The organism is Photorhabdus heterorhabditis (genome assembly GCF_018448905.1).
Taxonomy (GTDB): Bacteria; Pseudomonadota; Gammaproteobacteria; order Enterobacterales; family Enterobacteriaceae; genus Photorhabdus; species Photorhabdus heterorhabditis.
In genome coordinates this window covers 57,672-115,342 of record NZ_RCWA01000011.1, presented here as the reverse complement: position 1 = coordinate 115,342, position 57,671 = coordinate 57,672, and the positions used below count along the sequence as shown (strand labels likewise).

Genomic DNA, 57,671 nt, shown 5'->3' with positions numbered 1-57,671 from the left:
ACTGAAAATAATTAGCGGCGATATGGAGAAATCATCATCGCCGCAGTCACCTAATATTTACTGCTTGATTTCATGATGGTTACCCACTCATCACATAAGCAATGACAGCCTTATTACGGCTTATAACCTCTTACCTGCCCTTGTAACCCGGTCAGACTTTTCAAGTCTGATAACGCCGATTCGAGTTGTTGCCTGGAAACATTTGGACCAACATATATTCTGGTCAACTGCCCCTGAACTGGAGACGAAGGAACAGTATAGACTTGATAGCCAGACAGACGCAGTCTAGCGACTATTTCATCTACCTTTCCTGCATTTTTCAAAGCACCAAGTTGTACGATATAAGCTTGTCCCTGCGGTGCTTTTTCAACTGGCTTCGCTTCAATTTTTGACTCTGGTTTAACCTCTAATTTGGCTTTAGGCTCCGGTGACACTAGCGGTTTAGGATCTGTTTTTTGCTCAGGCTTACTCTGTAGTTTAGGTTTCACTTCTGGCTGAACAGCCGGAGGTGTTATCGGCGCTGGCGGTGGCGGAACCGTTACCAGCGGTATTTCCGGTTGTTCTAACGTTTCTGGCAGCAATACCTCTGTCTCATCCTCCAGAGGGACGGATAATATTGTTGAATTAAGGGGAGAAATAGATTCAATCTCCTGCTCATCCCCAGGCTTAGGAACCAAGGGAATTGATGCAAACTTATCTTCGTTGTATTTCTTATTGCCGTCCAACAACACAGGTAGCACTATGACCCCTAGTGCTACCAATACAATTGTACCGACCAAACGATTCTGAAATTTACTTGCCACTTCCCTTCTCCCTATCCAGAGCCTCCATGACATGCGCGACCGTGTGGAATGAACCACAAACTACAACGATATCCTGTTCATCAGCATCTGCCATTGCCTGATACCAAGCACTTTCCACATCAGTGAATACCTGCGGTTGTTTAAGATGCAGAGCCAGTGTCTGTGCATCCGCACCACGCAATTCAGTCAAAGGAGCGCAATACCACTCATCAATTTGCTGTGATAGGCAAGCCAGTGTGCCGGCGATATCTTTATCACCAAGCATACCCACTACACCAAGAATTTTACTATCTGGTTGACGGGGCAAAAGAGCCAGTTTCTGTACCAAATAAGCCGCAGCATGTGGGTTATGTGCCACATCCAAAATTAACAATGGATGTTCACGAACTATTTGGAAACGCCCTGGCAACTGTGCATTTTGCAGCCCTTGATGAATTGCCCGCTCATTAATAGCCTGACTGACTTTATCATCCTGTCGCAATAGACAACAAATCACTCCCAGCGCAGTTGCTGCATTCATCAAAGGCACATTCGGCAAAGGCAGATTACTCAGTAGCATATCATCAGATTGCCAGCACCAACTTTTCTCCTGTTTGGAAAATCGCCAGTCAGTACCACAACAAAATAGCTTAGCGCCTAATTCACCAGCGACTTCCGCAATAGAAGATGGCATATCCGGTTCACCAACCACGGCAAAATGATCTTTACGGAAAATACCCGCTTTCTCATAGCCAATATGCTCACGGTCTGCTCCTAACCAATCAGTATGATCAAGTGCAATGCTGGTAATAGCTGCAATATCAGCATCCACAATATTTGTCGCATCTAACCGGCCACCTAAACCCACCTCTAAAATGACAACATCCAGACAAGCTTCTTTAAACAATTGCAAGGCTGCTAATGTGCCATATTCAAAATAAGTCAGTGAAATCTCACCACGGCGGGATTCGATATCTGCAAATACACGGCAAAATGCCTGTTCAGGCAACTCCTTACCCTGAATACGTACCCTTTCGGTATAACATACAAGATGAGGAGAACTGTAAACACCCACTCGCAATCCAGCCGCTAGCAGAACAGATTCGATAGTGCAACAAGTGGTACCTTTACCGTTAGTGCCAGATACTGTGATTATCTTAGGTGCAGGATTCACCAGTTCCAGGATTCGGGCAAGTTTCCCCACACGCTCAAGCCCCATATCAATGGCTTTAGTATGCAGGCTTCCAAGATAGGAAAGCCACGCCGTCAATGACGACGTGGCTTGAGGAATTTGCAAAGTGTCAGACATCTTCTTTATTAGTACTTATTTGAATATCCGCATCAACATCAGCGGGTTCTGCCACAAATTCAGCAACAATCGGCTGAGCGCCTGGTTGCGGCTGATGAGTCAGTTTAGAAAGCAAACTGGCAAGAGTATTACGCATTTCAGGACGACGAACAATCATGTCAATTGCGCCTTTTTCCAACAAAAACTCGCTGCGCTGGAAACCTGGCGGCAATTTCTCACGTACTGTCTGCTCAATAACACGAGGCCCCGCAAAACCAATTAATGCTTTTGGTTCAGCAATATTAATATCCCCCAACATTGCCAAACTCGCTGAAACCCCTCCCATTGTCGGATCGGTCATCACAGAAATGTAAGGCAAACCACGTTCCTGCAATTTTGCCAGAGCAGCACTGGTTTTTGCCATCTGCATCAGTGACATCAACGCTTCTTGCATACGAGCGCCGCCACTGGAAGAGAAACAAACCAGAGGACAATCATCTTCCAACGCCTGTTCTACTGCGCGGACAAAACGGGCACCAACAACAGAAGCCATTGAACCGCCCATAAATGCAAATTCAAAGGCAGCTGCAACAACTGGCATACCATCCAAGGTACCTTTCATCACGACCAGAGCATCTTTCTCTTGCGTTTGTTTCTGTGCTGCTGATATGCGGTCTTTATACTTCTTAGAATCACGGAATTTTAAAATGTCTTTCGGTTCTAATTCGCCACCTAATTCAGTTGTTGTTCCTTCATCAAGAAAAGTCTCCAACCGGGTACGTGCTGAAATACGCATGTGATGATCACATTTAGGACAAACCTCAAGATTGCGCTCTAACTCAGCACGGTAGAGCACCTGACTGCAACTATCACATTTAGTCCAAACCCCTTCAGGAATATTTGCCTTACGGGTTTGGGTAATGTTGCTTTTATTAAGAATTTTTTCAATCCAGCTCATTAATGATCTTTCCGTCTGAATCTGGCTTATGCCAGTTTTGTTATTGTGTGCCATTAAACCACAATGCTATTACAGTGTGGATAAAAAACTGCTCAAACCTGTTACGAGTTATTCGCTTTCTGTTTTGCCACCGCACGACGATGACGCCAAACTTCAATTACACCCGGCAGGATTGAGATAAAGATGATAGCGACAATCAACAGTTTCAAATTCTGTTGTACCACTGGCATATCACCGAATATATAACCAGAATAGGTGAATAAAAGCACCCAAACCAGTGCGCCAATCACGTTGTAAGCAGCAAAATGACGATAAGACATTTTACCCATGCCAGCAACGAATGGCACAAATGTTCTGATGATCGGTACAAATCGCGCTAAAATAATTGCTTTCCCACCATGTTTTTCATAAAACTCATGCGCTTTTTCTAGATAACTACGGCGGAAAATTTTTGAATCCGGATTTGTAAACAACCTCTCACCAAAAATGCGGCCAATAGCATAATTCACCGCATCACCAATAATGGCCGCAGTAATCATCAACGCTACCATGACGTGCACATTTAGATCGTTTGAATCTAAAGCAGCTAAAGCACCCGCAACAAATAAAAGTGAATCTCCCGGCAGGAACGGAGTGACAACTAATCCTGTTTCACAAAACAAAATCAAGAACAGAATGCCATACACCCAGTTACCATATTGTGCGACAAGTTCAGCCAAATGAATATCAATATGGAGAATAAAATCAATGATAAACTTAGTAAAATCAAATAAATGAGTAAAAAATTCCATAATATTCTCCGTTATACCAAAACATCCATGTCGGCAACTAAAAACGTTAAATCAAATCATCTGCCAGAAACAGAGGCCCTATAACAGATTCCGGCAAGTCAAACTGCGGATAATCAACGGCAACTAAATATAATCCTGCCGATTTTGCCGTCGCAGCCGCTTTCGTCCGGTCTTTTAAAACAAGCAACTGGGCCATCCAGTTAATATCCTGATTACCACAACCAATCTCCATCAAACTCCCAGCAATATTACGTACCATATGGTGTACAAAAGCATTGGCTTTAATATCCATTACCACGTAATGCCCATGACGGCTGACATTAATATGCATCACATTACGCCAAGGAGTTTTGGATTGGCACTGAACGGCACGGAAAGAGGTAAAATCATTTTCACCCAACAAACACTGCGCTGCCTGATGCATCCGTTTTTCATCCAGTGGATAGTGAAAGTGTGTCACTCCACTAGCCAACACTGCCGGACGATAACGATGATTAAAAATAATGTAACGATACCGCCGGGCTGTAGCACTGAAACGGGCATGAAAATCCTCATCCACTATTTTCACCCAACGAACAGCAATATCCGGTGGTAAATGTGCGTTCACGCCCATAGTCCATGCTGCATCCTTGCGCTGGGCAGACGTTTCAAAATGAACGACCTGTCCTGTTGCATGTACTCCAGCATCAGTTCGACCGGCACAAAATACTGATATAGGTTCATTGGCGACTTTTGATAATGCCTGCTCAAGGCACTCCTGAACACTTTTCACTTCCTGCTGGCGCTGCCAGCCATAATACTGGCTGCCATCGTACTCAACTCCCAACGCAATTTTCATTTTTGAACCTGGCACAGATTCTGTTTGTTCTGTACCAAACATCAGTAAAATTGCTCCTGCATCAGTTTTTCGGCTGTCTCGATAGCCATCAACGCGCCACCAAAACGGATATTGTCGGCTACAGACCAGAACTGCAATACTTCTGGCATTCCGTAATCATTGCGCAAGCAACCAATACTCAACAAATCATTACCAGACGCTTCTGTCACCGGTGTTGGATAATCACCTTCATCTGAGACATTAATATCAACTATCCGTTCCAGTTCCTCGCGGGCTTCTTCCACACCAACCGGACGTAATGTTTCCAAATGGACTACCTGAACATTGCCATAAAAAACAGAAGATTGGACACAACTGACTGAAATCGGTAATCCTTCATCCTGTAAAACCTTGCGCACCTGATCTACAAGACGGCGCTCTTCACTCACTGAGCCTTCAGCATCCGTCAGCAACGGCAAAAGATTAAACGCCAATTGTTTGCTGAAGCGGCCCGGCTCTGGTGGAATACCATTTAGTAAACGGGCACTCTGTCCAGCTAATTCATTAACTGCCGCTTTACCGTGAATAGAAACAGAGAACAGATTGGTCAAATGCAAACGTGCAATTCCAGCCGCATCAACCAGCGGTTTTATCGCTGTCAGTACCTGACTGGTCATACTATCTGCCAAAGCAATAATATTACGATTGCGATAATCCGCCAAAGCATGAGGGTTAACACCTGGAACAACCAAAGGCACATCCGGTTCCATAGCAAATAATCCACTGCTATCAATGACCAAACAGCCTTCTTCCGCCGCTTTTTCAGCATATTGTGCCGTAGCTTCCATTCCAGCCACAAAAAAAGCGAGCTGTACCTGCGACCAATCAAAATCAGCGGCATCACGGACAATTAAATTTTTACCATTAAAACGCAAATTTTCACCAGCACTGCGTTCACTGGCAAGAGGATACAATTCACCAACAGGAAACTGACGTTCCTGTAATAACGCCAGTATCGCTTCACCTACTGCACCTGTCGCACCCAACAGAGCAATATTCCAACCTTCTGACATGTTGGTTTTCTCCACCTTATTTTTCTTTCTGGCATGTAGACATATTTCTACACGGATTAAATCAGCTCTGTACTAAAACCAAGAGCAGCTAACAACTCGGCACTCTCTTTATTATCACAACACACAGTCAAAGATGACCATTCCCGACGTTCCAAATAGTTTTTGCGCAGATGATCAAATTGACCTTTCTGACCAGCAACTTGCCGTAACGGGGCATCATCACGGCGCACATCATACACTAAATGTATCAACCGTTTCAGTGTGCTTTGAGTCACCCTTCCCTGTAGGGTAATACGACTGAAATCTGGCTCAGGCAACAAATCAGATAAGGCAACTTTATCGGATTGACCGAGAAATTCGCAGTAAGCCTCATATACCTGAGTGGTACCACGAGCCTTACCTTCAAGCGTGTATCCCGCGATATGCGGTGTACCAATATCAACTAACTCCAGTAATGGCAGAGATAAATCAGGTTCCGGTTCCCAAACATCTAAAACAACACTGAGTTTTTTACCAGATTCCAGCTCAGCAAGCAGTGCCTGATTATCAACAACTTCGCCACGGCTGGCATTAATCAATATGCGGTTATCCGGTAAAGCTGACAACAATTCAGTACTCACCAAATGATGTGTTTTATACGGACCTGATTTATTGAGTGGCGTGTGGAATGTAAGAATATCAGCCTCTTTGACTAGTTTTTCTAGTGGCCAAAATTCACCCACGTCCCCTCTGTCAGCTCTTGGTGGATCACATAAGAGTATCTGGATGCCAAGGACGGATAACCGTTCTGCCAGCCTGCTACCAACATTACCAACACCGACAATCCCTACAACTTTATCTTTGAGTTCAAAATTGTCACGTTCTGCCAGCAACATTAACGCTGAGAAGACATATTCAACCACAGCAATAGCATTGCATCCCGGTGCCGCAGAAAACCCGATTCCTGCCTGAGATAACCACCGCTGATCTACATGGTCAGTACCCGCCGTTGCCGTACCGATGAATTTTATCGTGCTACCTTTCAACAATTTTTCATCAACTTTAGTCACTGAGCGGACCATAAATGCATCAGCATGATCCAGTACATCTTCCGGCACCGGACGCCCCGGAATAGCCTGCACATCCCCCAATTGCTGAAACAGTTGCTCAGCATAAGGCATATTTTCATCAACCAGAATCTTCACTTAATTCCATCCTGTGGCATAAAACGGGCATAGCCTGCTATTTTGCCACTTAATCATAACAAAACCCATAATGACAGTTTCTTTTATTATTAACTTTTTCTGAAACTATCCAGTGTAGTACCTGCCGGTTGCTGAAAAATCGCAATAAAAGCAAAAGATGAGCTGTAACCGACATCAAAAGCGACTTCATTGACGGTTTTTACCAGCTCTAGCAAAGAGATAATGGATAAACCACAAGTAACCAGAATCTACGTATAAAGGTTTTAAGCCATGTCCTATGATGCTGTTGATTTTCTTAATGAAAAATTGATGACTATTTAATTTTTTAACGCATTCACAATATTCATAGCTTGCTCTGTATCTTTTATCGACATTCTGAATGAAGGACCTAAGGCAGTTTGGATAGTATTCGAGATAATAGGTATACCTTTAAACGATATTGTCACTTGGGAGCCGACATTTTTATTGATTAAAGTATCAAGGTGGGGAAAACAGGGTTTATCTTTTTTCACCACTATTGCTAATTGGTTATTGCCACTTTCATCTGCCCCTAAATAATCGATTTGAGCTGTACAGGCTTGAGTTAAAATAAATTTATCACCGGATGAAAATGCAAATTTCAGCCCTTGTTCTATTTGTACTTGTTTATCTGGATTACTGGAGCACCCTGTTATGACAGATAGAAGTAACATAATAACCAATAAACTTCTCATAATTTCGATCCTACAATATTGAACAATTTCACATAATATAAGCCCTACTTAAAACTCAAGTAAGGCTGTAATTAGCATTACATTAAAATAAATTACCAAGTAATTCTAATGTTTTGCCCTATAGAATGACTTTTACACCTTATTCTATCTACTCCTATCCCTCCGTTACTACGGACCAGATAATTACCAGGACCTATAGTTTGTATGGTTTTTAGTGCTGGTTCATCTACATATCGTATTTCCACGGAAAAAGTAGATGGAGCCTGTGATTCTGTATCAAAAGAATATCTAACACTGTGGCTGTTGCCGAACCATCCTTGTAAATCGATCCAAGGCCCCCAAAAACCAGGTGGAGCGTAAGCTTGAGCTGCTGGCATATTTAACTCCTTAAATGTAAAAAGTTAGTTATGTTGGTAAACAACAATTTTTCAAATAGCTCCTCTATAGTATAGATAAGAATTTCATTTATTATAATTTATATTTATGTTTTGTATGATATTTATAGATATACCTTTCATCCTTCAAGTTGCTGCTTTGTTGGCTGCGTTCACTTGCCGCCGCACTGCAACTTGAAATCTATTGGGTATATAATAAATCAAACACTGTTAAACTAAGCTCCCATTTTTCTCTCAATGCGACTCATCTATATGAATATGTTTTTCCCGTTTCTAGCCGTCCTAATCTGGTCGATCAATGCCGTGGTGAGTAAAGCTGCTACCACTGCTATTGATCCCGCTGCAATCTCTTTTTACCGCTGGCTCCTAGCCTTTCTCACATTAACTCCTTTTGTTGCACTACCTGTTATTCGCCAATGGAAAACTATCCGCCAATATTGGTGGAAGCTATTAATTCTTGGTGCACTGGGTATGGTGCTCTATCAAAGCTTGGCTTATTACGCTGCGCATAGTGTCAGCGCAACATTTATGGGAATTCTTAACTCACTTATTCCTCTTTTAACTGTCGTTATCAGTATATTTGTTTTACGTGTTATCCCCACCGTTGGTATTGCTTTCGGTACTGTTTTATCTCTGTTTGGTTTAGTTTGGCTGGTCAGTACCGGTGATCCCTTATCATTACTGCAACACGGTTTAGGCCGTGGTGAACTGATGATGTTTCTTGCTTCTGTCTCCTATGCTCTATATGGCGTATTAACTAAACATTGGTCTATTCCGTTACCAAACTGGCAATCCCTATATGTGCAAATTGCTTTCGCGGTCCTGTTATTACTACCAAATTTCCTGTTGACAAAAGATATTCAATTAAATGCTAACAATATTCCGTTAGTCTTATTTGCAGGTATTCCAGCCTCAATCCTCGCACCTTATTTATGGATACAAGGTGTCATAAAACTTGGCGCTAATACTACTTCCATATTTATGAATCTGGCCCCAGTATTCACAGCTATTATCGCTATTCTGGTTCTGCATGAAAAAATGCACAGCTATCACCTGATCGGCGGTGGCATAACCTTGCTAGGTGTTGTGCTGGCACAACAACTTCGTACTCCGCTTATTAGACCTAAGACAGCAAAATCTCAGGAAATTAATCATCAGAAAACCTGAAAGGAATTCTTACCAGTAAACCGCCCAGTGTTTTGCTGGGTAGTAATTGGGGATGAGTGCCATGATAAATACTAATATCTTTTACCAGAGCCAATCCTAATCCTGCGCCTTCATGTCCTGCGGCATTATCAAGACGATTAAAAGCCATAAGTGACAAACTGACTTCTTCTTCAGCAATTCCTGGTCCACTGTCATCTACTTCCAAATAGCAATACGTCTTACAAGGACTAATAATAACTCTGGCAGTGACCATTCCTCCTTCCGGAGTATATTTAATCGCATTGTCCAACAGATTTGCGCACATTTCTGTCAGTAGTACAGGTTCTCCCTTTATCCATTGAGTATTTTCCCCTTCATAACCTAAATCAATATTCTTACTTTCAGCCTGTCGCAAACGCGAAAAACACGCCTGTTGCAACAATTCAACTAAATTGACTGGTTTATAATCCTGAACGGCCTCTTTTTCATGCGCTTTCAAACGAGAAAGCTGCAATAAACGGTCTGTCAGAGAAATCGTACTATCCAATGTGCTATCGATGGCCTGTAAACTTTCTTTCCACTGTTCAGGATCTTTACTGGCAAGTGCTACCGCAACCTGAGTTTTTAATACCGTTAATGGTGTTCTGAGTTGATGAGAAGCATCCGCACTGAATCTCTCTTACCGGCTAACCATCAATTTCAGCCGTTCTATATAGCGATTAATCGCATGTAATAACGGGGAAAGTTCCGACCACGGTAGCATGTCCGGTAACGGAGTCAGATCATTAGCGGAACGACGAACCATAACACCGGAAAGTCTATATAGTGGTTTAAGTAATTGTTTCAACAAAAAATAAGCCAGAATCAAAGTTAGCCCAACAACCGTTCCTTGGCTCATCAACGATGATATTAATAATTGTTGTGCAAGATAATGACGTGAAGCCACTGTTTCAGCGACCAATATTAACGCCATACCCATGATTCCACCTTCATTGATCGGCTGATAAAATGCAGCGACCCGGATAGGTTGACCATGATATTCAGCATCATAAAAATAAACCAAAGCCGTGTATAAATTAGATCGAAGCGCATGTTCAGGTATCAATGGTAAATCATCATAACCAGAAATTGTTTTTCCCTGAGGGGATAACACCTGATAGAAAAGTCGATCATTCATATTTCGCTCAAAGCTATCCAAGACTACATAAGGTACATCAACAATTAATCGGTTATTCTCAACTGTCAGCCGCTCTGCCACTGTGCGGGCAGATGCCAATAACGTGCGATCATAGGCCAATGTCGCCGCATTTTTCGCACTAAAATAATGGGTATAGACAGATAGACCACCTAATAAAAACAGTGGAACACCGAAAAACAAAAGCAACTGATGAAACAATGACTTTGGTATTTTGAGTAATCTCATTCGTTCTGGCACTCTAGACGATAACCTAACCCCCGTAGCGTGCTAATCCCTACATTACTACCTGATAATTTCTTCCGAACCCGATGTACATAAAGTTCGATACTTTGTGGATTCGCTTCATCTGACAGTGCAAATACTTGTTCAAAGAGCTGTTGCTTAGAAACAGGTCTTCCCCGACGATGGAATAATGTTGTCAGAACTGAAAGCTCACGTGGAGTTAATGCTAATGGTTCATCATTTAGCATAAAATAACCTTCATCCTGATAAACAAGGGAACCAAATGCCAGAATCTCCTGTGGAATACCTGTACTACGCCTAAGTAACGCCCGGATACGTGCTTCCAATTCCTGTAAATCAAAAGGCTTAGTCAGATAATCATCAGCGCCAGAATTGAGCCCTTTTACCCGGTCAGAAACATCGGCTTTAGCCGTTAATAATAATACCGGCAAATTTTGCCCTCGCTTACGCAAACGAACCAATAGTGAAAGACCATCCAGCCTTGGCAAAGCAACATCTAAAATCAACAATGCATAGTTTTCTGTCTGCAATAATTGATCAGCCACTATGCCATCACTCGCTACATCTACAGCAAACCCCGCACTGCTTAGTGCTTTTTGCAGCCAATGCAATAATTCAGGGTGATCTTCTACTAATAAGAGACGCATTTTAGAGATATCTCCATGATTTTATAAGCATAACCAAGAATACAATTCCATATTATCCTGAACGGACGGCCTGACTGCCCCCTTCCTCCACAGGCAAGCACGGTGTGCCACGCCGCCAAAATGTTACGAAAGCTGTTGATATTGGCATTCGCTGTATACCTGCTATATTTCAAGTTGCCTCTTTGTTGGCTGCACTCACTCACCCCGGTCACAGAATTATCTATACCCTTCATCTTTCAAGCTGCTGCTTTGTTGGCTGCGTTCACTTACCCCAGTCACATCGTTATCTATGCTCCCGGGGATTTGCTCCCTTGCCGTCGCGATACATCTTGAAATCCATTGGGGATTTATCCATATTTCTGACACGCCAACTGACTTTGTAACAGACGGTTTTCCTTCGATGTATGCCCACAGCCAGCACATTTCTGACTTTGGCATGTTGGCAACCTTTAAGTCTTCAATGACAATCATGGTGCAATTTTTGCTGATTGTCGTCGTGACTTTGTGAATTTAGTTAACTGCGTCAATGCGTTGGCTATCAATCATCAGTGGTGTATGGTGATGACCACTAACTGCATACATAATTTTCCCGGTTACACTCACGCGGTGACCAAGCAGACTTCTGTACTCATCATAAAAGTCAGACGGAACTACCAGTTGCATAAAGTTACGATCACCCCAGTCTGGCGCTCCCTTCGCACACTTAATCGGATTATCCGGCTGTAACACCCAATAAGGTTCAGGGGTATCCCCATTTTCCACGCTTTCGTAATTCGGTGGACCGGGATAAGTAATCCTCAGCAAAGTTCCAGCTAGAATGATTTTTTGTCTTTCTTTATAGCAGTTTTCTATAGTATTAGCGGCGATCTGCCTGTACATTTCAAATGATCTCTGATACCAGTCCTGAAGACATTTAACAGTGGTGCATTTCTCGCGAAGTTTCCAGTTTTGCTTCGTCAGCGCTTTGAAGTCAACGCTGTTATCAGTAGCCTGCTTAGCTCTAAGGTAATCAACATATAGGTTATCGTCAGACTGGGATAGCTCAGGAGTCGCACAGATTAGCATCTCAGCTTCACTGGTAGCTTTGGTGCAATCAAAACTCGCGGAATGGGCGCTGGCGGACACCAACAACAAAGTAACAGCAATTTTCTTTAACATCTTTCACCCTCTATAAAATTTATTCAAAGTAAGCTCTAGTTATAGAAGAGACTTTCCAGTAGTCCGCAGCGATACCAAAAACAGAAAAAACAGTACCGTTAATAAGAGGGTTTTCTTAATTCATATTCCTTCTCCCTTAATCAGTTACGTTTAATATCTGTGATTCACTAATGATTTTATCTTATTTATCAACTATACCCTTCATCTTTCAAATTGCTGCTTTGTTGGCTGCGTTCACTTACCCCAGTCACATAGTTCTCTATGCTCCCGGGGATGCGTTCACTTGCCGCCGCGCTGCAAATTGAAATCTATTGGGTATATACCCGTTATCTTTCAAGTTGCCTCTTTGTTGGCTGCACTCACCCCGGTCACATAGTTTGCTATGCTCCCGGGGATTCGCTCCCTTGCCGTCTCGATCCATCTTGAAATCCATTGGGTATATATCTTTTAGATTACTATTTATTTTTCTGCTTTATGATGTTTTATTTACAATAAACCTAGCAGTAGCAAAAAAATCACCTTTCTATTTACTCAGGCATTGCCATTAGTACAGGTGTGAAATCAAAACGTTCATCTAATGCAGATGCAACAGACACATTGGACAAAGTTAATTTTATTTCACTCCCAGCTTTCAAACCGAAATTCGATATCACCATCGGATTTTTATCATTAAGGAACACGGATAAACCGGTCATGTTCAAAATCTTATCTGTATCGTTCTTAACGTTAATTGAGATTTTAGTTTTTGCTGCAATAGAACTATCTGCCTTGTTAATTTTTTTCTTCATCTCTTTGGGTATGCTGATCGCCAAAATATCTGCATTATTACCGTAAAGGTGAATTCCCTTAGTAGAACCATTATCATTTGAGTTCCCTACACTTACAGGGATTTTAAAATGAGCAAATGAATCCATATCTTTTCTGAAACATTCTACATATTCCGCACTGGTAAAAATATCCGGTACTTTTGCCTGAGCCTCTAACAGAGATTTTGAGGGCTGCCTAGAATCTTGATAATCACCACAAGCACTGACTTCAACCAATAAATCAGATGTCACTACCTTTACCTGTTCAGATAAAAGATCGCTAACAGATACTGAAGTGCTTAGTTCTGTTTTACATCCTGTTAAAGCAAAAGCCATAACGCTACAAAGAATCAATTTTCTCATCATTTCCTCAAATTTAAACTTCATCAGGGTAAAATTAATTTAATTATATTCAATAAATTGTCTATACCCTTCATCTTTCAAGCTGCTGCTTTGTTGGCTGCGTTCACTTACCCCAGTGTCACATAGTCATCTATGCTCCCGGGGATGCGTTCACTTGCCGCCGCCCTGCGGCTTGAAATCTATTGGGTATATTGAACATATCGCATAAATAAATAGTTGTCATCCGCATCATATTTCCTTGGCAAAATATAAGATTCTCTACCTACAACATTTAACCACTAAAAACTTACAACAAACCAAAACCAAAAAGAAAGCCTGTAGCCATTTGTTAACTCATTAATGCGAAACGCTACGCAAATTAAGAGATTGAAATCACATATCAGCAACTTTTTTTGTTAATGAAAGGTAAATGAAAGGTTTTGTTATTATCAATTAAGTCAACCAAGTCTGTTTATAGTGGTTGTTTCTTACACGGGTATCTATGAGAAAAAATAAATGAAAACTATAACAATCAAAACATTAGCAGCAACCATTTTACTATTTAGTACAAGCAATGCTTTTGCTGCCAGTGCACCTAGCAGGACTGAATGTATTGCTCCAGCAAAACCCGGTGGTGGTTTTGACCTGACCTGCAAGCTGGTGCAGGTTTCATTACTGGAAACCAAAGAGATTAGTAAACCTATGCGCGTCACTTTCATGCCAGGTGGTGTTGGCGCCGTCGCTTATAACGCCATTGTTGCGCAGCGACCTGCTGAAGCGGGAACCATTGTTGCCTTTTCCGGTGGCTCTCTGCTCAATCTATCTCAGGGAAAATTTGGTCGTTATAACGTTGATAATGTTCGCTGGCTGGCAAGTGTTGGGACTGATTACGGAATGATTGCAGTCCGAGCTGATTCTCCTTATAACACCTTGAATGACTTGATGCATGCTTTCAAGAAAAATCCAAACAGCATTGTGTTTGGCGCTGGCGCCTCTATCGGCAGTCAGGACTGGATGAAAACAGCACTACTGGCAAAAGAGGTTGGTGTTGATCCTCACAAAATGCGTTATGTTGCTTTTGAGGGCGGTGGTGAACCAGTCACTGCTCTACTGGGTAATCATATTCAAGCTGTTTCCGGTGATCTGAGTGAGATGGTGCCTTACCTGAATGGAGACAAGATCCGTGTTCTGGCTGTTTACGCGGATAAACGCTTGGACGGTAATTTAGCCAACATCCCTACAGCCAAAGAGCAGGGTTATGATCTGGTATGGCCGATTATCCGCGGTTTCTATATGGGGCCAAAAGTTTCTGATGAAGAATACCAATGGTGGGTTGATACTTTTAACAAACTACAACAAACAGATGATTTCAAAAAACAACGCGATCTCCGTGGATTGTTTGAGTTCAATATGACCGGCAAAGAACTGGACAACTATGTGAAAAAACAGGTTGAACAGTATCGTGAACAAGCCAGAGCTTTCGGATTAGCTAAATAAATAGAGGCGACTATCATCATGAGCGATCGTATTTTTGCTACTATCTGGTTGATACTCTGTGCCATTGGGCTAGTTATCGGTTGGGGAATTCAGAGCGAATACACTTATGAACCACTGGGACCCAGACCTTTTCCTATCGCCATTCTGTCTTTAATGGCTATCTGTGCCTTACTGCTGCTTTTCAGAAAACCAGAGCAGAGCAACTGGCCTAATACCCCCATTATCTATCGCCTGATGTTAATGATTGTCTCTTTAGTTATTTATGGCTGGACGTTTGAGTGGTTGGGCTTTCCCTTGGCTACCGCTCTGCTGACATGCAGTGTAGCGCTGTTATTTAACGCTCCACTGCCTGCTGCAATCATTTCCGGGGTGTTCCTTGGCATCACGCTCTATTTCGCCTTTGATCACTTACTTGATGTAACCCTGCCTCTTGGCAACTGGCTTAACTGACGGAGAATTTATGGAAACCTGGATGTATCTCAGTCAGGGTTTTGAAGTCGCCATGGTGCCACAAAACCTGATTATTGCGTTGATTGGTTGTTTTATTGGAACGATTGTTGGATTGTTACCGGGGCTTGGGCCAATTAATGGTGTAGCTATTCTGCTACCACTCGCTTTTGCTTTAAAGCTGCCTGCTGAATCTGCCCTGATATTATTAGCAACTGTTTATATTGGTTGTGAGTATGGTGGACGTATATCATCGATTCTACTCAATGTTCCCGGTGATGCCGCTGCCATTATGACCGCACTGGATGGTTATCCAATGTCTAAACAAGGTCGTGCAGGTGTAGCATTGTCTATTTCTGCGGTCAGTTCTTTCTGTGGTTCTTTGCTGGCAATTTGCGGCATTATTTTGTTTGCACCATTACTGGCGCAATGGTCACTGGCATTCGGTCCTGCTGAATATTTTGCGCTAATGGTTTTTGCTATTGCCTGTCTGGGTAGCATGATGAGTCAGAATCCTCTGAAATCACTGCTGGCGGCACTGATAGGATTAGGTCTGGCAACTGTCGGAGTAGACGCCAACACCGGGGTTTACCGTTTTACTTTCGACAATGTTCATCTGTCAGATGGCATTCAATTTATCGTTGTGGTGATAGGTCTGTTTTCCGTCAGCGAAATTCTGCTGATGCTGGAAAACACATCAACCGGCAAAACCATTATTCGCAAAACAGGCCGTTTGCTGTTTAACCGCAAGGAAGCGGTTGAATGCGCCATGCCAACTATCAGATCATCTTTTATCGGTTTCTTTGTCGGTATTTTGCCCGGTGCAGGAGCAACCATTGCCAGCGCAATTACCTATATGACAGAAAAGAGGATCAGTGGGAATAGTGATTCATTTGGTAAAGGTGATATTCGTGGCGTTGCAGCACCAGAAGCTGCTAATAACGCTTCGGCCTGCGGCTCCTTTATTCCAATGCTAACATTAGGAGTCCCAGGTTCCGGCACCACTGCCGTTATGATGGGGGCATTAACGCTCTACAACATTACCCCAGGGCCGGGAATGTTTACTGAGCAACCGGATATTGTTTGGGGATTAATTGCTGCATTACTGATTGCTAATATTATTCTGCTAGTTATGAATATCCCAATGATAGGTATGTTTACACGGATGTTAACCATTCCGTTATGGTTTCTTGTTCCAGCTATTGCTACCGTTTCAGCCGTTGGTGTATATGCCGTACACAGCACAACTTTCGATCTTCTGTTGATGATAGGGTTAGGCGTTTTTGGCTATATTCTGAGAAAAATGAATTTCCCAATGTCGCCATTAATCCTTGGTTTCGTATTAGGAGGAATGCTGGAACAAAATTTACGCCGTGCACTTTCCATCAGTAATGGCGAATTTGGCATTCTGTGGAACAGTGCCATTGCTCAATGTCTCCTGGTATTGGCCGTACTGGTTCTAATTATTCCGCCAATATTACGAATCATCCGTAAGCGCCGTATTCAATAGACGACGATTAAAACCAAAGCTTAGTAAATAAAAGCCCATAATTATCATAAAAATATTATGGGCTTTTTCTATTGACAAGTTCAGGAATAGACTTTCACATTAATGTCATGTTTTACGAAAAATCAAAACCCAACAAACTGGACCTTAATCCATAATTATCCTCAAAAAAATACAATAATAGTCAAGACCGATAAAAAACCTTTAAAGCAGCATATTGATGGTTGGCACTTAGAACTCTCGACTAACTGTTAAATAACTACTAAATGACACCGAGCATTCGATATCATTGATAATTGTCGATGCAATAAAAACATTTGCCTTGCCTTTTTCATCGAAATAGGTAAATTTTACGATTAGATTATGCGGGTTATATTCTTTATAATTTTTATAATGGTCTTCATACTTGGATCTAGTTGGACTATCTCTTAATTTATCTTTTTCCACCTCTTTTCTGGCAAGTTCCAAGGCGAGGATATTATTTACTTCAACATCAGAAAGCAATTCAATTTTTGTTCTTTTTAAATCAATATCCTGAGACTTAATGTTCAAATCATTTATCATTTTATCCCGCATATTCATCTCAATATAGCCACCTGTTTGAATGCAAAATTCGGTTTCAGCGTATAAATTAAAAGAAAAAAACAACAGAATATAAGAGAATAAGCGCAGCATTGTACAACTTCCAATTCTTCATCATTAAAGCTCCACACTTTTTTACTTGTGTTGAACTCAACTATGATAACCTTCTGACATCTACCAGACCGAAGTAATGTCCTTCTTCTGTGAATTCTGAACTCATCTCTTCTGAGCACATAATGAGTAGAATCAGACGGCAGAATAATAGTGATACGGACAGTGCGCCAAAAACTACCACTTTTGTCTAAACACTGTCCTGAATAACCTAATGATAAAAAGGGCTTACTCCAAATACTTGCTCATAACCAGGGAAGCATTAGTACCACCGAAGCCAAAGCTATTAGACATCACAGTATTCAGCTTCTGTTCAGTAGGTTTAGTAATGATATTCATACCCACTGCTTTATCATCGATATCCTCAATGTTAATGCTAGGTGCGATAAAACCATGCTCCAACATCAACAGGCTATAAATCGCTTCATGTACACCAGCCGCGCCCAATGAGTGGCCGGTCATCGCTTTTGTTGCAGAAATTGCAGGTGTCGTATCACCAAACACTTCCCTAATCGCCTCTAGCTCTTTCAAATCACCAACAGGCGTAGAAGTACCATGCGTGTTCACATAATCAATAGTACCATTCACACCTTGCAGTGCCATATTCATACAACGAACAGCGCCTTCTCCAGATGGGGCAACCATATCCGCACCATCAGATGTTGCACCATAACCAACAATTTCAGCGTATATGTGTGCGCCGCGTGCCAGAGCATGCTCCAATTCTTCAACAACAACGATACCGCCACCGCCAGCGATAACAAAACCATCACGGTTTTTATCATAAGTACGGGAGGCTTTTTCAGGAGTTTCGTTGTATTTCGTGGAAAGAGCACCCATTGCATCAAATTCACAGCTCATTTCCCAGCACAGTTCTTCACCGCCACCAGCAAAAACAATATCCTGCTTCCCTAACTGAATAAGTTCAACTGCGTGACCAATACAATGAGCAGAAGTAGAACATGCAGAACTGATAGAGTAGTTTACTCCTTTGATTTTAAACGGAGTTGCAAGGCAAGCTGACACACCGGAAGCCATTGAACGAGTCACCATATAAGGCCCCACACCTCGCAAGCCACGGGCACGCATACCATCAGCCCCCATAACCTGGTTATACGGGGAACCACCACCAGATCCCACAACCAGCCCGCTACGAATATTGGAAACCTGACCATCAGTTAGGCCAGAATCTTTAATGGCTTCATCCATCGCCAGATAAGCGTAAACAGAAGCGTCGCTCATGAAACGCTGAATTTTGCGGTCAATTAACCCCGTCGTATCCAGTTTTACATTACCCCAGACGTGACTTCTCATTCCTATCTCTTTGAATTTTTCGGAAAAAGTTATCCCGGAGCGGCCTTCTTTCAGAGATGCCAGTACTTCTTCCTGGTTATTACCAATGCTGGAAACAATACCTAAGCCAGTGATCACTGCACGCTTCATTAAATACCTCACCTCGTTAAAATGTTTATCTGCTATCTGCTGAATTTTTATAACGGCACTTTAGCGTACACTTGTACGCCGAACAAGTCCGATCAGGATAAAATTACGAAGAAAAATTCATCTATCCCTAAATCCCAATGTATTTTCTGGTTAAAACAACAACTAACTTGCATTAAACATATTCAAACAGCAACAGATAAAAATAAATTTCAGATAGAAATCATTCTGGTAAACCGTAATACTGGGGAAAAGATAACAACATCAATACAATCCCTAACTTTATCAATTCATATAAATAGTAATCGGTAAGTTGATTTAATTAAAGATAGGTACTTTATATCTACTTAACAAGACCATATTACTGTTTATTGTTCTGTTTTCATTTTATTGTTAATACCACTTCTTTAAAAAAGAAAAAATCAGATTACAGACAACAATGAAGGTATTCGCTACTACTATGCCTGTTATTTTCATGTTTTTTTCTGATTCAAAAACAAGCTTAACAACAACGACTATAACCATGAACAAGGTTTTTATGAAAGCAATCAGATCTTTTATTTTTGTATTGACATAATCATACGAATTACCCAAAATCAAGTGGCATACGTTTTGAAATAAAAAATTTTCTGACTTTATCCAATAAATAAAGCGTTCACTTACATACAGAATAGTGGTAATTATGTTATATAACATGCAAACAGCAGGTTCATTGTAAGACTTAGCTAAATTAGGATAATTCCACCCACTAATTTTAATGAGGATTAATAATGAGAGGACTCGGTTATTTTCTATTAAGCATTGGTATTATATGGATATTAGTGGCTTTTAATATGGATATAAGCGTTTCATCACAATATGGAGGGAAAATTAATAACGATTTATTAATTGCATCACAACAGAATCACATCTTAATTGGAGCATTCATCATACTTTATGGACTAATTATAATTATATTCAGCAGAATTAAGCGGTTATTAGAACTCATATGCAAAAAATATAATAAGGATGTTTCTGAATTAATCTCAAAGAAAACACTTACCCAAGTGCCTATGCAAAATTCAGATAACTTAAAGCGAGCTAATAATTACCGCCATTATGATTTTATCGATAGAAACGCAAATATTCTTGAAAAAAGAGTGGCTGAATTTTGTAAGTTATGCTCATTTTATATTAAAGAAGTCAAACACAATGGAGGTGACGAAAAAGCAGCCAGATTCAAGGTAATGTTAATTATTGATACAATTTCTTTACATTTGACGAAAAAACTATCAAAAGAATTTAAAAAATTGTGTGAGCTTTATATTTCTTCATAAATATAAAGCTCACTTCGTTAATAGGTTTTTTTACTTATAATTAAATTTCCCCGTTACTATTACTAAAGAAACTTGTTAATGATGAAGTGCAATATGTGATGTGAGTCTTTATTTATTTTTCAATAGCATTCAGATGATTACTGCTAAATGGAGCTTATTAGATGGAATATCTCACGAAAAAATACTGAGAGGAAGTGCTTCATATTTTTTATGAGATAGAGATAGCGTTAGTATATTAGTATGAAAGTAAATAATTTATAGAATAAAAGATTATATCTTTCCCTGAAATAATCCCCCTCATCACAATGGATGCCGCCCAGCACAACTATACCCGTCATCTTTCAAGTTGCCTCTTTGTTGGCTGCACTCGCTCACCCCGGTCACATAGTTATCTATGCTCCCGGAGATTCACTCCCTTGCCGTCGCGATCCATCTTGAAATCCATAGGGTATATATCCCTTGTCAATACCTTGCCTGTACATGCATAGAGGATGGACTTGCAACTCATATTGGCAGCATATGCGTAAGTTTAGCCGTTTCCATCGGTACTTCGGTCTTAACGCTTTGAATACTGTCAATCCGAGTTAGGTGTTCAGCATGGAAACGGCGGTAAGAATGGAGATCCTCGGTAACAATTCTCAGAAGCGCATCACATTCTCCCGCCATTAAGTGGCATTCCACAATTTCAGGCATTTCTTGGATAGCATCAGTAAAATGCTGAATCGTCTCTGCATCCTGAGCCTTGAGCCAAATCCGGGCAAACAATGAAAGACCAGCTCCAATCTTCAAGCCATCAAGCACTGCAACATAGCGCTTGATGACCCCCGCCTCTTCCAATAACCGTACGCGCCGCAAGCAAGGAGATGGCGATAAACCAACCTCCTTAGCTAATTCGACATTCTGGAGCCGGCCGTCACGTTGCAAAGCACGAAGAATACGTCTATCAATATTATCTAATTTCATTGGCATTCAATTCCACTATAGTGAAAAATATATTATACAAATTTCACTATGACTATTAATAGTGAAAAATTAGACACAAAATATCATAAAAATTAGCTTAAAATACCAACTCATATATTTCTGTAGATTAATTATAGCGTCTAGCCTGCCCAACTTATTAGTACTAATCCAGTACTTCAGATGTTCTTAATTATATGGAGGCAAAATCATGCAGTTAGAAAATTTTTTAGTCTTCGCCGCTACTGTATTACCGTTAATTTGTACTCCTGGACCCGATATTATGTTCGTGGCATCTCAAGGTCTATCCGCAGGAAAAAGAGCCGCTCTACGTGCCAATGCAGGGGTCATCTCCGGCTATTGTCTACATGGCATTCTTGGTGCTTTGGGTGTGACCGCTATTGTGGCAACCTCACCAATTCTGTTCGAGGTGATGCGCTGGGCCGGCGTTGTCTACCTGGCCTATTTAGCGGTTCAGATGTTTCGTTCAGCAATACGCCCCAACAAAATCATCTTCTCATCCTCACCAGCCAAAACCTTGCTGACCAAAGGCTTCCTAACCAGTTTCCTGAATCCCAAAGGGTTATTGGTCTATTTCGCTATCCTGCCAAACTTCATCATCGCTGATGGCAACCATACGCTCCAATCCATAATTCTTTCCGCAATTTTCATCAGCACCTGCGCTCTGGTTTATGGATTAATCGGTATCGTTATAGCCGGTATGGGGCAAAAAGGCTCGTTCAGTGACTGTCATCGTCGCTGGGTTGAAGGGATTGCCGGGGGACTTTTATGTCTGGCTGCCGGTCATCTAGCCAAGAACTGAACAGCAAGTTATTGGTATGATACCCGATAATATTCAGCGCCTACCCAAACACAGGTGCTGACTGCTAATCAAATCACCATATTTCCAATCTTTTTTTCTGTCCGGTGGTGCATCAAGCTTAACCTCGCTAAAATCGCGTTATTATCATTAACATTGCAGGCATTACCGTGAAAAATTCTGCCATCTGTACCGCAACCCTAAGCTGGAATGATCAGGGTACCCCGATTTCAACACAATTTGATGACGTTTACTTTTCAAATCAGGATGGACTGGAGGAAACCCGTTATGTATTTCTTAATGGCAACCAATTTCCCCAACGATTCTGTACTCATCCTCGTTCTAACTGTGTAATAGCAGAAACCGGCTTCGGGACTGGGTTGAATTTTCTGACACTCTGGCAATCATTTGATGCATTTCAGCAACAGCACCCTGACGCCCCACTGCAGCACCTGCATTTTATCAGTTTTGAGAAATACCCACTGAAAACCAGTGACTTATGGCAAGCTCATCAACGCTGGCCTGAACTTGGCATTTTTTCTCAGCAACTCTGCCAACAATGGCCTCAACCACTAGCAGGCTGCCACCGATTAATTATGGCAAGTGGGACAGTCACACTAGATTTATGGTTTGGTGATATCAATGATCTGTTACCAACCATGGACTCCAGCCTTTACGGGAAGGTAGACGCTTGGTTTTTAGATGGTTTTGCCCCTGCCAAAAACCCACAAATGTGGAACGAACAGCTATTTGCTGCTATGGCGAGATTTGCCCGGCCAAACGGAACCTTTGCAACCTTTACCTCTGCTGGCGTTGTCCGTCGTGGTTTACTACAAGCTGGTTTTGATGTCAGTAAAGTCAAAGGATTTGGTCGCAAAAGGGAAATGCTGACTGGAACCCTGGCAACCCAAAAATGTCAATCATTGCCTGCACCGTGGTTTGCCCGTCCAGCCGCAAGCCGTACAGATGATATCGCCATTATCGGCGGAGGCATTGCCAGTGTTTTCACCGCTCTTGCGCTACTTCGTCGTGGAGCACGTGTTACGCTTTATTGTCAGGATGAATTTCCAGCACAAGGTGCATCTGGTAATCGTCAAGGAGCACTTTACCCGTTATTAAACGGCAGTAATGACGGACTCGAAAAATTCTTTACCTCAGCATTTACTTTTGCTCGCCGCCAGTATGAGTTGCTATCAGCACAGGGGATCAATTTTGACCATCAATGGTGTGGTGTCAGCCAGCTTGCTTATGACGAAAAAAGTAGCAGAAAAATTGAGAAAATTTTGGCAACAGAATGGCCGAATGAACTCGCTATTGGCATGAATTGTCACCAATTGAGTGAAAAATGCGGGCTGGATGTTAATTACCACGGTATTCATTATCCACAGGGTGGATGGCTATGTCCGGCTGAATTGACCAGAGCCGCAACAGAATTAGCACAACAACAAGGGATGATTTGTCTTTTCAATCATGAAATTACCGCTCTTAACCGCAACAAAGACAGTTGGCAACTACATCTAATGTATCAAGGGCAACCCTTAAACAGGCATCATAAAGTGGTAGTTATTGCCAATGGTCACCATCTCCCCCAATTTGAACAAACCGAGAAACTACCGGTAACTGCCGTTCGCGGTCAAGTCAGCGATATTCCGACAACGACAGAATTGAGTAAATTAAAAAATGTGCTTTGCTATGATGGTTATATGACACCGGCTAATCCAGCCAATCAATACCACTGTATCGGTGCTAGTTATCAGCGCCATCAGCTCGATAACGAATATTCAGAAACGGAACAACGAGAGAACCGTGATCGATTACTGAAATGTTTACCTGATGCCGAATGGGTAAATCAGGTTGATATTTCTGCTGGAAAATCTCGTCAAGGTATTCGTTGCGTTATTCGTGACCATATGCCGATGGTAGGAAATGCGCCGAATTTCAATGAAATAATGGCAGATTATCAAAATCTACCAGAACAAATCCGCACTGGGAAATCGATCTCAAATGCTCCCAGTTATTCCAATCTATTTATTATCGGAGCATTAGGTTCCCGTGGATTATGCTCGGCACCATTAGTTGCAGAAATCCTTGCAGGACAAATCTTTGATGAACCATTGCCACTGGATAATGAAACACTGGCGGCCCTTCATCCAAACCGTTTTTGGATCAGAAAGCTGCTGAAAGGCCGTAAAGTGAAAATTGAAAAACCATTAAGGAACTGCGCTGCCAAACGTTAGATATTCATATTAATTTTGGTAATGTAATTTAATATATCTTAGCTCTTGCACATAGCTCTCAAATGAGATACATAATGAAATCTGATAAGCGGAGGATAAAAAAATGGCTGCTCAAACATCAATGCTGCACGTTCGTGTAGACGATAAACTCAAGGCCGATGCAACAAAAACGCTCGCTAATTTAGGTCTAACCATATCGGATGCTGTACGCATCCTGCTAACCCGTGTCGCCAAAGATGGTGCGTTACCCGCTGGTTTCACCGCTGATACGGAAACTTACGATGCTTGGTTTTTCGCTAAAGTGCAAGAAGCACTCGACGATACACGCCAACCTGTCCCACATCAGCAAGTAATGGATGAAGCCCAAGAATTAATTGAAAGGAAACTTCGTACTAACTCTTGAATGGAGGGAAACAGCCAGAGCTGACTTGTTGACAATTATTGATTACATATCTGACGATAATCTCCATGCGGCTCAACAGTTAAAAAACGCGATAGAGAATAAGGTGGCAACACTACCAGAACGCCCACAACTTTACCGAGCAGGCCGCATTCCCGGTACGCAGGAGATGGTTGTTCGATCTAACTATATAGTAGTATACACCGAAACAACCCACACGGTGGTTATCCTACGGGTACTACATACCTCACAACAATGGCCACCATCAAACGGGATAAAAGTAACGAAAAGCAAAACATAGAAAGAATAAAAATCGCTATTGAGCCTCTGATTCTGACGAACTGCACTGCCAAACGTTAGATATTCATATGAATTTTGGTAGCACAGTTCGTTTTCTGCCCCTTAATATACCTATGAATTTCAAGATGCCGCGCGACGGCAAGGGAGCGAATCCCCGGGAGCATAGATAACTCTGTGACCAAGGAGAGCGAATGCAGCCAACAAAGAGGCAACTTGAAAGATAACGGGTATAAAATTATTGAGTTTTAGCATTGTCTAACAAGCGCTGCCAAGTATGGAGAACCAGAACCTGATCCGGTGGGGTCAGTTCTCCTGCTTTAATCGCGTTTTGGATACTTTTTTCAACACGATCATGAAGCTGTTCAGCCGTATGAGCACCTTCCTCCTCCAGCTCTGCCACCGCTAAAGTAAGATGCCCGCGGAGATAACCACCAGCAAATAACTCATCATCACTGGCGTGATCTACCATGTCATCGATTTGCGATAAAATACGCGTTTCAAACTCAGCGAGCATTATTTTTCCTCAAATTCAGTTTCATTCTGCGAATACATCTTCCGGGTAAGGAAAATGTTCCGCTTTCAATGGGGACGTATTGTAGAACGATTGCAGTCCCTGAATAAAGCACTCCGCTCTTGCCGGTATCCCTTCTGCTAAGTAGTCCATAATCTGAGCATGAACTTTACGTTGAAAAGTCAATCTGTCAGGCTCAAAATTCCCTTCTAGATTGTCACAACTGACATTGAACGGAAAACCTGCGGCGGTACAAAACAACCAGTCAAGTGCTTGCGGTTTAATTTCTACTTTCTCAAATTCACTTTGTGTCTGTGCATCACGCCCATCCGGGCAATACCAATAGCCAAAATCCACTAATTTCCTGCGCTCTCTACCCGCAATGCACCAATGAGCAATCTCATGCAAAGCACTGGCATAGAAGCCATGAGCAAATACAATTCGGTTATAGGGAGTCTCTTCATCCGCTGGCAGATAAATAGGTTCGTCGTCACCTTTGACTAAACATGTGTTGTATTCTTCGCCAAAACAGCGATTAAAAATATCAATAAGTTGTTGATAGTTATGCGTTGTCATGAATTAAAAACAAAATCCTGAATCAAAAATAAAATGCCAACCAAGTACGGATTGTATCGCCGTGATTATCATTCAGTAATTTAATACTCATCAAAAAAGAGATAGTTACAATCATCGGACGAATAAGCTTTTGACCATGTGTCAAAACCAAACTTGCGCCCAACCGTGCACCAATCACCTGCCCTGCCAGCATCACCAGACCCAATACCCATAAAACCTGACCACCAAGGATAAAAAGCACCAGTGAACCCATGTTAGAAGCAAAGTTCAATACCTTGGCATGAGCTGTAGATTTCGCCAGGTTATAGCCGCACAGGGCAACGTAAGCTAACGCATAAAATGAGCCAACACCGGGGCCAAATACGCCATCATATAAACCCAATCCACCCCCGACAAGACAGGCAAATGCCACTGGAGTTAAGCGACGATGGCGATCTTCCTTGCCAATTGCCGGAGTCAAAAGAAAATACAGACCAATAATAATGACCAGAACCGGTAATAGCTGACTGAGGAAATCTGGTTTCATAAACTGGACAATAATTGCACCAGCCATTGAGCCAAACAGCGTCATCAGTATGGCAAAGCGCTGAGACTTGAGATCAACCGCACCATAACGGACAAAATAGAGACTAGCAGAGAAAGAACCTCCCACTGCCTGTAACTTATTTGTCGCCAATGCCTGAACCGGAGAGACACCCACTGAAAGCAATGCAGGAATGGTTAGCAAACCACCACCACCAGAAATCGAGTCAATAAATCCAGCAATCACCGCAACCAGAAAGAGCAGACCATAAACTTCTGCCCCTGATAATAACCAATCCATACTTTATCCCATCAAGAGAAATTGCTTATCAACATTAAGCTACCCATTTCAACCATCCGGGATAAGGCTAGCTTCATCCTCCGCTCACCAACCAGGAAGTCTGGATTCGACATCAGCACACTGCGCTCTCTGACGTAATAAATGATCCATCAGAACAATAGCCATCATTGCTTCTGCAATCGGTACTGCACGGATGCCAACACAAGGATCATGGCGGCCACGAGTCACCATTTCCACTTCTTCACCCTGGCGGTTAATCGTTTTGCCCGGCACCATGATGCTGGAAGTTGGCTTCAGCGCAATACGAGCAACAATTGGCTGACTACTGCTGATTCCACCAAGAATTCCACCCGCATGATTACTAGTGAACCCCTGAGCGGTAATTTCATCCCTGTTTTCGCTGCCACGTAAACTAATCACACCGAAACCATCACCAATTTCAACACCTTTTACTGCATTAATACTCATCAGCGCATGAGCAATATCTGCATCAAGACGGTCGAAAACAGGTTCTCCCAGTCCAGCCGGAACATTTTCTGCCACAACCGTCACTTTCGCACCAATGGAATCACCGGCTTTTTTCAATTCACGCATCAAGGCATCAAGTTGTTCAAGTTTGGTTTCATCAGGGCTGAAGAATGGGTTTTGTTCCACCTGTCCCCAATCTTTCAATGCACAATGGACATTTCCCATTTGACTCAGGTAAGCACGGACACGAATGCCATATTTATCCAGTAAATATTTTTTCGCTATTGCACCTGCTGCAACACGCATTGCGGTTTCGCGGGCAGAAGAACGGCCACCACCGCGATAATCACGAACACCATATTTTTGTTCATAAGTATAATCGGCATGCCCCGGACGAAATACATCTTTAATAACACTGTAATCCTGAGAACGCTGGTCAGTATTTTCAATGAGTAAACCGATACTGGTACCGGTTGTTATCCCTTCAAATACCCCCGAAAGAATACGCACCTGGTCCGGCTCACGGCGCTGCGTTGTATAACGGGAAGTTCCCGGGCGACGCCTGTCTAAATCAACTTGTAAATCGGCTTCTGTGATTGCAATACCCGGCGGTACACCATCGACAATACACCCCAACGCCAAACCGTGGGATTCGCCAAAAGTGGTGACCCGGAAAAATTGCCCGATACTATTTCCAGCCATCCCAATTCCTTCCTGTTAATTGTTCTTTTATTTAACCCGGTAAACAGCAATAACAACTCATCCAACTATCAGTCTTTGAATAAACGAAAATGCTCATGATGTTCGACGAGTTGCTCGCGCGTCATCATAAATACACCGTCACCACCGTATTCAAACTCCAACCAGGTAAATGGCACATCAGGATATTGTTCTATCAAATGCACCATACTGTTACCAACTTCACAAATCAGTACCCCCTGCTCTGTCAGAAAATCTGGGGCAGTTGCCAAAATACGGCGTGCGAGTTTCAAACCATCGGAACCCGCCGCCAGACCTAACTCAGGCTCACAGCGGAACTCTTGCGGTAAATCGCTCATATCTTCAGCATCAACATAAGGCGGATTAGTGACGATAAGGTTATATTTGACAGGTGGCATATCACGGAATAGATCAGAACGAATAGGAATGACCCGGTGTTCAAGGTTGTGATTCTGAATATTCTGTTCAGTTACAGCCAACACATCTGCGGAAATGTCCACTGCATCGACTTCCGCTTCCGGGAAAGCATAGGCACAAGCAATGGCAATACAACCGCTACCAGTGCAGAGATCAAGAATATTTGCGGGTTCGTCAGGGATCAATCCTGCAAACTCATTATTAATCAATTCACCAATCGGTGAACGCGGCACCAGAACCCGCTCATCAACATAAAATTCATGACCACAGAACCATGCCCGATGAGTCAAATAAGCAACCGGAATACGCTCATTAATACGGCGAATAACCCGCTCGACAATACGATGACGCTCAGTTGATGTTAATCGCGCTGTCAGCATTTCCTGTGGAATATCCAGCGGCAGAAACAGTGATGGAAGAACCAGTTGCAGCGCTTCATCCCATGGATTATCTGTACCGTGTCCGTAATAAATATTCGCCGCATTAAACCGGCTGACAGACCAGCGCAACATATCCTTAATGGTATATAATTCGGCCACTGCCTCATCGATAAAAATCTTGTCCAAAAGCCCCTCCAACCCTGTAAACTCATTGACCCGTTAGTTTGCCACGATCATTGAGACAAATCAGCTTTCCTGTCAGACTAATGACAGAGAATTTTAGTACAGGTGTTTTATTACAGATTTTTGACTCATTCTGCGGAAATCGTCTTATGAATGGTAAATAAGACGATTTCTACATAATTTATACCCAATAGATTTCAATTTGCAACGCGGCGGCAAGTGAACACAGCCAACAAAGCAGCAACTTGAAGGATGAAGGGTATATATCATATTTTCTTAGCAGAACGAGGGGTAACGGCGGTTACATTGTGCCGTATCCATAAATAATAGATGGCGGTTAACAAGAGTATCCATATTCCACCCACATAGAATGCGATTCGTGTATCTGGGAAATAACTGAGAATAGCAATAATAAATATCATAAACACAATAGTCAGTATCGGTGCAACAGGCCACATCGGTACTGGAAATTGTAATTTTTGTGCTTCTTCTGGTGACATCTTTCTACGCATAGCAAATTGAGAGAGCAAAATCATTAACCAGACCCATACCGTAGCAAAAGTGGCAATCGAAGCAATGATTACGAACACCCGTTCAGGGAGCAAGTAATTAAGTACGACAGCACACAACAGCGCCAGCGTCATAATCATGATAGTCACCCAAGGCACACCATTACGGCTTAGACTCATAAATTTTTTATGCGCTAACCCTTTCTCAGCCATGCCGTACATCATACGACCTGCACCAAAAATATCACTGTTGATAGCCGAAATCGCAGCGGTAATAACGATAATATTTAGAATATTCGCCGCCGAACTAATTCCCAATCCCTGAAATATTGCAACAAATGGACTGCCTTCCTGACCGATGCTGCTCCAGGGGTAAATTGCCATCAATACAAAAATAGTCAGTACATAGAACAGTAGAATACGCAGCGGGATAGAGTTAATCGCTTGCGGGATCATTTTCGCCGGATTTTTAGCTTCACTAGATGTGATACCGATGATTTCAATACCACCGAAAGCAAACATAACGACGGCTAAAGACTCAATAACGCCACCAAATCCGTTAGGCATAAATCCGCCGTGTTGCCACAGATTCTGTACTCCGGTTGCCTGAAAATGGCCACTAAAACCAAATAAAATAATACCTGCTCCGGCAATAATCATTGCGCTGATCGCTGCTACTTTCAGAATCGACAACCAGAATTCCATTTCGCCAAATACTTTGACTTTACAAAGATTAAGCGCGCCAATAATGAAAATAATACTGAGTACCCATATCCAACGCGGTACTTCTGGATACCACAGCCCCATATAAATACCGAAAGCCGTTACATCCGCCAGACAAACTATGATCATTTCGAAAGTATAAGTCCAGCCAGTAATAAATCCCGATAACGGACCCAAGTATTGATGAGCGTAGCTGGCAAAAGAACCGGCATCCGGTTTATGGACCGCCATCTCTCCCAGAGCGCGCATGACCATAAAAACCGCAGCACCTCCCACTAAATAAGCTAACAATACCGCCGGACCTGCAATTTTTATTGCTTCAGCAGAACCATAGAAAAGACCCGTGCCAATTGCAGAACCCAACGCCATGAACCGAATATGACGGGCGTTGAGTCCTCGTTCTAGTTGTAATGAGGCTTGCATGATTTACCCTCTTATCTTTTATTATTGGGTTTTATACCCTTCATCCTTCAAGTTGCTGCTTTGTTGGCTACTTTCACTTACCCCAGCCACATCGTTATCTATGCTCCTGGGGATGCGTTCACTGGCCACCGCACTGCAATTTGAAATCTATTGGGTATATGAAATATAAATGCAACAATTAGGCCGGACAGAAGCCGGCCATCGGTTTATTTAACGATTATTTTTAGTCTGTAATATCTGTCCAGAAGGAAGTAGTGAGGAAAGGTGTTGCTCAGCCAATAGTTGTACAGCAGCAGCAATATCCGGCGCAAAAAAACGATCTTGATCGTAATAATCTACCTTTTCCCGCAGAATACAGCGCGCTTTTTCCAGAACTGGGCTACTTTTCAAACCATTCCGAAAGTCGATTCCCTGACAGGCAGATAGCCATTCAATTGCCAGAATACCCCTAGTATTTTCTGCCATCTCCCATAAACGACGCCCAGCAGCCGGGGCCATTGAGACATGATCTTCCTGATTGGCCGAAGTCGGTAAACTGTCAACACTGGCAGGATGTGCCAACGCTTTATTTTCACTCGCAAGCGCCGCCGCTGTCACCTGAGCAATCATAAAGCCCGAATTCACACCACCGTTATCAACCAGAAAAGGAGGAAGCTGTGACATATGCGAATCCATCAACAACGCAATCCGCCGTTCTGATAATGCACCTATTTCTGCCAATACCAGCGCCAGATTATCAGACGCCATTGCAACAGGTTCAGCATGGAAGTTACCACCGGAAATCACTTCACCTTGTTCAGCAAATACTAATGGGTTATCAGATACGGCATTCGCTTCAATCAGGATAACATCGGCAGCATGGCGCAATTGAGTCAGACAAGCTCCCATGACCTGTGGCTGACAACGTAATGAATAAGGGTCCTGTACCTTGGGGCAATTTATATGAGAATCTGATAGTTCACTGCTTTTTTCTAATACATAACGATACAATGTAGCAACATCAATCTGCCCCTGTTGCCCCCGAACCGCATGTACACGCGCATCAAATGGTTTGCGAGAACCCAACGCCGCTTCGACAGATAAAGAACCGCAAACTATTGCTGCCACTAACAGATCTTCTGCCTCAAATAATCCACGTAAAGCAAAAGCAGTAGATACTTGAGTACCATTGAGCAATGCCAAGCCTTCTTTAGCTGCCAATGTAATGGGTTGTAAATTGGCTTTTGCCAGAGCTTCTTTAGCTGGCAACCACTCGCCCTGATAATGAGCCTGCCCTTCCCCAAGTAATAACAAGCTCATATGTGCCAACGGTGCCAAATCACCAGAAGCCCCCACCGATCCTTTACAGGGAATATGAGGATAAATTTCCGCATTAACTAACGCAATTAATGCCTGAATAACTTCAAGACGAATACCAGAGTAACCACGGGAAAGACTGTTAATCTTCAATACCATGATCAACCGGGTCATATTATCGTCCAACGCTTCACCTATCCCAGCGGCATGAGATACGACAAGCGAACGTTGTAATTTTTCTAAATTATCTTCTTCAATCCGTGTACTGGCTAATAGTCCGAATCCGGTATTAATTCCGTAAGCAGTGCGATTTTCAGCAATAATAGCGTTAACACATTCCACGCTGCGTTCAATAGCAGGAAAAGTCTGGCTATCCAGCGTTATTTTTACCGGTTGTAGATAAACCTGACGTAATTCATCAAGGGTCAATTTGCCTGGGTAAATAGTTAACTGTTTCATAATGTTCCTTATTTTGTATTGAGCATCGGCAAATCTAATCCTTGCTCTTTGGCACAATGGATAGCGATTTCATAACCTGCATCAGCATGACGCATAACTCCGGTAGCTGGATCGTTGTGTAGTACCCTGGCTATACGCTCAGCGGCTTCATCAGTTCCATCACAAACAATCACCATACCGGCATGTTGTGAGAAACCCATACCAACACCACCGCCATGATGCAGAGAAACCCAGGTAGCACCGCTAGCAGTGTTAAGCAAAGCATTCAACAGCGGCCAATCTGAAACTGCATCAGAGCCATCACACATAGATTCGGTTTCGCGATTCGGGCTGGAGACAGAACCGGAATCCAGATGGTCGCGCCCAATGACAATAGGCGCAGAAAGTTCACCACTGCGTACCATTTCATTAAAAGCTAACCCCAGCTTGGCTCGTTCCCCTAAACCAACCCAGCAAATACGAGCGGGCAATCCCTGAAAGCTAATGCGTTCCCTTGCCATATCCAGCCAGCGATGCAAATGTTTGTCATCAGGGAGCAATTCTTTAACTTTGGCGTCAGTTTTGTAGATATCCTGTGAATCGCCAGAAAGTGCTACCCAACGGAAGGGACCAATACCACGACAGAATAACGGGCGAATATAAGCGGGAACAAAGCCAGGAAAATCGAAAGCATTTTCTACGCCGACCTCATACGCCATTTGGCGAATATTGTTGCCGTAATCAAAAACAGGAATACCCCATTGCTGGAAAGTCAACATCGCCTTAACATGTTCTGCCATTGAAGATTTTGCTGCTTCGATAACTTCTGCTGGTGCTGAAATAGCACGTTGGCGATATTCTTCCCAACTCCAGTTTTTAGGCAGATAGCCGTTGAGAGGATCATGTGAACTTGTCTGGTCTGTGACCAAATCCGGGCGTACACCACGACGAACTACTTCTGGCAAGATTTCAGCAACATTACCGCACAATGCGATAGAGACGGCTTTCCCTTCCAGAGTGTATTTTTCGATCCTAGCCAGCGCATCATCCAGATCTTTCGCTTGTTCATCAACATAACGAGTACGCAAGCGGAAATCGATCCGGCTTTGTTGACATTCAATATTCAACGAACAGGCTCCGGCTAATGTTGCAGCCAGTGGTTGTGCCCCGCCCATACCACCTAAACCAGCGGTTAGTACCCAACGTCCTTGTAAATTACCGTTATAATGCTGTCGGCCAGCTTCCACGAACGTTTCATAAGTGCCTTGCACAATCCCCTGACTGCCAATGTAGATCCAGCTACCCGCCGTCATCTGACCGTACATAGCCAGCCCTTTCGCATCCAGCTCGTTGAAGTGTTCCCAAGTAGCCCAGTGCGGTACCAAATTCGAGTTTGCAATCAGTACCCGAGGTGCATTCTTATGAGTTTTAAATACCCCAACCGGTTTACCTGACTGAATTAGCAACGTTTCATCGTCTTCCAGTTTTTTCAGTGTTTCAACAATCTTGTCATAGCACTCCCAATTTCTGGCAGCTCGACCAATACCGCCATACACCACCAATTCATGCGAATTCTCAGCCACTTCCGGATCAAGATTATTCATTAACATACGCAGAGGAGCTTCGGTTAACCAACTTTTAGCGGTTAATTGCGTTCCTCTGGGTGCCCGGATCTCAACATTACGAAATTTACTTTTCTGGGAGGTCACAGTTTGGCTCCTTGTTTGTCTTTGTATATTTGTTAAATGTATAGTTGTATATACATGTATATTCAATAGACCAAACTGTTAGCTAAAATGATATATTTATGGGTTTATTGTTATTATTTTCTTATAAATCAATTTGTTAATATTATTTCTTTTTTATTATCAAAAAGTAATATTTTTCTTATTTTTGTGTTTATAATCACAAATTATTTACATTAATTTTACAAAAATATAATTTAAGGCAGGAAAGATTTTGTTTGGTTTGTCACCAGTACACAGGCAAATTCTGAGTCGTCACAAACTGATGCTCCATGTAAACAATTAAGGGCATAAGTCATCATATGAATGTGGTTATATACCCAATGGATTTCAAGATGGATCGCGACGGCAAGGGAGCGAATCCCCGGGAGCATAGCGAACTATGTGACCGGGGTGAGTGAGTGCAGCCAACAAAGAGGCAACTTGAAAGATAACGGGTATAGCTATGAACTGAAACGTCCTTTCAATTTATAGCGATTACCAGGAAATAGCAGCCTGGCACTGGAAACGGTGTAATGAGTTGACCAAGTTCGGCGACTAATTAATAAACAAGGAGCCCCCGACTCAATCTGCAACAATTTACAGGACCGGGGATCGCCAGTAATAGCCTCTACAATATGTTCACCTTCCGTTAGCGGTGCAATCATTGACAAATAATCGTGCGGAGTCAGTTTAGTGAAGTCTTGCTGCAAATAGCCAGGAACCGCTTGAGCATTGACGTAACGATCTTCTATCTGAACCGGAATATCGTTTTCATAATGGACAATAACTGACTGATAAATCGGCGTACCGGCGATAATATCCAATTCGGCAGCTTGTTTTACGTTAGCGTTCAGTTCTGATAACTTTAATATTTTACAGCGGTGCTGATGAGAACGGGATGAGATCTCATCAGCAATACTGTGGATTTCGAACAGTGCGGATTGCCCTTTTGGCTCTGCGACAAAAGATCCTATCCCTTGCAGCCGTACTAATAGCCCTTCAGCAGTCAATTCACGCAACGCACGGTTAGCGGTCATACGGCTACAGTTAAATTGCTTAACCAACTCAGCTTCTGATGGAACACGATCATTAGATTTCCATTCACCGGTATAGATTTTTTCGATGATGGATTGTTTTACTCTGGCATATAAAGGTACAGGTTTGGCAAATGATCCTGATAAATGTGTCGTCACAATAAATTCCTTGTCGCTATAAAAATGTTAAGTGATTAATTACACTAATTTTATCAGGCTATCTTTACCAAAAAATAACAGCACAATAGTACTGTTATTTTAGACAATCAATACCACCAATGCACTAATTGCCAGGCAAGACGTGCTGCTGCTTTCCCACCTACCCCTTGAATATCAAATATTGGATTGAGTTCAACCAGATCAGCCGCCTGTAATTTCCCACTCTGACAGATTGGCTGAATCAATTGTAGAAGGCGCTCCAATGGTAACCCCAGTGCTGCCGGAGCAGAAACCGCAGGCATCTGATAAGCAGGTAATACATCCAGATCAATCGTCATGTAAATCAAATCAACTTGCTGAAGCGTATCTTGTATTTGCTGTTGTACTTTGTCCAGTTCGGTTTCACGACACTGATTATCCCAGATGATCTTAACATTCAAGTGGCTTGCTTCATCCACCAATGCTTGGGTATTAGATGCCAAACTGGCGCCAATGCAAGTATAGTGAAACGGTCGGTGGTGTTGCTGACAATACTCGGCGAGCTGACGAAATGGCGTACCGGAAGTAGGTTGCGACGACCGCCGTAAATCGAGATGAGCATCAAAGTTAATAATACCAACACGTTGATGTGGAAAAGCATCATAAATTCCGACGCCATGAGCAAAAGCTGTTTCATGTCCACCACCCAGCACCAGAGTGCGCACATGCTGATGTTGACATTGAATAATTGCATCAGCCAAGGCTTGTTGTGCTTCACTCAATTGATTAGGATTCGCACGAATGCTCCCCAAGTCCACCAATCTGTCATGCCCTTTATGACTGGCCATATTTGCCAATGACTGCCGCAAATAATCAGGGCCTTGATTGGCCCCCGGCCTACCCTGATTGCGTTTTACACCTTCATCACATTCAAACCCCAGTAGTGCAATATGGTGAGAAAATTCTTCCGGTGTAAAATAGGGAGATTGTTTGATCGTTTGAAAAATCCGCAGTGCATTATCCGCTTCTGCCAAATCATTTCGCCCTTGCCAAATAGTAGGCGAAGTAGCATGCCATAAATTCATTTACTGCTCCTTATCTGCTATATATTGGAATGAGTAATAGCACCACGAAATACCCTGGTATTCAGCGGGTTATGACCTAACTCATAGAAAATATCGACAGGATTTTCCACATCCCAAACAACAAAATCAGCATAAGCACCCGCGCGGAGCTGTCCGTGACTATTTCCTCTACCCAATGCACGAGCAGCATGTCGAGTAACACCTAACCATACCTCTTCAGGAGTCAGCCCAAATTGTACACAAGCCATATTCATCACCATACGCAGAGAGGCAAATGGGCTGGTTCCAGGATTAAAATCCGTAGATACAGCTATTGGTACATTAAATTGTCGTAATAAATCGACAGGCGGGCGCTGCGTTTCCTGCAAAAAATAGAAAGCACCGGGAAGCAAAACAGCAACCGTACCACTGTGGCTGAGAGCTTCCACTCCTGTCTGATCCAGATATTCAATATGATCAACTGAAAGACCGTGATAACGAGCGACCAGCTCACTCCCTCCCAAATTGGACAATTGCTCCACGTGTCCTTTTACTGGAATGCCCCAGCGCTGCGCTTCCTGAAAAAGCCGCTCGGTTTGCTCCAAATTAAACCCTACGCTTTCACAAAAAACGTCTACTGCGTCAAACAACTTTTTTCGCCAGAGTTGCGGCAGGATAATTTCACAAATCAGATCTATATAGGCATCAGGACTGTGTTTATATTCAGGCGGGCAAGTATGAGCAGCGAGCAATGTCGCACTGATTTCTATCGGATTATATTTCTCCAGGTTTTGTGCAACCTGTAGCAATTTTTCTTCATTTTCCAGATCTAATCCATAACCCGATTTAATCTCAATAGTGGTTACGCCTTCAGCCATAAATGCAGCCAAACGCTGCTGGGCAGAGTGTCCAAGTTGTTCAAGAGAACTGGTTCGGGTTGCTGAAACTGTCGCATTGATACCCCCTCCCTGCGCACTGAGTTCAGCATAGGACATACCATTTAAACGCTGCTCCCATTCATAAGCCCGGTTACCACCAAAAACTAAATGAGTGTGACAATCGATTAAACCGGGGGTAATCAGGCGTTGTTGGACATCAATTACCTGACAGCTACCCGTCTGTAATGTTGCTGTGGGCAAAATAGCTAAAATTTTGTCATCACGTACCAGAAGATCATGTTCTTTTAATAATCCGTAAGCTGCATTGATAGAAGGGTCCATTGTTGCCAGTCTTGCGTTACGCCAAACGACATCAGTATCACGCAGTTCTATTGCCATGGTTAGAATCCTGTATTTGTCTGTATCTGATAGCTCAGTCCATTAGTTGTATATACATTTATTTTCTAACCAGCAGTAATTGTCAAATTATTTCGTTGACTACCTGAACATAGCTTCTTACTCCGCATTTTCAGTCAATAAATCAGGCAAAACTAGGTTCTATTAGACATAATCAGGTTAAACAGTTAAAAAGATACCGTACACTTGTCACAAAATAGTTTGATTAATTGAGCAATGATGAAAAATAAACATTCCCTGAATGAGGAAGAGATTAACTTGTTTAAAGAGTCGGTAGCAGGTATCAAACGCATGAACCAAGATACTGTCTTACATCCTCCCATAAGAAAAAAAGCCAGCCATATTGCCCCTGAGCGAGTACAGCAAGAGCAAATTGATGCCAGTTACTATTTTTCTGATGAATTCCAGCCCAATCTCAATACAGAAGGCCCTACCCGTTACATACGGGAAAATGTAAGCCATTATGAACTAAAAAAACTACGCCGAGGTGATTATTCGCCAGAACTGTTTCTTGATTTACACGGGTTAACTCAAATGCAAGCCAAACAGGAAATTGGTGCACTAATCGCTGCTTGCCGCCGTGAACATGTCTATTGTGCCTGCGTCATGCACGGTCATGGGAAACACATTCTCAAACAACAAACTCCACTGTGGCTAGCCCAACACCCAGATATTATGGCCTTCCATCAAGCACCCAAGGAATGGGGAGGTAACGCCGCATTATTAATACTTGTCGAACTCGATGAACCTATACGTCGCTGAATTATCAGGCCCTTGCTGCTAATTGTGATGGGCTAACCTGCCAGACAAGTGTGCCTTTACCCGTCTGGCTGTTTAAATCCACACATGTAATTGCAGATGTTGCGAACATCGGCGGGGTCTCTGCTGGGCAGAGCTCAGCAACCAAATAACCAACTAACGGTAAATGAGAGACAACCAAAACAGCATTATGCCCTTGTTCAGCAATAACCTGTAGATAACTACTGACCATAGCAGCATCACCTGATGGCGATAACCCAGGCAACACTTCTTCACCAACCGGTAATGATAAAGATTTACGAACAACCTGTAACGTCTGTTCAGCACGGATATAAGGACTCACTAATACCAGATCAATCTTAGGCTCTTTCTGTGCCAACCAATGAGCCATTTCTTGTGATTCATTACAACCACGAGGAGTGAGTTGTCGGGCTGAATCGCTGATTGCATCTAAAGCTGCTTCACCATGACGCATAATAAAAACTTGCATAATCCACCGTATGAATGAGTTTATACCCTTCATCCTTCAAGTTGCTGCTTTGTTGGCTGCTTTCACTTACCCCAGTCACATCGTTATCTATGCTCCTGGGGATGCGTTCATTTACCGCCGCGCTGCAAATTGAAATCTATTGGGTATATATAGTTATTCTGCTAATAATAAATATCAGTAATCGCAACCTGAGTTATACAACAAAATTTGTTATCACAAAAACATTTCAGTCTATGGTGAACGGGCATTCTGCTGTAACTGCTTCCCGCCTTGAGCCGAATTGTCACAATCAGCCGGTGTTACTTGCTAAAACAAAGATAAAAATAATTAAGCAACAATTTCAGTTGATATTGCTTAAATTCAAAAAGGATTTTTTTATTCAAAAATCCTAAAGATGATGCCGATACCCCAACAAGGTATCGGCATCAATTTCTTCACAAATACAATGTAGATCACTATGGATAGAAATTTTTATTCTGTTCAGCCATTTTCACCAAACGCTCACAAGGTGTGAATCTATCTCCAAACTGACTCTCCAACCTACGTAGAATTTCCACCACTCTGGCACAACCAAGGCTATCAATATAGCGGAAGGGGCCACCAAAGAATGGTGGAAAACCTATACCAAATACCGCGCCAATATCGCCATCACGCGGACTTCTGATAATCCCTTCATCCAAACAACGAACGGCTTCATTAAGCATTAGCATCACACAACGCTGAGCAATTTCTGAAGAAAGCATACGAGATTCAGGCTTTATATTCATCAAGGTATAAACTGAGCTATCAACTTTTTTACCTTTCTTACCCATCCGCCAAAATTTTCTGGATTCTGATGTATATAAATAGAAACCACGACCATTTTTCCTACCTTTGCGACCATCTTTCAGTACAGCATTAAGAGATTCAGGTGCCGCAAAGCGTGCCCCTAATTGCTCTACCAAAATCGGCATAATTTTGGTACCAACATCAATTCCCACTTCATCTAATAAATTAATTGGCCCTACTGGAAAACCAAAATTAACCAGTGCCTTATCTATATGATCAATTGGCTCTCCTGCTACCAGACAATTTGATGCCTCACTGATATAAGGAACAAGGATACGGTTTACATAAAATCCGGCTTTATCACCTACCACAATAGCGGTTTTACCCTGCTTCTTAGCCAAAGCAACTGCTGTAGCAATCGTTTTCTCACTGGTTCCTTGATGCGGAATAACTTCCACCAGAGGCATTTTATCTACCGGGCTGAAATAATGCAGACCAATAACCTGCTCTGGTCGTTGAGCTTTTTCAGCAATTTGATGGATAGGAAGCGAAGATGTATTAGATGCAAATACCGTTTCTGGTCTGGCATTCGCTTCAATTTCTGCCACCATCTGTTGTTTCAGTGATAAATCTTCAAATACCGCCTCAACAACAATATCCACCTGTTCGAAACCACGATAATCCGTCGCTCCTGAAATAAGCATCATTTGCTTAGCTCGTTCTATCGGACGTAATCGCGTTTGCTTCACTCGTTTGGACAACAAATCCCAAGTGTACTTCAGTGCCTGACTAATACCCTTTTCATTAATATCTTTGATGCGCGCGGGTAATTTGCCTCGGGTAGCAGTTACATTCGCAATTCCCCCTCCCATCAAACCACCACCTAATACGCCAACACGTTTGATTTTCGCTGGTTTCTCTGATGACCCTGTCTCATTTTTTAATGACGTCGCAGCAAAAAACAGATTGCGTAAAGCAGCTGATTCCCGTGTCATTGCTAGTTCACCAAATGCCATAGCTTCGGCCCGTAAACCTTGGTTCATGCCTTTTTCAAGACCTTCTTTGACAACCTCAATAATTCGTTCAGGTGCAGGATAGTGCCCACGAGTTTTCGCCAGTGTTTTTTTACGAACGATATTAAACAAAAAGTATCTTCCTACAGGCCCTACCAATAACCGCTGTTGCCACGGTAAAGACTTACGCACAGGAATGCCTTTTTTGATTTTTTCAACAGCAACTTCCAGCAAAATATCTAATGGCACAGCATCATCCACGACTCCCAGTCGTAATGCCTGTTTCGCTCTTAATTGCCTACCTGTCAGAATCATATCCAGCGCCGAGCTGACACCAATAAGTCTCGGTAATCGCTGAGTACCACCTGAACCAGGTAATAACCCAAGCTGAACTTCAGGTAATCCAAGACGGGTTTTATCATCCAGTGAACATATACGCCAATGACACGCCAGCGCCAATTCCAAACCGCCCCCCAAACAAGCACCATGAATTGCCGCTACAACAGGCAAAGGATAATTGGCTATTTGAGAAAATAATTTCTGACCCTTTTCAGCCAGATCTTGTGCTTCTTCTTTGGTTTTACACCCGGCAATCATGGAAATGTCAGCACCGGCAATAAAAGTATCCGGTTTACCGGAAATCAATATTAATCCTTTAAGGCCAGAAGACTGCTGAGCTTGTTTGAAAACATTCAGAAATTGATCAACAAATTCTGCTTTCAGCGTATTTACTTTTTCTCCGGTCACATCAATAGTGATAACACCGATTTTATCCGACCTGACATCAAAATTGAAAACAGAAGCCGCCTGTTTTGTATCCGTAGTGATGGTTGCAGCATCATGCTGAGACTGAGTCATTATTCCACCTCCAATACCATAGCTGTGCCCAGCCCACCAGCAGCACAAGCAGTTGTCAACCCAAGCCCCCCACCACGGCGCCGCAACTCATTCAATACCTGCGTCACCATGCGAGCTCCTGTTGCTGCGAACGGGTGCCCATAAGCAATTGAACCACCCAAGACATTAAATTTATCCATATCAACTTCACCAATTGCTTGAGCGCGCCCTAACTTATTACGGGCAAATTCATCACTGGCAAACATTTTCAAGTTTGCCAATGTCTGAGCAGCAAAAGCTTCATGCATATCAATTAAAGTTAGATCTTTTAGTGTAATACCGGCACGATCGAGCGCTATCGGTGTCGCATACGATGGCCCCAATAGCATATCTTGCCAGACATCAATAGCTGAGAACGCATAGCTACGCAGGTAACCAAGCGGTTTTATTCCCAACTCTTTAGCCACAGACTCACGCATCAAAATGACTGCTGCTGCGCCATCTGTCAGCGGTGTACTATTTGCCGCGGTAACAGTGCCATACTTGCGGTCAAATGCCGGGCGCAACTTCGCATAAGAAGTTAATACGGAATTTTTACGAATATTATTATCTTCAAGCAATGCTTCACAATATGGAGGGAAATGGGCCGTCATGACTTCATCAGCCAACAAACCCTGTTCCCAAGCTTTTGCTGCAAGAATGTGGGAACGGTGTGCCAACGCATCCTGATCTTCCCGACTGATACGGTAGGTTTTCGCCATTTGTTCTGCGGTATCTCCCATACGCAGACCTGTCGAATATTCTGCTACTGCCGGAGATACGGGCAATAAATCACGAAATTTGAGGCGGCTAAGTAATTTAAAACGCTGCGGCAAAGTTTTCGCTTTATTCATATCAACAAGAGTACGGGCCAGAGATTTAGTTACACCAATCGGTAATACAGAAGACGAATCCGCACCACCCGCAATCCCGATATTCACCGTACCTGCCATAATGCTTTCCGCCACATTAGCAATCGCCTGAAAACTGGTCGCACACGCACGAGATACGCTGTAAGCATCTGTATTCACACTTAACCCAGTACCAAGAACGATTTCACGCGCAATATTTGGCGCTTCAGGCATTTGTACTACTTGTCCAAACACCAGTTGGTCAATCTTTTCAGGGAGTAAACCACTTCTGGTTACCAGTTCATTGACCACTGATTTACCCAAATCCACAGCCGGTATGCCGTGATACGATGTTGCCTGTTTAGCAAATGGAATGCGTAGCCCGCTGACAATTGCGATACGATCACCTTGCTGTGTCACTTTTGTTAAAGGACGACTCATAACGGCTCCTGAAAGATTATTATTAACCATACCCTTCATCCTTCAAATTACTGCTTTGTTGGCTGCTTTCACTTACCCCAGTCACATCGTTATCTATGCTCCTGGGGATGCATTCATTTGCCGCCGCGCTGCAATTTGAAATCTATTGGGTATACATCAAATAACTGAAAAAATTTTTTAACCAACCTAGACAGGTCTGACCTGATAGATCATTGTTAGCGTAATGTCTATAAATAGCAAACCTGAATAAATTAAAAATGAGAGCAAGCGCAACTTTAATTTATTTAATGTCTAAATGATCTCAATGCCTCTTCGAGCATGTTCGCAAACAGTAAAAAAATAAATAACGAGAAGGAGGGACTCAGTGAAATACCTCCACTATCTACTTAAGACAGCGGAGAAAGCCAGCCCTTGGATTAACGCAATCCCAACTGGAAAATCAGCGCTTCTGCCTGGCAACAGAAAACGAAATCAGTAATTAGTTGAATCCCCTTATCAACTGGCTCAATTTTATGATTAATAACACAAGGTTCTGATTCAATAGACTTTGCTTTTTTAATCAAAGTGTTAAGCATTGTTTCTACTTCCTGCTTATCAGCAAAAACATGTTGGTAAGACACGATGCAGTCAGTATTATCTATCACCGTACCTACATCTACGCAGCAGCAAGCAACCGTCTCTTCTGCACTACATTTCATTCGTCATACTCCATTCTCCAAATATTAATCACTCATCTTAATATTTTACTCCTCTCATCATAGGAAAACTAAGCACTTACTCTTTATAAGTATATTTATCCTATTGAAATCTGATTTCAAAAATTTATTTCCAAACGTTTTTATTAATACCTAAAATCATTTTTTTGTTAACTGAGTCGCGTTTTTGATATCAATTTGGACATATTTTAAAAACACTCTTGCAACACCAACAGATGTCAGACCTATACTTCACCACTGGTCTGATTTGTCATGAAGACAAACCGACTCTACAATCCTGCGCTCCTTGCTAAGTTAAGTGGCATAGTTAAATAATAAACAAGAGGGTTTTGGTCATGAACCAGAAAAACCTGTTCACCCGTTCAGCATTAGCGGTTGCAGTGGCTCTAATCTCATCCAACGCGGGTGCCGCTGGTTTCCAGTTAAATGAATTTTCTACTTCGGCTTTGGGCCGAGCTTTTTCCGGGGAAGGCGTTGTTGCTGATAACGCAACGGTAGGAAGCCGTAACCCAGCAGCAATGACTCTGTTTGATCGCCCATCCTTTTCTATCGGTGCCGTCTATATCAACCCAGATGTTGATATTACAGGTAAATCCCCAGTGACGGGTAAAAGTACCAACGCTAAAAATATTGCGCCAGTAGCCTGGATACCTAACCTACATTTTATTATGCCTATTGATGATCAATGGTTTGTTGGTACTTCAGTCACCACTAACTTTGGTCTGGCTACTGATTTTAGCAATAACTACGACGCAGGCCCTATCGGTGGTAAAACTGACCTAACAACATTGAACTTCAACCTGAGCGGAGCTTATCGACTAAACGATAACTTCAGCTTTGGTTTAGGACTTAACGCTATTTATGCTGATGCAACAGTCGTCCGTCATGCGGGCGCTCTGTCAGACATTCTGGCTATGAAAGCCCCTCAACTAAAAGGTCTTATCAAACCAACAGATGAAGTTTCTAATCTGGAAGGTAAAGATTGGGGTTATGGCTGGAACGCGGGCATCATGTATGAAGTGGATGCAAATAACCGCTACAGCCTGACTTACCGTTCTAAAGTTAAAGTCAAATTTAAAAACGGTGACTATAAAAATGACATTCCCGTCCAGCTAGGGGCAATACTTCAGAACGCAGGAATATCCTTCCCTGCCACCGGTGGTCAAACTATTGGCGGTAAATTAGACCTCAATTTGCCGGACATCTGGGAAGTTTCTGGTTACAACCGCGTAGCACCTAAATGGGCTATCCACTATAGCCTGGCATATACAGGCTGGAGTGAGTTCAATGAACTAAAAGGGACCAAAAATAAAGATGGCTCAGTTCTGTTTAGTAAACATGAAGGCTTCAAAGATGCCTACCGTATTGCTTTAGGTACAACTTACTATCACGATGACAACTGGACATTCCGTACTGGTATCGCCTTTGATGACAGCCCGATTCCTGCTGAGAACCGTTCTATCTCTATTCCGGATCAAGACCGTTTCTGGCTAAGTGCTGGCGCAACCTACGCATTTAATAAAGACATGTCTCTGGACGTAGGTGTTTCTTATATGCATGGACAAAAAGTCACAGTTAAAGAGAAATTGTCTGAAAAACTGCCTTACACATATGAATTTGATGCAAAAGGTTCTGCCTGGTTATATGGTGTAAACTTCAACTACGCATTCTAATCAAATGTAGTTCTCAAAAAAGGATAGCTCTACGGCTATCCTTTTTATTTATGAAGTAAAATCAGACAATAACGATCAATCAATACTGTCCAAATCACCCTGTAATGCTTCAGCATTTGGATTTTTTGTAGCTTCCAACTTACCACCGCTTGCCATAAAATCATGGCTCTGGAAGTAAGCCTCACGCATCATCAGATAAGGATCTGATGAATTCTTCAACAAACCATCAGAATCCAGTAAACGAGCACGAGTTTCAATACCTTCAAATACCCACTTACCCGCAGACATCCAAATGGTCAAATAACTTAACATTGGATAAGTCATATCAGCCCAGTCTCCCCCTTCATCACGCAGAGTAAAACTGCCATAGCCCGGTAATACAGCATAAGGACCATATCCCACATCATAATAGCCCAAAGTACTACCAAAACGTTTTGGTTCTTCTTTTGCCAACTTAGGATTTGCCATAGTTGCAACATCAATCAAGCCACCTATACCCCAAATGGTATTCAGGAAAAAACGATTAAAATGTTTCATTCCCTGATACGGGTCACCACGCAAGAAACTGTTTACCATACTGGCTGGTTCTTCGAGATTACTGAGAAAATTGCCCAAACCATTTCGTGCAGGCATCGGTACATAGTCGCGCCACGTTACAGCTACCGGACGTAAGATATAGGGATCAAGGACATTATAATTAAAGTTGAACATTGTACGGTTAAAACCTTCCAGAGGGTCTGAACGCCCCTGTTCAACGCTATTAGATGAACCGGCACATCCCACAAGTAATGTGGCTGTAAGAGCGATTACGCCCAAACGATACTTCATACAATTCTCCAAGTAACCATCTCTTAGATCCGGCAAACCAATCTTGTCGCACTACCTGCCGATGATCATCAATAAATATAAATATTACTGACAATTCAACTTGAATGGTACTCAATTTGAGTGGTCATTAAACAAGCAAACAGTTCATAACATCTTATCTTAGGAAGAAAAAGCAGTTATAATGCAGCGGTTGTCCCCTTAGTTAAATGGATATAACAAGCCCCTCCTAAGGGCTAATTGCAGGTTCGATTCCTGCAGGGGACGCCATTAACAGAACCAATAAGCACATATGCAATATTTTGAGATGTAAGAAAATATTACGATAATATAAAAATAAAACAATATTACTTTCATATGTAAATTAACATCTTTATATAACAAATTAAATATTCATTATATAAAAAATCGAATATAAAACTTCATTTAACTTATCAAAATTATAAACATTTTAAATGAATTTAAAGTCATTTAATTTCATTGGTTTTTTCAAAAAATTATATTATTATTAATTCAAAAAATTAACATCTCTTTAATTATACGCTTTAAAATTTATATCAAACCTAAAAGTTAATTATCATATTTATTTGAAAAATCATTTAACTTCATTTCAAAATTTAAATAACACCATTAAACACTAATTATAAAAATAATAACATTCAATAACGCACCCCCCCCCATAATCAAATAAAATTCTCAATAATTTCAATCAAATAAAGCACAATTGAATATAAAATTATTTATTTTAAAATACATTCACAATTCTATAGTAACTAAGGAATAAATATATTATCGAGAGTAAAATTGGAATATTTTTATTATTACCTTTAAAAGTATTATTATTCATTCAATGAGAATGACATGTAAATAAAAAACAATAAAAGAACAATCAACATTTCCACCTAGTTATTTAATTCATAAATTTACATTTAATAAAGTCACACTTTAAAAAATTTTAACCAGATATATACAATTATTTTCTCTAATATGTATATATCTGTCTTTATAATTTAATCAACCAACGATAACTGTTGCCGTAAATATGTGCCTGAGCCTAACAATCCAGGTTGCGGATGAGTAATCAAATAAACAGGAATCTGTTGTATTAATGTTTTAAAGCGCCCTTTATCTTCAAACCCATGCAAAAAATTTGACTGCTTAAAGAAATCAAGAAATCGTGGCACTATACCACCAGCGATGTACACACCCCCAAAAGTTCCCAGATTTAACGCCAAATTTCCGCCAAATCTCCCCATGATTTCACAAAATAACGAGAGAGCACGATGGCAATATTGGCAACTTTCATCTAATGCTCGCTGTGTCACTGTTTCTGGTTCCAAATCTTCCGGCTGATTATGGTTCAAAATAGTAATAGCCTGATAGAGATTCACCAGCCCACTACCAGACAAGATTCTTTCGACTGAAACATGGCCTAGCTTGCGACGTAAAACAGCCAATATTGCATCTTGCTCTTCACTATTCGCTGCAAAATCCACATGACCACCCTCACCTGGCAAACTTATCCATTGCTTGTCTACTTTTATCAGATGAGCGACTCCAAGGCCAGTTCCAGCTCCGTAAACAGCAACCGGTTTATCTTCAACTGCTTTTCCCCCACCCAACTGAACTTTGTATTCCTCTGTCAACATGGGAATAGCCATAGAAACGGCAGTAAAGTCATTAATAACATCTAATTTTTCTAGCCCAAGCGTCTGTTTTAGCTCACTAATAGAGAATGCCCATTGGTGATTAGTCATTTCTACCCAATCTCCACTTATCGGGCAAGCAATAGCGATACAAGCACAAGTTACTACTGTATTTTGCTCGGCCAAATAGTGGCTAATAATAGACTCTAATCCAGCGTATTGTCTTGCGCTATATGTTTCAATCTGCTCAATAGCCCCATTTTTCAAATTACAAAGTGCCAATCTGGCATTCGTGCCACCAATATCAGCCACCAGTCCGTAGAGGTTCATTTTTATATCCCAATAATTAACTAGTACAACAATATATGTAAAGCTTATCCCATCTGGAATTATTGGTATATAGATAGTTTGAGCGCGAATAACGCGCATAATCAAGGCATGCACGTAGTATATGAAGTTAGTTTGTTCCAACTCGAACATATGATCTACTGATTAAAAATCAACCGCTCTACCAACTGAGCTAACGGCCCATTTAAGATGGTATTTCGATTGAAATGCGCTTTTTTGAAGGTGGGTCGTGCAGGATGACTCGGGCTACGCCCTCGCCTTTTAGGCCAGCGCGAATGCGCTGTTGTCTCGCTTCGCTCGGCTCGAACCTGCGACCCATTGATTAAAAGTCAACGGCTCTACCGACTACGCTAATGACCTATTCAGGAAATTTGTTTTTGAATGAAACTTTAAGATGGTGGGTCGTGCAGGATGACTCGGCCTACGGCCTCGCCCTTCGGGCCAACGCTGTCGCGTTGTTGTCTCGCTTCGCTCGGCTCGAACCTGCGACCAATTGATTAAAAGTCAACTGCTCTACCGACTACGCTAATGACCTATTCAGGAAATTTGTTTTTGAATGAAACTTTAAGATGGTGGGTCGTGCAGGATTCGAACCTGCGACCAATTGATTAAAAGTCAACTGCTCTACCGACTGAGCTAACGACCCATCTAAGATGGTATTTCGATTGAAATGCGCTTTTTTGAATGGTGGGTCGTGCAGGATTCGAACCTGCGACCAATTGATTAAAAGTCAACTGCTCTACCGACTGAGCTAACGACCCATGCCAAAAATATGCAATATTGCTGGAACAATCTAATGAAGTGGTGGGCGATACCAGATTCGAACTGATGACCCCCTCCTTGTAAGGGAGATGCTCTACCAACTGAGCTAATCGCCCACTTCAAAGGACTATCACTGCATTTTATATCACTAAATTTATGATTGGTGGGCGATACCAGATTCGAACTGATGACCCCCTCCTTGTAAGGGAGATGCTCTACCAACTGAGCTAATCGCCCAATCATAAAATCATTTCTATCACAACGAGATGGTGGGCGATACCAGATTCGAACTGATGACCCCCTCCTTGTAAGGGAGATGCTCTACCAACTGAGCTAATCGCCCCGTCGTGATGGAGTCGCATTATAGGGATAGTTCAGGATGAGTCAACGCTTTTTCTAGGTAAAAATATCGTTCGTCTCAAAATTAAACAAATGTGAGATAATTATCATCACTTAGAGTCCAGTTTAAGCAGATATGCTGACTTTTCTCAACAACATCCCGCCAACAGCATTGAGGAATTAAAGTGCAGTGATAAAATAACTCCCCATTTTGTTACTTTAAATTACCAATAACGTTCATTGAAAAGTGAAACGTAGTTAAGGCAATCCTCAATGCGTAAAATTAAAACCCGTTTTGCACCAAGCCCAACTGGCTATCTCCATGTTGGTGGTGCACGTACCGCACTTTATTCCTGGTTATACAGCCGCCATAATGAGGGCGAATTTGTCTTACGTATCGAAGATACTGACCTTGAACGCTCAACTCAGGAAGCCATTGATGCCATTATGGATGGTATGAACTGGTTAAATCTGAATTGGGATGAAGGCCCTTTTTATCAGACAAAGCGTTTTGATCGTTATAACCAAGTCATTGATCAAATGCTAGAACAAGGAACGGCTTATCACTGCTACTGTTCTAAAGATCGTCTGGATGAATTACGTGAAACTCAGATGACCAATGGCGAGAAGCCTCGCTATGACGGTCGTTGTCGTGATAGTCAATGTCAGCATAACCCAGATCAACCCCATGTTGTTCGTTTCCGCAATCCACAGGAAGGCTCGGTTATTTTTAACGATAGTATCCGTGGTCCAATTGAATTCAGTAATCAGGAACTTGATGATCTGATTATCCGCCGTACCGATGGCTCACCAACTTATAATTTCTGTGTTGTTATTGATGATTGGGATATGGAAATTACCCATGTAATTCGCGGGGAAGACCATATCAATAATACCCCACGCCAAATTAATATTCTGAAAGCTCTGGATGCACCAGTTCCAGAATACGCGCATGTTTCGATGATCCTGGGGGATGATGGTAAAAAACTGTCCAAACGCCATGGCGCGGTGAGTGTTATGCAATACCGCGATGATGGCTATCTACCAGAAGCACTGCTGAATTATCTGGTTCGTCTAGGTTGGTCGCACGGTGATCAAGAGATTTTTAGTCTCGAAGAGATGACTGAATTTTTTAGCCTTGATGCTATCAATAAATCTGCTAGTGCATTCAATACAGAAAAACTGCAATGGCTGAACCATCATTATATTAATACTCTACCCCCAGAGGAAGTTGCTGTTCATCTGGCGTGGCATATTGAGCAGCAAGGCATTGATACCCGTAATGGCCCACAGTTGATTGATCTGATTAAATTATTAGGTGAACGCTGTAAAACTCTGAAAGAAATAGCTGAATCCTGCCGCTACTTTTATGAAGATTTTGCTGAGTTTGATGCAGATGCAGCGAAGAAACATTTGCGTCCAGTTGCCCGTCAACCTCTTGAAGTTGTTCACTCGAAGCTGGCTTCAATGACTGACTGGACAGCAGAAAATGTTCATCACGCCATTCAATCTACAGCTGATGAACTGGAAGTTGGTATGGGTAAAGTCGGTATGCCGCTGCGCGTGGCTGCCACTGGTGCCGGACAGTCTCCAGGTCTAGATGTGACTATTCATGCTATCGGACAAACTCGTACTCTGTCTCGTATTAATCAGGCTCTGGAGTTCATTGCTCAGCGTGAAACCCAACAGTAATTAATGCGACAAAGGCATCACTGGCTCTATGGTGATGCCTTCTGCTTTTAAAAAAGGTTTTCGTTTAGTTTGCTCACATTATTCACTCTCTAATCCGCCTTCCATATCACGGCAACCCATTGCTTAACCTTTATTTTGTCGATTTATCACAAAACTGATGGCTTTTTCAACGTTTGTTTTGAGAATGATAAGTTAGTCGTTGACAGTATTTGCTGGGTTTCATATTATGCGCCCCGTTCCATTAATTTTGATTGGGGCTATAGCTCAGCTGGGAGAGCGCTTGCATGGCATGCAAGAGGTCAGCGGTTCGATCCCGCTTAGCTCCACCAAATACTTTCACCAAAGTAAAGTATTTGGTACTAAAATTAGGAAAAGTTACAAGCGTGGGGCTATAGCTCAGCTGGGAGAGCGCTTGCATGGCATGCAAGAGGTCAGCGGTTCGATCCCGCTTAGCTCCACCAAAATTATCAGGCCCTGAAAGCTATGCTTTCAGGGCCTTTTGCTTATCACTGTTTATCACCTTCATATTAATAAACCCTTACTTTGGCTGGTTATTCTTCAACGGTTTTACCAGCGAATCTAACCCTTCCATTTTTATTGCCAAAGTCATCTCCATCAGTACACCTAATTTGCCTTGTGGAAATTCACCCTTACGGGAGAACCACAATAAGTATTCTTCTGGTAAATCAATGAGTACCCGACCTTTATATTTACCAAATGGCATAACGGTATTAGCAATCTCTATCAGGTTTTCTTTTTCCATAACTTGCATATATATCAATTAAAAAAGGTAGTATCAGTTTACGGAGTAAAGAAGAAATATGCGAAAGGAAATACAGAAAAGTTGCATCATCCATGACGCAATATCCCACGATCAAACTTTATATTTTTACAGCACCAAACCTGCAATAGCTGCGGATAGAAAACTAACAAGAGTTGAACCAAACAGTAATTTCAGACCAAAGCGAGAAACTACGTTACCCTGTTTTTCATCCAAGCCCTTAATCGCACCTGCAACAATCCCAATTGACGAGAAGTTAGCAAAAGAAACCAAAAATACCGATAAAATGCCCAGTGAACGCGGAGAAAGTTCTGTAGCAACTGACTGCAAGCTATGCATCGCAACAAATTCGTTAGAAACCAGTTTGGTTGCCATGATACTGCCAACCTTCAACGCTTCATCCGCAGGGATACCAATCACCCAAGCGAATGGATAAAACACATAACCCAATGTTTCCTGGAAGTCCTTATCAAAAATCATGCTAAACAGCGCGTTAATAGCGGCAATCAGAGCAATGAAACCAATCAACATCGCAGCAACAATCAGTGCCACTTTAAAACCAGCCAAAATATATTCACCTAGCATTTCGAAGAAACTTTGGCCTTCATGAAGATTACTCATTTGAATATCTTCTTCACTGTCAACATCATACGGGTTAATTAGTGACAGAATGATAAAAGTACTGAACATATTAAGCACCAGTGCCGCCACAACATATTTAGGCTCCAGAATTGTCATGTAAGCACCAACTATCGACATAGAAACCGTTGACATCGCAGTCGCGGCCATTGTGTACATTCGGCGCTCAGACATTTTGCCCAGCACATCTTTATAGGCAATAAAATTTTCAGATTGACCAAGTACCAAAGAACTAACCGCATTGAATGATTCCAACTTACCCATGCCGTTAACTTTAGACAACAGAGTACCAATAACCCGGATGACGATTGGTAATACATTGATATGCTGTAAAATCCCAATCAGGGCGGAGATAAAGATAATCGGACACAATACATTCAGAAAGAAAAATGCCAGTTTTGCATCCATCATGCCGCCAAAAATAAATTCAGTTCCTTCACCCGCAAATTTCAGCAATTGCTCAAACAAGCCAGCAAATCCCATGACAAATTCCTGACCAACACCAGAATTCAGGAAAAACCACGCCAGAGCAAGCTCAATAACAAGCAGCTGAATAATATAGCGAGGACGAATCCCTTTACGGTTACTACTCGCCAGAATAGCAAGGCCACCAATAACAACCAGAGCTAAAAGGAAATGCAGGATCTGAGACATATCATACTCCAAACATGAGAAAACTAGTTTATACCTGTTATCTTTCAAGTTGCCTCTTTGTTGGCTGCACTCACTCACCCCGGTCACAGAGTTATCTATGCTCCCGGGGATTCGCTCCCTGGCCGTCGCGATCCATCTTGAAATCTATTGGGTATATAAATACATTCTATGTAATCATAGTTAACAAAATGGGATAAATATCACACTATGTTGAAATAATTTTTGTCCTAAATCTATATTTAGTAGGATTGATCACATTTTTAGCTGAATCGTATAAATCAGATTTAAAAATACCTCATTGCACATTACGGATTATTGAAAAAATCCCTCAATAATCCGCATGCAAACAAAAAATTATTCACCCAATAAACGGATCATTTCTTCTTCATCAATAACCGAAATATTTAGCTCATGAGCTTTAGCCAATTTTGAGCCAGCAGCTTCACCAGCGATCACCAAATCTGTCTTCTTAGAAACACTGCCGGTAACTTTTGCCCCAAGCGCAATAAGCTTATCTTTGGCTTCATCTCTGGATAACTGATGCAATGAACCAGTGAGCACAATTGTTTTACCCGCAAAGGGGCTGTCAATCTTCTCGGCCTTTGTCACGACAACGGGTTCCCAGTTAATTCCTATATTATCAATCAGCTCATCAATAACTTTTTGATTATGAGGTTCACTGAAGAAGTTAACCACATGTTTCGCCACCACTTCACCAACATCTTGAACTTCTTTCAGTGCTGCTTCATCAGCTGCACGTAATTTATCCAACTCGCCAAAGTGCACGGCCAAATTAGCGGCTGTCGTCTCCCCAACTTCACGGATACCCAAGGCATAAAGGAAACGGGCAAATGTGGTTCTTTTCGCTTTTTCCAGAGCTTCTACCACATTCTGAGCAGATTTCGGCCCCATACGATCAAGCCCGGTTAATTTACCCGCCGTAAGCCTGAAAAGATCTGCGGGGGTTTCGACATATTCCTTATCCACCAGTTGATCGATAATCTTCTCTCCCATACCGTCAACATCCATCGCCCGCCGGGAAACAAAGTGTCTAAGCGCTTCTTTACGCTGAGCACCACATACCAATCCCCCCGTACAACGTGCTACCGCTTCCCCTTCAATCTTCTCAATATCTGCTCCACATACTGGACAATGTTCAGGGAACATCACTTCATCACTGTCTTGCGGCCTTCTGTCCTCCACAACACCTACAACCTGTGGAATAACATCACCAGCACGACGAATAATAACAGTATCACCAATACGCAAACCTAAACGTTCAATCTCATCCGCATTATGCAATGTCGCATTACTCACCGTCACACCAGAAACCTGCACAGGTTCCAAACGCGCTACCGGTGTAATCGCACCAGTACGACCAACTTGAAACTCAATATCGCGAACAATCGTCATCTGTTCCTGAGCAGGGAATTTGAATGCCGTCGCCCAACGTGGCGCACGAGCGACAAAACCTAATGTTTCCTGTAACTCCAGCGAATTCACTTTGACAACAACACCATCGATATCAAATCCTAATGTTGAACGCTGATTCTCAATATCATGATAAAAATCAATAACCTGCTGACTGTTAGTGCAAATCTTAACTTTATTGCTGACTGGCAATCCCCATTTCTTAAACTGTATCAATCGTTCATAGTGACTAGCCGGTAACTCTCCCCCTTCCAGAACACCAACACCATAACAGAAAAAAGACAATGGACGTTTAGCGGTAATACGGGGATCAAGCTGACGCAGGGAGCCAGCTGCCGCATTACGCGGGTTAGCAAATACTTTTGCACCTGTGCGACGAGCCTCTTCATTCAGTTTCTCAAACCCTTTTTGTGGTATAAAAACCTCACCACGGACTTCAATACGGGCAGGAATATTTTCTCCAGTCAGGCGCAGCGGAATCGCGTTGATAGTCCGTACATTCGATGTAATGTTTTCCCCTGTTGTCCCATCACCACGAGTTGCCGCCTGTACCAGTTCACCATTTTCATATAACAGGCTAACTGCCAAACCATCCAGTTTCAGCTCACAGCAAACGACCAAATCCTGATCATCTTTCAGGCGGTCACGTACCCGCTTATCAAATGCCAGATAACTCTCTTCATCAAACACATTATCCAATGACAGCATAGGGATTTTATGGCGAACTTGTTCAAAAGCAGTCAAAGGAGCAGCCCCAACCCGCTGAGTTGGTGAATCAGATGTAATCAGTTCAGGGTATTGTTCCTCAAGAATTTTTAGTTCCTGCATTAACCGATCATACTCTGCATCCGGGATCTCTGGCGCATCCATAACGTGATACAGATATTCATGATGACGCAATGTTTTTCTGAGATGTTCTATTTGTTGAGCAGTTGATTTCATAACTTATAGCCAGCGATAAAAAGCCCCCGACTGGCGGAGGCTTGAATGTTCGATAAGTTGATTATACCTGAGCATCGAGTGTGCTGCGAATACGAGCCTTATATAATTCGATTTTTTGCGGTGTTAACATTTTGCGTTCATCATCAAGCACCACTCCTCCAACATCAGAAGCGATACGCTGAGCGGCCTGCAACATTAGCTTAAAATTCTGATTCGATTCTCCATAAGAGGGTACCATCATAAACATAGAAACCCCTGGAGTAGTAAAATCAACCATCGATTCAGGATTAAATGAACCTGGCTTTACCATATTAGCAAGACTGAATAACACCGGGCCGCTACCTGATGGATTTAGGTGACGGTGAAAAATCTGCATTTCTCCAAACTGGAAACCAGATTGCAGAATGCCTTGCAGCAGTAATTCACCATTCAATACCTGGCCCTGGTGTGCTGCCACATGAAGAACCAAAACAATTTCTTTCGCTTTGGCTCGCTCCTCTTCTGCAACAGTTTTCTCTTTTGCCCCTTCCTGCGATTTTTCTTCCGCCACAGGTGCATTTTTCTCAAACTCTTCCAGCTCTTCGGATTCAAATAATCCAAGTTGCGGTTCCTGCTCTTCTGGTACTGCTTTTCTGGCTGTCGCCTCAGGCTGACGACCAGCAAGCAACGGATCATTGTTCTCTTCAGGAATTGCAACATCAATTGACTGACGGCGCTCAATCACCGACTCAGCTTTATGCTCCTGATGGGGCTTCACCTGCTTATGGGCGTAAGACTTTTGCTGATTGTCGAACACTTCATCTTCACTGTCATCGACGAAACTATTCTGACGATCACGTTTATAACGTTTCACTGGGCGATCACGAAAAAGCGAAGAACGCTCTTTACGGCTGGTCCACAACCCATGTAACAGCAAAGCTATGATTGCTATCGCACCAACAATGATTAATATCAGACGCAAATCCTGCATCATTGCTATCTCTGTTGTTTAAATTAATATGCCACCACGGCAGAACATTTTCTGTATTAACTCTATTTGTCAAATAACACAAGTGCAAGCTTATACACACTTTTCTTCTCAGAAACATGCCTGACAAGCACTTTTTGTTCTTTTTTTGTACAGAACGAGGCTAGTCAGTCGAAAATCCTGCCTATATGATAGCGTTTCAATCATATAGAAGAGAATAGGAAGTATGCTTAATTTGACAAAACCGCCCAAAAATTTGAGCGGCTTTCAATATTTGATGCAAGGTTGCAGATTAATTACTCGACAGGGCATTAAAAGATTCGTTCTATTGCCTTTGCTGGCAAATATTTTGTTACTTGGTGGTTCATTTTGGTGGCTCTACCAGAAACTGGGAAGCTGGGGCGACTGGATATTGAGCAAAGTACCAGATTGGATGCAATGGCTGAGTTATATTTTATGGCCGCTGGCAGTGATTTCTATTCTGCTAATTTTTACTTATTTCTTCAGCACAATAGCAAATTTTATAGCTGCGCCATTTAATGGCTTGCTAGCGGAGAAACTGGAAGCGGATTTAACAGGAATCCCGGCACCAGATACCGGAGTTATAGAACTGGTGAAAGATGTTCCGCGTATCCTAAAACGGGAATTAGTAAAACTGCTCTATTATATTCCACGCGCTCTGCTATTGCTGCTTCTTTATTTCATTCCTGTTATTGGACAAACTGTCGCACCTGTTATCTGGTTTATTTTCAGTGCCTGGATGTTGTCGATTCAATATTGTGATTATCCATTCGATAACCATAAAGTCAGTTTTCCAACAATGCGTCATGCCCTTCGTCAAAATAAAATAGATAATCTGCAATTTGGCGCCACAGTGAGTATGTTAACAATGATCCCTATTGTCAACTTAGTGATTATGCCTATCGCAGTATGCGCTGCCACCGCAATGTGGGTAGATCGCTACCGTGATAAGCATGCAATTCATATTATGCAAAAATATTAATTCAAAGTTATTCTTTTAGACGATAAGAATATATTTAATCTATATTTCCATAAATTGATTGTTGACGTATTATTGACCGGATATCACTAAAGGGAGTTGAAAAACGAGTATGAGTAAAATTTATGAAGATAATTCTTTAACTATTGGTCGTACCCCGTTAGTTCGCTTAAAA

General features: G+C 42.2%; 51 protein-coding genes, 10 tRNA genes, 1 other RNA gene and 4 pseudogenes (1 of these 66 only partly in view). 17 read left to right on the top strand and 49 right to left on the bottom strand.

Annotated elements, in window-relative coordinates:
- Positions 1-113 precede the first annotated feature (113 nt).
- From dedD to EAE89_RS09445, 10 genes and pseudogenes are all read right to left on the bottom strand, one after another.
- Positions 114-803, bottom strand: coding sequence for a cell division protein DedD (gene dedD / locus EAE89_RS09485; protein ID WP_149617436.1), 690 nt, complete (start codon positions 801-803; stop codon positions 114-116).
- Positions 793-2,091, bottom strand: a complete 1,299-nt coding sequence (gene folC, locus EAE89_RS09480) for a bifunctional tetrahydrofolate synthase/dihydrofolate synthase (protein ID WP_214085718.1) — start codon at positions 2,089-2,091, stop codon at positions 793-795. Before folC ends, dedD begins: the two co-directional genes overlap by 11 nt.
- The gene (gene accD / locus EAE89_RS09475) at positions 2,084-3,028 is read right to left on the bottom strand and encodes an acetyl-CoA carboxylase, carboxyltransferase subunit beta (protein WP_054480183.1); all 945 of its coding nucleotides are present in this window, start codon (positions 3,026-3,028) and stop codon (positions 2,084-2,086) included. The genes folC and accD overlap by 8 nt, the downstream gene beginning before the upstream one ends.
- A 101-nt stretch (positions 3,029-3,129) precedes the next feature.
- Positions 3,130-3,819, bottom strand: coding sequence for a DedA family protein (locus EAE89_RS09470; RefSeq protein ID WP_214085717.1), 690 nt, complete (start codon positions 3,817-3,819; stop codon positions 3,130-3,132).
- Positions 3,820-3,865: 46 nt separating this feature from the next.
- Positions 3,866-4,657, bottom strand: coding sequence for a tRNA pseudouridine(38-40) synthase TruA (truA, locus tag EAE89_RS09465; protein WP_235525490.1), 792 nt, complete (start codon positions 4,655-4,657; stop codon positions 3,866-3,868).
- 41 nt (positions 4,658-4,698) lie between these two features.
- The gene (locus EAE89_RS09460; RefSeq protein WP_214085716.1) at positions 4,699-5,709 is read right to left on the bottom strand and encodes an aspartate-semialdehyde dehydrogenase; all 1,011 of its coding nucleotides are present in this window, start codon (positions 5,707-5,709) and stop codon (positions 4,699-4,701) included.
- Positions 5,710-5,765: 56 nt separating this feature from the next.
- Complete coding sequence (pdxB, locus tag EAE89_RS09455) at positions 5,766-6,893, bottom strand: 4-phosphoerythronate dehydrogenase PdxB (RefSeq protein ID WP_214085715.1); 1,128 nt, start codon at positions 6,891-6,893, stop codon at positions 5,766-5,768.
- An 89-nt stretch (positions 6,894-6,982) separates the two neighbouring features.
- Positions 6,983-7,123 (bottom strand): annotated as a pseudogene (locus EAE89_RS24530) (helix-turn-helix transcriptional regulator); the annotation flags it as partial.
- Between the two features lie 87 nt (positions 7,124-7,210).
- Complete coding sequence (locus EAE89_RS09450) at positions 7,211-7,606, bottom strand: hypothetical protein (protein WP_054480188.1); 396 nt, start codon at positions 7,604-7,606, stop codon at positions 7,211-7,213.
- A gap of 92 nt (positions 7,607-7,698) precedes the next feature.
- Positions 7,699-7,983: a colicin Z C-terminal domain-related protein gene (locus tag EAE89_RS09445; RefSeq protein ID WP_054480189.1), complete on the bottom strand. Its 285-nt coding sequence runs from the start codon at positions 7,981-7,983 to the stop codon at positions 7,699-7,701.
- Positions 7,984-8,253: 270 nt separating this feature from the next.
- On the opposite strand from EAE89_RS09445, the gene EAE89_RS09440 reads away from it, so the two are divergent.
- Positions 8,254-9,168 (top strand): DMT family transporter, encoded by a 915-nt coding sequence (locus tag EAE89_RS09440; protein WP_214085714.1) that lies wholly within the window; start codon positions 8,254-8,256, stop codon positions 9,166-9,168.
- Here EAE89_RS09440 and EAE89_RS09435 read toward each other — a convergent pair.
- The 7 genes and pseudogenes from EAE89_RS09435 to EAE89_RS09415 form a co-directional block, all read right to left on the bottom strand.
- Positions 9,149-10,570, bottom strand: a pseudogene (locus EAE89_RS09435) (sensor histidine kinase N-terminal domain-containing protein). The gene EAE89_RS09440 and the pseudogene EAE89_RS09435 overlap by 20 nt on opposite strands.
- The gene (gene tctD, locus EAE89_RS09430) at positions 10,567-11,235 is read right to left on the bottom strand and encodes a transcriptional regulator TctD (RefSeq protein ID WP_054480192.1); all 669 of its coding nucleotides are present in this window, start codon (positions 11,233-11,235) and stop codon (positions 10,567-10,569) included. The pseudogene EAE89_RS09435 and the gene tctD overlap by 4 nt, the downstream one beginning before the upstream one ends.
- Positions 11,220-11,396: pseudogene (locus EAE89_RS23570) on the bottom strand (hypothetical protein); the annotation flags it as partial. The gene tctD and the pseudogene EAE89_RS23570, both read right to left, overlap by 16 nt.
- 55 nt (positions 11,397-11,451) lie before the next feature.
- Positions 11,452-11,673 carry a hypothetical protein gene (locus EAE89_RS24365; protein WP_152912011.1) on the bottom strand — a complete coding sequence of 74 codons (222 nt, stop codon included), beginning with the start codon at positions 11,671-11,673 and terminating at the stop codon, positions 11,452-11,454.
- A pseudogene (locus tag EAE89_RS24360) lies at positions 11,661-11,745 on the bottom strand (hypothetical protein); the annotation flags it as partial. The pseudogene EAE89_RS24360 and the gene EAE89_RS24365, both read right to left, overlap by 13 nt.
- Positions 11,746-12,393, bottom strand: a complete 648-nt coding sequence (locus EAE89_RS09420; RefSeq protein WP_072161904.1) for a DUF4431 domain-containing protein — start codon at positions 12,391-12,393, stop codon at positions 11,746-11,748.
- 527 nt (positions 12,394-12,920) lie between these two features.
- Positions 12,921-13,562, bottom strand: coding sequence for a DUF7424 family protein (locus tag EAE89_RS09415; RefSeq protein WP_054480194.1), 642 nt, complete (start codon positions 13,560-13,562; stop codon positions 12,921-12,923).
- A gap of 495 nt (positions 13,563-14,057) precedes the next feature.
- On the opposite strand from EAE89_RS09415, the gene EAE89_RS09410 reads away from it, so the two are divergent.
- The 3 genes from EAE89_RS09410 to EAE89_RS09400 are packed head-to-tail and all read left to right on the top strand — an operon-like array spanning position 14,058 to position 16,995.
- Positions 14,058-15,038, top strand: coding sequence for a Bug family tripartite tricarboxylate transporter substrate binding protein (locus EAE89_RS09410; RefSeq protein WP_214085713.1), 981 nt, complete (start codon positions 14,058-14,060; stop codon positions 15,036-15,038).
- Positions 15,039-15,056: 18 nt separating this feature from the next.
- On the top strand, positions 15,057-15,488 hold the full coding sequence (locus EAE89_RS09405) for a tripartite tricarboxylate transporter TctB family protein (protein ID WP_054480196.1): 432 nt from the start codon (positions 15,057-15,059) through the stop codon (positions 15,486-15,488).
- A 10-nt stretch (positions 15,489-15,498) separates the two neighbouring features.
- Entirely contained in the window at positions 15,499-16,995 is a 1,497-nt protein-coding gene (locus EAE89_RS09400; protein WP_054480197.1) for a tripartite tricarboxylate transporter permease, read from the top strand.
- Positions 16,996-17,223: 228 nt separating this feature from the next.
- On the opposite strand, the gene EAE89_RS09395 is transcribed toward EAE89_RS09400, so the two are convergent.
- Both EAE89_RS09395 and fabB read right to left on the bottom strand, forming a co-directional pair.
- Positions 17,224-17,667 (bottom strand): hypothetical protein, encoded by a 444-nt coding sequence (locus EAE89_RS09395; RefSeq protein WP_054480198.1) that lies wholly within the window; start codon positions 17,665-17,667, stop codon positions 17,224-17,226.
- Between the two features lie 246 nt (positions 17,668-17,913).
- Positions 17,914-19,128 carry a beta-ketoacyl-ACP synthase I gene (gene fabB / locus EAE89_RS09390; protein ID WP_149617626.1) on the bottom strand — a complete coding sequence of 405 codons (1,215 nt, stop codon included), beginning with the start codon at positions 19,126-19,128 and terminating at the stop codon, positions 17,914-17,916.
- 767 nt (positions 19,129-19,895) lie between these two features.
- Here fabB and EAE89_RS09385 point away from each other — a divergent pair.
- Positions 19,896-20,441, top strand: coding sequence for a hypothetical protein (locus tag EAE89_RS09385; protein ID WP_054480386.1), 546 nt, complete (start codon positions 19,896-19,898; stop codon positions 20,439-20,441).
- 504 nt (positions 20,442-20,945) lie between these two features.
- Here the strand turns inward: EAE89_RS09385 and EAE89_RS09380 are convergent.
- Positions 20,946-21,410 (bottom strand): Lrp/AsnC family transcriptional regulator, encoded by a 465-nt coding sequence (locus EAE89_RS09380; protein ID WP_054480387.1) that lies wholly within the window; start codon positions 21,408-21,410, stop codon positions 20,946-20,948.
- 202 nt (positions 21,411-21,612) lie between these two features.
- On the opposite strand from EAE89_RS09380, the gene EAE89_RS09375 reads away from it, so the two are divergent.
- From EAE89_RS09375 to EAE89_RS09360, 4 genes are all read left to right on the top strand, one after another.
- Positions 21,613-22,224, top strand: a complete 612-nt coding sequence (locus tag EAE89_RS09375) for a LysE family translocator (protein ID WP_054480388.1) — start codon at positions 21,613-21,615, stop codon at positions 22,222-22,224.
- A 167-nt stretch (positions 22,225-22,391) separates the two neighbouring features.
- A complete protein-coding gene (gene mnmC, locus EAE89_RS09370; protein WP_214085712.1) occupies positions 22,392-24,458 on the top strand; it encodes a bifunctional tRNA (5-methylaminomethyl-2-thiouridine)(34)-methyltransferase MnmC2/FAD-dependent 5-carboxymethylaminomethyl-2-thiouridine(34) oxidoreductase MnmC1 in 2,067 nt (688 codons plus the stop codon).
- 103 nt (positions 24,459-24,561) lie between these two features.
- A complete protein-coding gene (locus EAE89_RS09365) occupies positions 24,562-24,861 on the top strand; it encodes a type II toxin-antitoxin system RelB/DinJ family antitoxin (RefSeq protein ID WP_054480390.1) in 300 nt (99 codons plus the stop codon).
- 28 nt (positions 24,862-24,889) lie between these two features.
- Complete coding sequence (locus EAE89_RS09360; protein ID WP_235525505.1) at positions 24,890-25,159, top strand: type II toxin-antitoxin system RelE/ParE family toxin; 270 nt, start codon at positions 24,890-24,892, stop codon at positions 25,157-25,159.
- A gap of 234 nt (positions 25,160-25,393) precedes the next feature.
- Here EAE89_RS09360 and EAE89_RS09355 read toward each other — a convergent pair whose 3' ends face one another.
- The 11 genes from EAE89_RS09355 to hutI form a co-directional block, all read right to left on the bottom strand.
- Positions 25,394-25,672 carry a YfcL family protein gene (locus EAE89_RS09355; protein WP_054480391.1) on the bottom strand — a complete coding sequence of 93 codons (279 nt, stop codon included), beginning with the start codon at positions 25,670-25,672 and terminating at the stop codon, positions 25,394-25,396.
- A gap of 21 nt (positions 25,673-25,693) precedes the next feature.
- Positions 25,694-26,245, bottom strand: a complete 552-nt coding sequence (locus EAE89_RS09350; RefSeq protein ID WP_172909614.1) for an elongation factor P hydroxylase — start codon at positions 26,243-26,245, stop codon at positions 25,694-25,696.
- A gap of 22 nt (positions 26,246-26,267) precedes the next feature.
- Positions 26,268-27,068: a sulfite exporter TauE/SafE family protein gene (locus tag EAE89_RS09345; RefSeq protein ID WP_054480393.1), complete on the bottom strand. Its 801-nt coding sequence runs from the start codon at positions 27,066-27,068 to the stop codon at positions 26,268-26,270.
- 84 nt (positions 27,069-27,152) lie between these two features.
- On the bottom strand, positions 27,153-28,238 hold the full coding sequence (aroC, locus tag EAE89_RS09340; protein ID WP_054480394.1) for a chorismate synthase: 1,086 nt from the start codon (positions 28,236-28,238) through the stop codon (positions 27,153-27,155).
- A gap of 68 nt (positions 28,239-28,306) precedes the next feature.
- A complete protein-coding gene (prmB, locus tag EAE89_RS09335; protein ID WP_054480395.1) occupies positions 28,307-29,239 on the bottom strand; it encodes a 50S ribosomal protein L3 N(5)-glutamine methyltransferase in 933 nt (310 codons plus the stop codon).
- 263 nt (positions 29,240-29,502) lie between these two features.
- The gene (locus EAE89_RS09330) at positions 29,503-30,891 is read right to left on the bottom strand and encodes an amino acid permease (RefSeq protein WP_054480396.1); all 1,389 of its coding nucleotides are present in this window, start codon (positions 30,889-30,891) and stop codon (positions 29,503-29,505) included.
- A 210-nt stretch (positions 30,892-31,101) separates the two neighbouring features.
- Complete coding sequence (gene hutH / locus EAE89_RS09325; protein ID WP_054480397.1) at positions 31,102-32,646, bottom strand: histidine ammonia-lyase; 1,545 nt, start codon at positions 32,644-32,646, stop codon at positions 31,102-31,104.
- An 8-nt stretch (positions 32,647-32,654) separates the two neighbouring features.
- Complete coding sequence (hutU, locus tag EAE89_RS09320) at positions 32,655-34,334, bottom strand: urocanate hydratase (protein ID WP_214085711.1); 1,680 nt, start codon at positions 34,332-34,334, stop codon at positions 32,655-32,657.
- A gap of 479 nt (positions 34,335-34,813) precedes the next feature.
- Complete coding sequence (gene hutC / locus EAE89_RS09315) at positions 34,814-35,545, bottom strand: histidine utilization transcriptional repressor HutC (protein WP_172909607.1); 732 nt, start codon at positions 35,543-35,545, stop codon at positions 34,814-34,816.
- Positions 35,546-35,652: 107 nt separating this feature from the next.
- Positions 35,653-36,609 carry a formimidoylglutamase gene (gene hutG / locus EAE89_RS09310; protein WP_054480400.1) on the bottom strand — a complete coding sequence of 319 codons (957 nt, stop codon included), beginning with the start codon at positions 36,607-36,609 and terminating at the stop codon, positions 35,653-35,655.
- A gap of 17 nt (positions 36,610-36,626) precedes the next feature.
- Positions 36,627-37,865, bottom strand: a complete 1,239-nt coding sequence (hutI, locus tag EAE89_RS09305) for an imidazolonepropionase (protein WP_054480401.1) — start codon at positions 37,863-37,865, stop codon at positions 36,627-36,629.
- A 237-nt stretch (positions 37,866-38,102) separates the two neighbouring features.
- Here hutI and smrB point away from each other — a divergent pair, with 237 nt between their 5' ends.
- Positions 38,103-38,645 (top strand): endonuclease SmrB, encoded by a 543-nt coding sequence (gene smrB / locus EAE89_RS09300; RefSeq protein ID WP_054480402.1) that lies wholly within the window; start codon positions 38,103-38,105, stop codon positions 38,643-38,645.
- Between the two features lie 4 nt (positions 38,646-38,649).
- On the opposite strand, the gene sixA is transcribed toward smrB, so the two are convergent.
- From sixA to EAE89_RS09280, 4 genes are all read right to left on the bottom strand, one after another.
- A complete protein-coding gene (gene sixA, locus EAE89_RS09295; RefSeq protein ID WP_054480403.1) occupies positions 38,650-39,132 on the bottom strand; it encodes a phosphohistidine phosphatase SixA in 483 nt (160 codons plus the stop codon).
- Positions 39,133-39,587: 455 nt separating this feature from the next.
- Positions 39,588-41,771, bottom strand: coding sequence for a fatty acid oxidation complex subunit alpha FadJ (fadJ, locus tag EAE89_RS09290; RefSeq protein WP_054480405.1), 2,184 nt, complete (start codon positions 41,769-41,771; stop codon positions 39,588-39,590).
- Entirely contained in the window at positions 41,771-43,081 is a 1,311-nt protein-coding gene (gene fadI, locus EAE89_RS09285) for an acetyl-CoA C-acyltransferase FadI (RefSeq protein WP_054480409.1), read from the bottom strand. Before fadI ends, fadJ begins: the two co-directional genes overlap by 1 nt.
- Positions 43,082-43,497: 416 nt before the next feature.
- Complete coding sequence (locus tag EAE89_RS09280) at positions 43,498-43,779, bottom strand: YfcZ/YiiS family protein (RefSeq protein ID WP_054480406.1); 282 nt, start codon at positions 43,777-43,779, stop codon at positions 43,498-43,500.
- A gap of 353 nt (positions 43,780-44,132) precedes the next feature.
- Here EAE89_RS09280 and fadL point away from each other — a divergent pair, with 353 nt between their 5' ends.
- Positions 44,133-45,470, top strand: a complete 1,338-nt coding sequence (fadL, locus tag EAE89_RS09275) for a long-chain fatty acid transporter FadL (RefSeq protein WP_054480407.1) — start codon at positions 44,133-44,135, stop codon at positions 45,468-45,470.
- Between the two features lie 75 nt (positions 45,471-45,545).
- On the opposite strand, the gene mlaA is transcribed toward fadL, so the two are convergent.
- Entirely contained in the window at positions 45,546-46,298 is a 753-nt protein-coding gene (gene mlaA / locus EAE89_RS09270; RefSeq protein ID WP_054480408.1) for a phospholipid-binding lipoprotein MlaA, read from the bottom strand.
- A 192-nt stretch (positions 46,299-46,490) separates the two neighbouring features.
- On the opposite strand from mlaA, the gene EAE89_RS09265 reads away from it, so the two are divergent.
- Positions 46,491-46,565, top strand: a tRNA-Arg gene (locus EAE89_RS09265).
- Positions 46,566-47,305: 740 nt separating this feature from the next.
- On the opposite strand, the gene glk is transcribed toward EAE89_RS09265, so the two are convergent.
- From glk to EAE89_RS09220, 9 genes are all read right to left on the bottom strand, one after another.
- The gene (glk, locus tag EAE89_RS09260; RefSeq protein WP_149616453.1) at positions 47,306-48,271 is read right to left on the bottom strand and encodes a glucokinase; all 966 of its coding nucleotides are present in this window, start codon (positions 48,269-48,271) and stop codon (positions 47,306-47,308) included.
- Between the two features lie 111 nt (positions 48,272-48,382).
- A tRNA-Lys gene (locus EAE89_RS09255) sits at positions 48,383-48,468 on the bottom strand.
- A 44-nt stretch (positions 48,469-48,512) separates the two neighbouring features.
- A tRNA-Lys gene (locus EAE89_RS09250) sits at positions 48,513-48,648 on the bottom strand.
- 36 nt (positions 48,649-48,684) lie between these two features.
- A non-coding RNA gene (locus tag EAE89_RS09245) (RtT sRNA) lies at positions 48,685-48,817 on the bottom strand.
- A 42-nt stretch (positions 48,818-48,859) separates the two neighbouring features.
- A tRNA-Lys gene (locus tag EAE89_RS09240) sits at positions 48,860-48,935 on the bottom strand.
- Between the two features lie 39 nt (positions 48,936-48,974).
- Positions 48,975-49,050 (bottom strand) — tRNA-Lys (locus EAE89_RS09235).
- Between the two features lie 41 nt (positions 49,051-49,091).
- A tRNA-Val gene (locus EAE89_RS09230) sits at positions 49,092-49,167 on the bottom strand.
- A 45-nt stretch (positions 49,168-49,212) separates the two neighbouring features.
- Positions 49,213-49,288 (bottom strand) — tRNA-Val (locus EAE89_RS09225).
- Between the two features lie 30 nt (positions 49,289-49,318).
- Positions 49,319-49,394, bottom strand: a tRNA-Val gene (locus tag EAE89_RS09220).
- 269 nt (positions 49,395-49,663) lie between these two features.
- Between EAE89_RS09220 and gltX the strand changes: the two genes are divergently transcribed.
- From gltX to EAE89_RS09205, 3 genes are all read left to right on the top strand, one after another.
- Positions 49,664-51,082 (top strand): glutamate--tRNA ligase, encoded by a 1,419-nt coding sequence (gltX, locus tag EAE89_RS09215; RefSeq protein WP_054479105.1) that lies wholly within the window; start codon positions 49,664-49,666, stop codon positions 51,080-51,082.
- A 253-nt stretch (positions 51,083-51,335) separates the two neighbouring features.
- Positions 51,336-51,411, top strand: a tRNA-Ala gene (locus EAE89_RS09210).
- A gap of 56 nt (positions 51,412-51,467) precedes the next feature.
- Positions 51,468-51,543, top strand: a tRNA-Ala gene (locus EAE89_RS09205).
- 77 nt (positions 51,544-51,620) lie between these two features.
- Here EAE89_RS09205 and EAE89_RS09200 read toward each other — a convergent pair.
- The 4 genes from EAE89_RS09200 to zipA form a co-directional block, all read right to left on the bottom strand.
- Positions 51,621-51,845 (bottom strand): DUF3820 family protein, encoded by a 225-nt coding sequence (locus EAE89_RS09200; protein WP_149616452.1) that lies wholly within the window; start codon positions 51,843-51,845, stop codon positions 51,621-51,623.
- 126 nt (positions 51,846-51,971) lie between these two features.
- A complete protein-coding gene (locus EAE89_RS09195) occupies positions 51,972-53,156 on the bottom strand; it encodes a NupC/NupG family nucleoside CNT transporter (RefSeq protein WP_054479103.1) in 1,185 nt (394 codons plus the stop codon).
- A gap of 354 nt (positions 53,157-53,510) precedes the next feature.
- Positions 53,511-55,529: an NAD-dependent DNA ligase LigA gene (ligA, locus tag EAE89_RS09190; RefSeq protein WP_054479101.1), complete on the bottom strand. Its 2,019-nt coding sequence runs from the start codon at positions 55,527-55,529 to the stop codon at positions 53,511-53,513.
- 61 nt (positions 55,530-55,590) lie between these two features.
- Entirely contained in the window at positions 55,591-56,502 is a 912-nt protein-coding gene (gene zipA, locus EAE89_RS09185; RefSeq protein WP_054479099.1) for a cell division protein ZipA, read from the bottom strand.
- A gap of 220 nt (positions 56,503-56,722) precedes the next feature.
- Here zipA and cysZ point away from each other — a divergent pair, with 220 nt between their 5' ends.
- Both cysZ and cysK read left to right on the top strand, forming a co-directional pair.
- Positions 56,723-57,499, top strand: a complete 777-nt coding sequence (cysZ, locus tag EAE89_RS09180) for a sulfate transporter CysZ (RefSeq protein ID WP_054479097.1) — start codon at positions 56,723-56,725, stop codon at positions 57,497-57,499.
- A gap of 109 nt (positions 57,500-57,608) precedes the next feature.
- Positions 57,609-57,671 carry the start of a cysteine synthase A gene (cysK, locus tag EAE89_RS09175; protein WP_214085710.1) on the top strand. It continues 891 nt past the right edge of the window, so 63 of the gene's 954 nt are visible here — the first part of the coding sequence; the start codon lies at positions 57,609-57,611; its stop codon lies off the right edge, out of view.

Coding starts and splice junctions, on each gene's coding strand:
- mlaA (WP_054480408.1), bottom strand. CDS start 46,298: ATGAAGTATCGTTTGGGCGTAATCGCTCTTACAGCCACATTACTTGTG.
- EAE89_RS09330 (WP_054480396.1), bottom strand. CDS start 30,891: ATGCAAGCCTCATTACAACTAGAACGAGGACTCAACGCCCGTCATATT.
- EAE89_RS09280 (WP_054480406.1), bottom strand. CDS start 43,779: ATGAAATGTAGTGCAGAAGAGACGGTTGCTTGCTGCTGCGTAGATGTA.
- sixA (WP_054480403.1), bottom strand. CDS start 39,132: ATGCAAGTTTTTATTATGCGTCATGGTGAAGCAGCTTTAGATGCAATC.
- EAE89_RS09385 (WP_054480386.1), top strand. CDS start 19,896: ATGAGAGGACTCGGTTATTTTCTATTAAGCATTGGTATTATATGGATA.
- folC (WP_214085718.1), bottom strand. CDS start 2,091: ATGTCTGACACTTTGCAAATTCCTCAAGCCACGTCGTCATTGACGGCG.
- accD (WP_054480183.1), bottom strand. CDS start 3,028: ATGAGCTGGATTGAAAAAATTCTTAATAAAAGCAACATTACCCAAACC.
- fadI (WP_054480409.1), bottom strand. CDS start 43,081: ATGAGTCGTCCTTTAACAAAAGTGACACAGCAAGGTGATCGTATCGCA.
- aroC (WP_054480394.1), bottom strand. CDS start 28,238: ATGGCTGGAAATAGTATCGGGCAATTTTTCCGGGTCACCACTTTTGGC.
- EAE89_RS09350 (WP_172909614.1), bottom strand. CDS start 26,245: ATGACAACGCATAACTATCAACAACTTATTGATATTTTTAATCGCTGT.
- hutI (WP_054480401.1), bottom strand. CDS start 37,865: ATGGCAATAGAACTGCGTGATACTGATGTCGTTTGGCGTAACGCAAGA.
- EAE89_RS09415 (WP_054480194.1), bottom strand. CDS start 13,562: ATGAGAAAATTGATTCTTTGTAGCGTTATGGCTTTTGCTTTAACAGGA.
- EAE89_RS09345 (WP_054480393.1), bottom strand. CDS start 27,068: ATGGATTGGTTATTATCAGGGGCAGAAGTTTATGGTCTGCTCTTTCTG.
- fadJ (WP_054480405.1), bottom strand. CDS start 41,771: ATGACTCAGTCTCAGCATGATGCTGCAACCATCACTACGGATACAAAA.
- EAE89_RS24365 (WP_152912011.1), bottom strand. CDS start 11,673: ATGCCAAAGTCAGAAATGTGCTGGCTGTGGGCATACATCGAAGGAAAA.
- EAE89_RS09445 (WP_054480189.1), bottom strand. CDS start 7,983: ATGCCAGCAGCTCAAGCTTACGCTCCACCTGGTTTTTGGGGGCCTTGG.
- EAE89_RS09420 (WP_072161904.1), bottom strand. CDS start 12,393: ATGTTAAAGAAAATTGCTGTTACTTTGTTGTTGGTGTCCGCCAGCGCC.
- truA (WP_235525490.1), bottom strand. CDS start 4,657: ATGAAAATTGCGTTGGGAGTTGAGTACGATGGCAGCCAGTATTATGGC.
- smrB (WP_054480402.1), top strand. CDS start 38,103: ATGAAAAATAAACATTCCCTGAATGAGGAAGAGATTAACTTGTTTAAA.
- EAE89_RS09395 (WP_054480198.1), bottom strand. CDS start 17,667: ATGCTGCGCTTATTCTCTTATATTCTGTTGTTTTTTTCTTTTAATTTA.
- EAE89_RS09440 (WP_214085714.1), top strand. CDS start 8,254: ATGAATATGTTTTTCCCGTTTCTAGCCGTCCTAATCTGGTCGATCAAT.
- EAE89_RS09355 (WP_054480391.1), bottom strand. CDS start 25,672: ATGCTCGCTGAGTTTGAAACGCGTATTTTATCGCAAATCGATGACATG.
- cysZ (WP_054479097.1), top strand. CDS start 56,723: ATGCTTAATTTGACAAAACCGCCCAAAAATTTGAGCGGCTTTCAATAT.
- zipA (WP_054479099.1), bottom strand. CDS start 56,502: ATGATGCAGGATTTGCGTCTGATATTAATCATTGTTGGTGCGATAGCA.
- EAE89_RS09460 (WP_214085716.1), bottom strand. CDS start 5,709: ATGTCAGAAGGTTGGAATATTGCTCTGTTGGGTGCGACAGGTGCAGTA.
- gltX (WP_054479105.1), top strand. CDS start 49,664: ATGCGTAAAATTAAAACCCGTTTTGCACCAAGCCCAACTGGCTATCTC.
- EAE89_RS09200 (WP_149616452.1), bottom strand. CDS start 51,845: ATGGAAAAAGAAAACCTGATAGAGATTGCTAATACCGTTATGCCATTT.
- hutG (WP_054480400.1), bottom strand. CDS start 36,609: ATGAATTTATGGCATGCTACTTCGCCTACTATTTGGCAAGGGCGAAAT.
- EAE89_RS09380 (WP_054480387.1), bottom strand. CDS start 21,410: ATGCCAATGAAATTAGATAATATTGATAGACGTATTCTTCGTGCTTTG.
- glk (WP_149616453.1), bottom strand. CDS start 48,271: ATGAACCTCTACGGACTGGTGGCTGATATTGGTGGCACGAATGCCAGA.
- EAE89_RS09450 (WP_054480188.1), bottom strand. CDS start 7,606: ATGAGAAGTTTATTGGTTATTATGTTACTTCTATCTGTCATAACAGGG.
- EAE89_RS09400 (WP_054480197.1), top strand. CDS start 15,499: ATGGAAACCTGGATGTATCTCAGTCAGGGTTTTGAAGTCGCCATGGTG.
- EAE89_RS09405 (WP_054480196.1), top strand. CDS start 15,057: ATGAGCGATCGTATTTTTGCTACTATCTGGTTGATACTCTGTGCCATT.
- tctD (WP_054480192.1), bottom strand. CDS start 11,235: ATGCGTCTCTTATTAGTAGAAGATCACCCTGAATTATTGCATTGGCTG.
- EAE89_RS09470 (WP_214085717.1), bottom strand. CDS start 3,819: ATGGAATTTTTTACTCATTTATTTGATTTTACTAAGTTTATCATTGAT.
- EAE89_RS09365 (WP_054480390.1), top strand. CDS start 24,562: ATGGCTGCTCAAACATCAATGCTGCACGTTCGTGTAGACGATAAACTC.
- EAE89_RS09195 (WP_054479103.1), bottom strand. CDS start 53,156: ATGTCTCAGATCCTGCATTTCCTTTTAGCTCTGGTTGTTATTGGTGGC.
- fadL (WP_054480407.1), top strand. CDS start 44,133: ATGAACCAGAAAAACCTGTTCACCCGTTCAGCATTAGCGGTTGCAGTG.
- EAE89_RS09375 (WP_054480388.1), top strand. CDS start 21,613: ATGCAGTTAGAAAATTTTTTAGTCTTCGCCGCTACTGTATTACCGTTA.
- EAE89_RS09410 (WP_214085713.1), top strand. CDS start 14,058: ATGAAAACTATAACAATCAAAACATTAGCAGCAACCATTTTACTATTT.
- hutH (WP_054480397.1), bottom strand. CDS start 32,646: ATGAAACAGTTAACTATTTACCCAGGCAAATTGACCCTTGATGAATTA.
- fabB (WP_149617626.1), bottom strand. CDS start 19,128: ATGAAGCGTGCAGTGATCACTGGCTTAGGTATTGTTTCCAGCATTGGT.
- ligA (WP_054479101.1), bottom strand. CDS start 55,529: ATGAAATCAACTGCTCAACAAATAGAACATCTCAGAAAAACATTGCGT.